This is a genomic window from Taklimakanibacter deserti, assembly GCA_003574785.1.
This window is the reverse complement of the sequence record QORU01000003.1, coordinates 338,400-393,075: the sequence shown is the minus strand read 5'-3', so window position 1 is coordinate 393,075 and position 54,676 is coordinate 338,400. Positions and strand designations below refer to the sequence as shown.

At 62.8% G+C, this 54,676-nt stretch carries 60 protein-coding genes (2 of these 60 only partly in view); 26 read left to right on the top strand and 34 right to left on the bottom strand.

What is annotated here, in order from left to right:
* On the top strand, positions 1-1,959 hold the 3' portion of the coding sequence (locus tag DS839_RS08025) for a hypothetical protein (protein WP_119269769.1). The gene continues 105 nt to the left of window position 1, outside the view; the window shows 1,959 of its 2,064 coding nt (coding positions 106-2,064); the start codon falls outside the window, past its left edge; the stop codon is at positions 1,957-1,959.
* Here the strand turns inward: DS839_RS08025 and DS839_RS08020 are convergent.
* Both DS839_RS08020 and DS839_RS08015 read right to left on the bottom strand, forming a co-directional pair.
* Positions 1,891-2,475: a GNAT family N-acetyltransferase gene (locus DS839_RS08020; RefSeq protein ID WP_119269768.1), complete on the bottom strand. Its 585-nt coding sequence runs from the start codon at positions 2,473-2,475 to the stop codon at positions 1,891-1,893. The genes DS839_RS08025 and DS839_RS08020 overlap by 69 nt on opposite strands.
* 191 nt (positions 2,476-2,666) lie before the next feature.
* Positions 2,667-3,119 carry an NUDIX domain-containing protein gene (locus DS839_RS08015; protein WP_119269767.1) on the bottom strand — a complete coding sequence of 151 codons (453 nt, stop codon included), beginning with the start codon at positions 3,117-3,119 and terminating at the stop codon, positions 2,667-2,669.
* A gap of 49 nt (positions 3,120-3,168) precedes the next feature.
* On the opposite strand from DS839_RS08015, the gene DS839_RS08010 reads away from it, so the two are divergent.
* Genes DS839_RS08010 through DS839_RS08000 form a run of 3 tightly spaced genes read left to right on the top strand, consistent with a single transcriptional unit; the run spans position 3,169 to position 6,796 of the window.
* Positions 3,169-4,884: an ABC transporter ATP-binding protein gene (locus DS839_RS08010; protein ID WP_119269766.1), complete on the top strand. Its 1,716-nt coding sequence runs from the start codon at positions 3,169-3,171 to the stop codon at positions 4,882-4,884.
* Entirely contained in the window at positions 4,881-6,017 is a 1,137-nt protein-coding gene (locus tag DS839_RS08005) for a hypothetical protein (RefSeq protein ID WP_119269765.1), read from the top strand. The genes DS839_RS08010 and DS839_RS08005 overlap by 4 nt, the downstream gene beginning before the upstream one ends.
* Complete coding sequence (locus tag DS839_RS08000) at positions 6,014-6,796, top strand: nucleotidyltransferase family protein (RefSeq protein WP_119269764.1); 783 nt, start codon at positions 6,014-6,016, stop codon at positions 6,794-6,796. Before DS839_RS08005 ends, DS839_RS08000 begins: the two co-directional genes overlap by 4 nt.
* Before the next feature lie 53 nt (positions 6,797-6,849).
* Here the strand turns inward: DS839_RS08000 and DS839_RS07995 are convergent, their stop codons facing one another.
* Complete coding sequence (locus DS839_RS07995) at positions 6,850-7,578, bottom strand: phosphocholine cytidylyltransferase family protein (RefSeq protein WP_162918376.1); 729 nt, start codon at positions 7,576-7,578, stop codon at positions 6,850-6,852.
* A gap of 139 nt (positions 7,579-7,717) precedes the next feature.
* On the opposite strand from DS839_RS07995, the gene DS839_RS07990 reads away from it, so the two are divergent.
* From DS839_RS07990 to DS839_RS07960, 7 genes are all read left to right on the top strand, one after another.
* Positions 7,718-8,632, top strand: a complete 915-nt coding sequence (locus tag DS839_RS07990; RefSeq protein WP_119269762.1) for a metallophosphoesterase family protein — start codon at positions 7,718-7,720, stop codon at positions 8,630-8,632.
* A gap of 46 nt (positions 8,633-8,678) precedes the next feature.
* Positions 8,679-9,116: an HIT family protein gene (locus DS839_RS07985; protein WP_119269761.1), complete on the top strand. Its 438-nt coding sequence runs from the start codon at positions 8,679-8,681 to the stop codon at positions 9,114-9,116.
* A 6-nt stretch (positions 9,117-9,122) separates the two neighbouring features.
* Positions 9,123-10,343 carry an LptF/LptG family permease gene (locus DS839_RS07980; protein ID WP_119269760.1) on the top strand — a complete coding sequence of 407 codons (1,221 nt, stop codon included), beginning with the start codon at positions 9,123-9,125 and terminating at the stop codon, positions 10,341-10,343.
* Positions 10,340-11,416, top strand: a complete 1,077-nt coding sequence (locus DS839_RS07975; protein ID WP_119269759.1) for an LptF/LptG family permease — start codon at positions 10,340-10,342, stop codon at positions 11,414-11,416. Before DS839_RS07980 ends, DS839_RS07975 begins: the two co-directional genes overlap by 4 nt.
* Positions 11,413-12,624: a CDP-alcohol phosphatidyltransferase family protein gene (locus DS839_RS07970; protein ID WP_119269758.1), complete on the top strand. Its 1,212-nt coding sequence runs from the start codon at positions 11,413-11,415 to the stop codon at positions 12,622-12,624. Before DS839_RS07975 ends, DS839_RS07970 begins: the two co-directional genes overlap by 4 nt.
* The gene (locus DS839_RS07965; RefSeq protein WP_119269757.1) at positions 12,624-13,577 is read left to right on the top strand and encodes a diacylglycerol kinase family protein; all 954 of its coding nucleotides are present in this window, start codon (positions 12,624-12,626) and stop codon (positions 13,575-13,577) included. Before DS839_RS07970 ends, DS839_RS07965 begins: the two co-directional genes overlap by 1 nt.
* 77 nt (positions 13,578-13,654) lie before the next feature.
* The gene (locus DS839_RS07960; RefSeq protein ID WP_162918375.1) at positions 13,655-14,455 is read left to right on the top strand and encodes a hypothetical protein; all 801 of its coding nucleotides are present in this window, start codon (positions 13,655-13,657) and stop codon (positions 14,453-14,455) included.
* Positions 14,456-14,458: 3 nt separating this feature from the next.
* On the opposite strand, the gene DS839_RS07955 is transcribed toward DS839_RS07960, so the two are convergent.
* From DS839_RS07955 to DS839_RS07930, 6 genes are all read right to left on the bottom strand, one after another.
* Positions 14,459-14,683 carry a hypothetical protein gene (locus DS839_RS07955; protein ID WP_119269755.1) on the bottom strand — a complete coding sequence of 75 codons (225 nt, stop codon included), beginning with the start codon at positions 14,681-14,683 and terminating at the stop codon, positions 14,459-14,461.
* Positions 14,684-15,003: 320 nt separating this feature from the next.
* Positions 15,004-16,206: a serine palmitoyltransferase gene (spt, locus tag DS839_RS07950; protein ID WP_119269754.1), complete on the bottom strand. Its 1,203-nt coding sequence runs from the start codon at positions 16,204-16,206 to the stop codon at positions 15,004-15,006.
* Entirely contained in the window at positions 16,203-16,460 is a 258-nt protein-coding gene (locus DS839_RS07945; protein WP_119269753.1) for an acyl carrier protein, read from the bottom strand. The genes spt and DS839_RS07945 overlap by 4 nt, the downstream gene beginning before the upstream one ends.
* A complete protein-coding gene (locus DS839_RS07940) occupies positions 16,457-17,434 on the bottom strand; it encodes an NAD-dependent epimerase/dehydratase family protein (RefSeq protein ID WP_162918374.1) in 978 nt (325 codons plus the stop codon). The genes DS839_RS07945 and DS839_RS07940 overlap by 4 nt, the downstream gene beginning before the upstream one ends.
* A 123-nt stretch (positions 17,435-17,557) precedes the next feature.
* Positions 17,558-19,300, bottom strand: a complete 1,743-nt coding sequence (locus DS839_RS07935; RefSeq protein ID WP_368911336.1) for a fatty acyl-AMP ligase — start codon at positions 19,298-19,300, stop codon at positions 17,558-17,560.
* 242 nt (positions 19,301-19,542) lie between these two features.
* Entirely contained in the window at positions 19,543-20,016 is a 474-nt protein-coding gene (locus DS839_RS07930) for a hypothetical protein (protein WP_119269750.1), read from the bottom strand.
* A 174-nt stretch (positions 20,017-20,190) separates the two neighbouring features.
* On the opposite strand from DS839_RS07930, the gene DS839_RS07925 reads away from it, so the two are divergent.
* A complete protein-coding gene (locus DS839_RS07925) occupies positions 20,191-20,679 on the top strand; it encodes a YbaK/EbsC family protein (RefSeq protein WP_119269749.1) in 489 nt (162 codons plus the stop codon).
* Here the strand turns inward: DS839_RS07925 and DS839_RS07920 are convergent.
* The 7 genes from DS839_RS07920 to DS839_RS07890 all read right to left on the bottom strand — a co-directional run bounded on the left by DS839_RS07920 (position 20,673) and on the right by DS839_RS07890 (position 27,505).
* On the bottom strand, positions 20,673-21,389 hold the full coding sequence (locus tag DS839_RS07920; RefSeq protein ID WP_119269748.1) for a hypothetical protein: 717 nt from the start codon (positions 21,387-21,389) through the stop codon (positions 20,673-20,675). The genes DS839_RS07925 and DS839_RS07920 overlap by 7 nt on opposite strands.
* A 61-nt stretch (positions 21,390-21,450) precedes the next feature.
* Positions 21,451-22,494, bottom strand: a complete 1,044-nt coding sequence (locus DS839_RS07915) for an AbrB family transcriptional regulator (protein WP_368911376.1) — start codon at positions 22,492-22,494, stop codon at positions 21,451-21,453.
* Entirely contained in the window at positions 22,494-23,936 is a 1,443-nt protein-coding gene (locus tag DS839_RS07910; protein ID WP_119269746.1) for a xylulokinase, read from the bottom strand. The genes DS839_RS07915 and DS839_RS07910 overlap by 1 nt, the downstream gene beginning before the upstream one ends.
* On the bottom strand, positions 23,933-24,727 hold the full coding sequence (locus DS839_RS07905) for a DeoR/GlpR family DNA-binding transcription regulator (protein WP_162918372.1): 795 nt from the start codon (positions 24,725-24,727) through the stop codon (positions 23,933-23,935). Before DS839_RS07905 ends, DS839_RS07910 begins: the two co-directional genes overlap by 4 nt.
* Positions 24,720-25,523: an HAD-IIB family hydrolase gene (locus tag DS839_RS07900; protein WP_119269744.1), complete on the bottom strand. Its 804-nt coding sequence runs from the start codon at positions 25,521-25,523 to the stop codon at positions 24,720-24,722. The genes DS839_RS07905 and DS839_RS07900 overlap by 8 nt, the downstream gene beginning before the upstream one ends.
* Before the next feature lie 5 nt (positions 25,524-25,528).
* Positions 25,529-26,827 (bottom strand): iron-containing alcohol dehydrogenase, encoded by a 1,299-nt coding sequence (locus DS839_RS07895; RefSeq protein ID WP_119269743.1) that lies wholly within the window; start codon positions 26,825-26,827, stop codon positions 25,529-25,531.
* 3 nt (positions 26,828-26,830) lie between these two features.
* Positions 26,831-27,505 carry a hypothetical protein gene (locus tag DS839_RS07890; RefSeq protein WP_119269742.1) on the bottom strand — a complete coding sequence of 225 codons (675 nt, stop codon included), beginning with the start codon at positions 27,503-27,505 and terminating at the stop codon, positions 26,831-26,833.
* 304 nt (positions 27,506-27,809) lie between these two features.
* Between DS839_RS07890 and DS839_RS07885 the strand changes: the two genes are divergently transcribed.
* The 5 genes from DS839_RS07885 (at position 27,810) to fabG (ending at position 32,674) form a co-directional block, all read left to right on the top strand.
* On the top strand, positions 27,810-28,973 hold the full coding sequence (locus DS839_RS07885) for an ABC transporter substrate-binding protein (protein WP_119269741.1): 1,164 nt from the start codon (positions 27,810-27,812) through the stop codon (positions 28,971-28,973).
* 178 nt (positions 28,974-29,151) lie between these two features.
* Entirely contained in the window at positions 29,152-30,219 is a 1,068-nt protein-coding gene (locus DS839_RS07880) for an ABC transporter ATP-binding protein (RefSeq protein ID WP_119269740.1), read from the top strand.
* Entirely contained in the window at positions 30,219-31,085 is an 867-nt protein-coding gene (locus DS839_RS07875) for an ABC transporter permease (RefSeq protein WP_119269739.1), read from the top strand. The genes DS839_RS07880 and DS839_RS07875 overlap by 1 nt, the downstream gene beginning before the upstream one ends.
* A 4-nt stretch (positions 31,086-31,089) precedes the next feature.
* On the top strand, positions 31,090-31,881 hold the full coding sequence (locus tag DS839_RS07870) for an ABC transporter permease (protein ID WP_119269738.1): 792 nt from the start codon (positions 31,090-31,092) through the stop codon (positions 31,879-31,881).
* A gap of 13 nt (positions 31,882-31,894) precedes the next feature.
* Positions 31,895-32,674: a 3-oxoacyl-ACP reductase FabG gene (gene fabG, locus DS839_RS07865; RefSeq protein WP_119269737.1), complete on the top strand. Its 780-nt coding sequence runs from the start codon at positions 31,895-31,897 to the stop codon at positions 32,672-32,674.
* On the opposite strand, the gene DS839_RS07860 is transcribed toward fabG, so the two are convergent.
* From DS839_RS07860 to DS839_RS36355, 6 genes are all read right to left on the bottom strand, one after another.
* The gene (locus DS839_RS07860; RefSeq protein WP_119269736.1) at positions 32,616-33,317 is read right to left on the bottom strand and encodes a DUF6064 family protein; all 702 of its coding nucleotides are present in this window, start codon (positions 33,315-33,317) and stop codon (positions 32,616-32,618) included. The two genes, fabG and DS839_RS07860, sit on opposite strands and share 59 nt — an antisense overlap.
* A gap of 3 nt (positions 33,318-33,320) precedes the next feature.
* Positions 33,321-34,235 (bottom strand): aldo/keto reductase, encoded by a 915-nt coding sequence (locus DS839_RS07855; protein ID WP_119269735.1) that lies wholly within the window; start codon positions 34,233-34,235, stop codon positions 33,321-33,323.
* Positions 34,236-34,311: 76 nt separating this feature from the next.
* A complete protein-coding gene (locus DS839_RS07850; protein WP_119269734.1) occupies positions 34,312-34,725 on the bottom strand; it encodes a hypothetical protein in 414 nt (137 codons plus the stop codon).
* The gene (locus tag DS839_RS07845) at positions 34,718-34,954 is read right to left on the bottom strand and encodes a type II toxin-antitoxin system Phd/YefM family antitoxin (protein WP_119269733.1); all 237 of its coding nucleotides are present in this window, start codon (positions 34,952-34,954) and stop codon (positions 34,718-34,720) included. Before DS839_RS07845 ends, DS839_RS07850 begins: the two co-directional genes overlap by 8 nt.
* Positions 34,955-35,028: 74 nt before the next feature.
* Complete coding sequence (locus tag DS839_RS07840; protein WP_119269732.1) at positions 35,029-36,072, bottom strand: ribonuclease T2 family protein; 1,044 nt, start codon at positions 36,070-36,072, stop codon at positions 35,029-35,031.
* An 86-nt stretch (positions 36,073-36,158) separates the two neighbouring features.
* Positions 36,159-36,368 (bottom strand): hypothetical protein, encoded by a 210-nt coding sequence (locus tag DS839_RS36355; protein WP_162918371.1) that lies wholly within the window; start codon positions 36,366-36,368, stop codon positions 36,159-36,161.
* Between the two features lie 145 nt (positions 36,369-36,513).
* Here DS839_RS36355 and DS839_RS07835 point away from each other — a divergent pair, with 145 nt between their 5' ends.
* The 4 genes from DS839_RS07835 (at position 36,514) to DS839_RS07820 (ending at position 40,412) form a co-directional block, all read left to right on the top strand.
* The gene (locus DS839_RS07835) at positions 36,514-38,025 is read left to right on the top strand and encodes a winged helix-turn-helix domain-containing tetratricopeptide repeat protein (RefSeq protein ID WP_162918370.1); all 1,512 of its coding nucleotides are present in this window, start codon (positions 36,514-36,516) and stop codon (positions 38,023-38,025) included.
* 85 nt (positions 38,026-38,110) lie between these two features.
* Positions 38,111-39,616, top strand: a complete 1,506-nt coding sequence (locus DS839_RS07830; RefSeq protein WP_119269730.1) for a winged helix-turn-helix domain-containing tetratricopeptide repeat protein — start codon at positions 38,111-38,113, stop codon at positions 39,614-39,616.
* Between the two features lie 96 nt (positions 39,617-39,712).
* Positions 39,713-40,048, top strand: a complete 336-nt coding sequence (locus DS839_RS07825) for a type II toxin-antitoxin system RelE/ParE family toxin (RefSeq protein WP_368911331.1) — start codon at positions 39,713-39,715, stop codon at positions 40,046-40,048.
* Positions 40,049-40,076: 28 nt separating this feature from the next.
* On the top strand, positions 40,077-40,412 hold the full coding sequence (locus DS839_RS07820) for an XRE family transcriptional regulator (protein WP_368911329.1): 336 nt from the start codon (positions 40,077-40,079) through the stop codon (positions 40,410-40,412).
* Between the two features lie 3 nt (positions 40,413-40,415).
* Here the strand turns inward: DS839_RS07820 and DS839_RS07815 are convergent, their stop codons facing one another.
* The 6 genes from DS839_RS07815 to DS839_RS07790 are packed head-to-tail and all read right to left on the bottom strand — an operon-like array spanning position 40,416 to position 44,282.
* Positions 40,416-41,045 (bottom strand): microcompartment protein, encoded by a 630-nt coding sequence (locus tag DS839_RS07815; RefSeq protein WP_119269728.1) that lies wholly within the window; start codon positions 41,043-41,045, stop codon positions 40,416-40,418.
* 9 nt (positions 41,046-41,054) lie between these two features.
* A complete protein-coding gene (locus DS839_RS07810) occupies positions 41,055-41,330 on the bottom strand; it encodes a BMC domain-containing protein (RefSeq protein WP_119269727.1) in 276 nt (91 codons plus the stop codon).
* Positions 41,331-41,360: 30 nt separating this feature from the next.
* Positions 41,361-41,636 carry a EutN/CcmL family microcompartment protein gene (locus DS839_RS07805; RefSeq protein WP_119269726.1) on the bottom strand — a complete coding sequence of 92 codons (276 nt, stop codon included), beginning with the start codon at positions 41,634-41,636 and terminating at the stop codon, positions 41,361-41,363.
* A complete protein-coding gene (locus DS839_RS07800) occupies positions 41,633-42,106 on the bottom strand; it encodes a hypothetical protein (RefSeq protein WP_119269725.1) in 474 nt (157 codons plus the stop codon). The genes DS839_RS07805 and DS839_RS07800 overlap by 4 nt, the downstream gene beginning before the upstream one ends.
* On the bottom strand, positions 42,103-42,714 hold the full coding sequence (locus DS839_RS07795) for a BMC domain-containing protein (RefSeq protein ID WP_119269724.1): 612 nt from the start codon (positions 42,712-42,714) through the stop codon (positions 42,103-42,105). Before DS839_RS07795 ends, DS839_RS07800 begins: the two co-directional genes overlap by 4 nt.
* Positions 42,714-44,282, bottom strand: coding sequence for an aldehyde dehydrogenase family protein (locus DS839_RS07790; RefSeq protein ID WP_119269723.1), 1,569 nt, complete (start codon positions 44,280-44,282; stop codon positions 42,714-42,716). Before DS839_RS07790 ends, DS839_RS07795 begins: the two co-directional genes overlap by 1 nt.
* Positions 44,283-44,500: 218 nt before the next feature.
* Here DS839_RS07790 and qhpR point away from each other — a divergent pair, with 218 nt between their 5' ends.
* The 3 genes from qhpR to DS839_RS07775 all read left to right on the top strand — a co-directional run bounded on the left by qhpR (position 44,501) and on the right by DS839_RS07775 (position 47,224).
* Positions 44,501-45,532, top strand: a complete 1,032-nt coding sequence (gene qhpR / locus DS839_RS07785) for an AraC-like transcriptional regulator QhpR (RefSeq protein ID WP_119269927.1) — start codon at positions 44,501-44,503, stop codon at positions 45,530-45,532.
* Positions 45,533-45,612: 80 nt separating this feature from the next.
* Positions 45,613-46,449: a MerR family transcriptional regulator gene (locus DS839_RS07780; protein ID WP_119269722.1), complete on the top strand. Its 837-nt coding sequence runs from the start codon at positions 45,613-45,615 to the stop codon at positions 46,447-46,449.
* A gap of 103 nt (positions 46,450-46,552) precedes the next feature.
* The gene (locus DS839_RS07775) at positions 46,553-47,224 is read left to right on the top strand and encodes a glutathione S-transferase family protein (protein WP_119269721.1); all 672 of its coding nucleotides are present in this window, start codon (positions 46,553-46,555) and stop codon (positions 47,222-47,224) included.
* Positions 47,225-47,265: 41 nt separating this feature from the next.
* Here the strand turns inward: DS839_RS07775 and DS839_RS07770 are convergent, their stop codons facing one another.
* From DS839_RS07770 to DS839_RS07750, 5 genes are all read right to left on the bottom strand, one after another.
* Positions 47,266-47,778, bottom strand: coding sequence for a hypothetical protein (locus DS839_RS07770; RefSeq protein WP_119269720.1), 513 nt, complete (start codon positions 47,776-47,778; stop codon positions 47,266-47,268).
* On the bottom strand, positions 47,775-48,329 hold the full coding sequence (locus DS839_RS07765) for a hypothetical protein (protein ID WP_119269719.1): 555 nt from the start codon (positions 48,327-48,329) through the stop codon (positions 47,775-47,777). Before DS839_RS07765 ends, DS839_RS07770 begins: the two co-directional genes overlap by 4 nt.
* Before the next feature lie 201 nt (positions 48,330-48,530).
* Positions 48,531-49,526, bottom strand: coding sequence for a phosphotransferase enzyme family protein (locus DS839_RS07760; RefSeq protein WP_119269718.1), 996 nt, complete (start codon positions 49,524-49,526; stop codon positions 48,531-48,533).
* Between the two features lie 3 nt (positions 49,527-49,529).
* Entirely contained in the window at positions 49,530-50,840 is a 1,311-nt protein-coding gene (locus DS839_RS07755; RefSeq protein ID WP_368911324.1) for a class-III pyridoxal-phosphate-dependent aminotransferase, read from the bottom strand.
* 150 nt (positions 50,841-50,990) lie between these two features.
* On the bottom strand, positions 50,991-52,205 hold the full coding sequence (locus DS839_RS07750; RefSeq protein ID WP_119269716.1) for a DegT/DnrJ/EryC1/StrS family aminotransferase: 1,215 nt from the start codon (positions 52,203-52,205) through the stop codon (positions 50,991-50,993).
* 235 nt (positions 52,206-52,440) lie between these two features.
* Here DS839_RS07750 and DS839_RS07745 point away from each other — a divergent pair, with 235 nt between their 5' ends.
* Complete coding sequence (locus DS839_RS07745; protein ID WP_119269715.1) at positions 52,441-53,250, top strand: aspartyl/asparaginyl beta-hydroxylase domain-containing protein; 810 nt, start codon at positions 52,441-52,443, stop codon at positions 53,248-53,250.
* A 93-nt stretch (positions 53,251-53,343) separates the two neighbouring features.
* Here DS839_RS07745 and iolG read toward each other — a convergent pair whose 3' ends face one another.
* Positions 53,344-54,345 carry an inositol 2-dehydrogenase gene (gene iolG, locus DS839_RS07740; protein ID WP_119269714.1) on the bottom strand — a complete coding sequence of 334 codons (1,002 nt, stop codon included), beginning with the start codon at positions 54,343-54,345 and terminating at the stop codon, positions 53,344-53,346.
* Between the two features lie 180 nt (positions 54,346-54,525).
* Here iolG and DS839_RS07735 point away from each other — a divergent pair, with 180 nt between their 5' ends.
* Positions 54,526-54,676, top strand: partial view of an ATP-binding cassette domain-containing protein gene (locus DS839_RS07735; protein WP_119269713.1) — the start only. Its footprint extends 590 nt past the window's final position; 151 of the gene's 741 nt are visible here — the first part of the coding sequence; the start codon lies at positions 54,526-54,528; its stop codon lies beyond the right edge, outside the window.

The following is a 54,676-nucleotide window of genomic DNA, read 5'->3' as shown; positions in this document are numbered from 1 at the left end:
CGCGGCTGGCTCTTGCGCAGCCTGGCTTTGGCTTTGCTGCTGCTGGCCCTCGTCAATCCGAGCCTGCGCAACGAGGATCGCGAGAACCTTTCCGATATCGCGATCGCCGTCGTCGACCACAGCCGCAGCCAGAGCTTTGGCGATCGCACCGAGCGCACCGAGCGCGCGCTCACCGACCTCAAGCAGGCCGTGGCCCGGCTCGGCAATACCGAACTGCGCGTCGTCTCCGTCACCTCCAACGTCTCGGCCGAGAATGACGGCACCAGGTTGTTCAGCGCCTTGAACGAAGCCTTGTCGGAAGTGCCGCCGGAGCGTTTCGCCGGCGCCGTTTTCATCACCGACGGCCAGGTCCATGACGTGCCTACCGACATGACGCGGCTCGGCGTCAATGCCCCGCTGCACGGCCTCATCACCGGCAGCCGCAAGGAGATCGACCGGCGCATTGTCATCGAGCAGTCGCCGCGCTTCGGCATCGTCGGCAAGGAGCAGACCGTCCGCTTCCGGGTCGATGAGACCGGCAACACGCCGGGTCCGATCGGCGTCACCATACGGGCGAACAACGGCGAAGAGCAGAATATCGAAGTGCAGGCGGGCCAGAGCGTGTCGCTTCCGGTGCTCGTCGATCATGGCGGCCAGAACATCACCGAGATCATCGCCGATCCCCTGCCGGGCGAGATCACCGAGCAGAACAACCGCGCCATCTCCATCATCGAAGGCATTCGCGACCGCTTGCGGGTGCTCTTGGTTTCAGGCGAGCCGCATCCGGGCGAGCGCACTTGGCGAAATCTCCTCAAGGCGGATGCTTCGGTCGATCTCGTGCATTTCACCATTCTGCGCCCGCCCGAGAAGCAGGACGGCACGCCGATCAAGGAACTGTCCCTGATCGCCTTCCCGACGCGTGAGCTCTTCGTCGAGAAGCTCGACGAGTTCGATCTCATCATCTTCGACCGCTATCAGCGGCGCGGCATCCTGCCGATGATGTATCTCGCCAATATCGCCGACTACGTGAAGCGCGGCGGCGCCGTGCTGATTGCCGCAGGGCCTGATTTCGCCGCCGAGGACGGACTCTACAACACGCCGCTCAACGCCGTGCTGCAGGTCGTGCCGTCGGGCCAGGTCCTGGAAGGTGGGTTCAAGCCGCATGTCACCGAGCGCGGCCAGCGCCATCCGGTGACGCGCGGGCTTCCGGGCGCCGAGGGTGCTACGCCCAATTGGGGCCGCTGGTTCAGGCTGGTCGATGCCGATGCGGAAGCGGGCGAGGTTGTCATGTCGGGCCTCGACGACAAGCCGCTGCTTGTTCTCTCGCGCGAGGAACAGGGCCGCCTGGCGCTGCTTCTCTCCGATCACGGCTGGCTGTGGGCACGCGGCTTCGAAGGCGGCGGACCGCAGACCGAGCTGCTGCGCCGCCTTGCCCATTGGCTGATGAAGGAGCCCGATCTCGAAGAGGAATATCTGAGCGGCAAGCAGGACAATGACAGTATCCAGATCGAGCGCCGCACCATGGCCGATACGACCGATCCGGTGACGGTGACCTTGCCATCAGGGACGACGAAACAAGTCGAACTCCACCAGGTGACGCCGGGCGTGTGGCGCGCCAACCTGCCGGTGACCGAGCCCGGCATTCACCGCCTGACCGACGGCAAGCTCACGGCAGCGGTCGCGATCGGCAGCGCCGATCCCAAGGAGACCGCCGATCCCGTGGCGACCGATGCCAAGCTGGCGCCGGCGGCGCGGGCCTCAGGCGGCGGCCTTTATTGGCTCGAGGATTATTCGTCCCTGCCGCGCATCGTCAAAGCCGACGCCGGACGCCAGATGGCGGGCTCCGGCTGGCTCGCCTTCAAGGCCAACGACGCCCATCGCGTCCGCGCCGTGCACGAGCTGCCGCTGTTCTCAACCTTGGGCGCTCTGGCCCTGCTGCTGATGGCCTTCGCCGCCATGTGGTATCGCGAAGGCCGCTGACAGTTCTTCGAAACGGTGCGGCGGGAGCACGAGTCCTTTCGCCAGCGTCAGCGCTCCCTCGGTCAGTTCGAGATAGAGCAGCCGATCCGGATCGACGGGTCCCGGCATCTCGATCTGGTCATGGGGCACGCGCTTGAAGCCGACCCGCGCATAATAGGGCTCATCGCCCACCAGGATGACGAGCCGCTGCCCAAGCGCCTTCGCCTTGTCGAGGCCGGTCCGCATCAGCGCCCGCCCGATGCCGATATTCTGCCGCTCCGGATGGACGGCGAGCGGGCCGAGCAGCAGGGCATCGCTGCCCGCTTCGCCGATCTTGAGCGGCCAGAAGCTGATGGCGCCGGTAAGCCCGAAGCCCGGCTCACGCGTGACCAGGGACAGGCCGTCAATGGCGGTGTTGCCTTCCCTGAGCCGATAGGAAGTCTTGGCATAGCGGGCGAGGCCAAAGGCCAGATCGAGCAGGTGTTCTATGTGCGATTGATCGGCGGCGAGAGCCGCTTCGACGAGGATGGTGGACATTTTGGATTCCGACGGTCTGAGACTTGACTGGCCCCAGCAAGCGGATGATCCGCGAAACCGGAGCGATTTAAACGCGCGAAAGCGCCGACCGGTCTCGTCGTCGCAGGCCAAAGGGCATATGCAGCATCCGCTTCATGGCGGCGCCCTTACCACAGACGATGCGCCTCGTAAACAGGCAACCCGGCACGCCCTCACCAAAGAGCGGACGGCGCCGTGCCGGTGACGATCTCCTCGATCCGGCGGCGGGTGCCGCCGGTCGTGCCGTCCGGCAGGCCGGTCACCGGAAAGAAGCCGGTCTCCTTGATCTCGACGCCGGGCTTCCACTCCCGTCGGGTAAAGCGGCGGATGACGAAGCAGGCGACATGATCGCCGCGGAAATTTGCCTCGTTCGAGAACAGGCCGTGAAATACGGGCGCCCCATCGACGATGATGCCACCCTCTTCCTCGACTTCGCGGGTGAGCGCATCATAGATCGTTTCTCCCCGCTCGACGCCACCGCCCGGAAAAAGCCAGCCTGGGGCGTAACTATGCCGCACCAGGAAGATACGGTCCTGGTCGTCGAATATGGCGGCACGGACGCCCAGCGTCATGCCGCGCCGTAATCTGAACCAGGGCTGCATCATCAGGAGAAGAAGGCGGCTCATATGGGCTGTCCTTGAAGAGGGCGGGCAATCACAGTAAAGCCAACCGCAAATGAAACAGGTCTTCCGTATCTTTCTGTCGGCCGAGGGAACCAGACCCTGGGCCGTGTTGCTCTGCTTGCTTCTTTCCGGCTTCGCCGAGGCGATCAGTATTACCGCACTTCTGCCGACGATCCAGTCGATTGCCAGCGGTGGGATGACAACCGGTGCAGGCTCGCCCGCCATGGCGTTCATCCACAATTTCCTGGCGGGCCTCGGCATCACCCCCAATTTGCCCAATCTCATCCTGGTGGTCGTGATCTTCTTCTCCCTGAAGACTCTGCTGTCCTTCGTTGCTCTATCTTACGCCGGCGTTGCGATCGCGCGCGTTTCGACGGCTCTGCGACGCAGGCTCATCCAGGCCTTGTTCGGCGCGCGCTGGCGTTTCTATACGCAGATGCCGCCCGGGCGTGTCGCCAATATCATGAGCGGTGACGCCGCCAATGCCGGCATGGCCTATCTCGTCGCCGCCCAGATCATGGCGTTTTCCATCCAGGGCGTCATTTACGGCATCGTCGCCTTCCTGGTCGATTGGCGGCTCGCTTTGCTCGGCATCGGCGTCGGCCTGGCGATTGCCGCATGCCTCAACTCGCTGGTGACGGTCGCCCAGCGCGCCGGCTACAAGCGCGCCGACCGCACCGCCGATCTCACGATCTTCATCACCGACATGATGAGCAACATCAAGCCGCTGAAGACGATGGATCGTTACAACCGGCTGGTCGCCCAGATGGGCCTGATCCTCAAACGCCTGCGCCGAGCCCTGGTCACGCGCGAGGTCGCCCGTCAAGGCCTCACCCAGGGAAGCGAGCTCCTGATCACCTTGACGCTCGGTCTCGGCGTCTATCTGGCGGTCACTGTTGCCAATGTATCCTTGGCCGCGCTCGTTGTGCTCGGAATCGTCTTCTTTCAGGTGGTTTCGATCATCAGCAAGCTGCAGAAGCTCCTGCAGCAGGCGGCGGAATACGAGGGCGCCTATGTCCGCACCGAACAGCTCATCGAACAAGCGAATGCGCAGCGCGAAATCAACACCGGCACGCGTGCTCCGGTGCTGGACAAGGAATGCCGTTTCGCGAACGTCACCTTCGCGCATGAGAAGACCCCGATCGTCAGGAATGTGAGCTTTGCGATCGAGAAGGGTTCGATCACGGTGCTGCAGGGCCAATCGGGGGCGGGCAAGACGACATTGATCGATCTGCTCACCGGCCTGCATACGCCCGACAAGGGGGTCATCACGCTGGATGGCGTTCCGCTTGCCGATATCGACATCAAGCAGTGGCGGCAGGCGATCGGCTATGTGCCGCAGGAGCTCAACCTGCTGCATATGACGATCAGGGACAATCTCGTCCTGGGTGATGAGCAGGTGAGCGATAAGGACATAGAGGAAGCGCTCGACCAGGCCGGAGCGCGTGAATTCATCATGGCCATGCCCAACGGCCTCGATACCGAGGTCGGCGCCATGGGATCGAAATTGTCCGGCGGCCAGCGCCAGCGCATCGCCCTGGCGCGCGCTTTGGTGACCAAGCCCAAGCTCCTCGTCCTCGACGAAGTGACGAGCGCGCTCGACCCCGAGACCGAGGCCGCCATTTGCGAGAAAATAATCGAGCTGCAAGGTCGATACACCATCATCGCCATCACCCATCGGCCGATCTGGGCGGAGATCGCGACCGATCTCTACAAGGTCGAGCGCGGCCATCTCATCAAGGTCGACAGGAAGGTCGGAGCCGCATGAGCCTGAGGGTGGTCGAGGCGGCTGGCAAGGCGGACAGGAGCGCCTTTCTGCGCGTGCCCCACCTGGTTTTCGCTCACGATCCGAACTGGGTGGCGCCGCTCGACCTCGAGCGCAAGGAGCATATCGATCCTGCCAAGAATCCCTACTTCCGGCATTCCGAGGTCCAGCTCTTCGTTGCCTATGACAATGACAAGCCGGTCGGCCGGATCTCGGCGCAAAGGGACCGGCTGCGCCTCGAGCATCATCCCGATGGCCACGGCCAGTTCGGTTTCCTCGATGCGGTGGATGATCCGAAAGTCTTCGCGAGCCTCCTCGCCGCCGCCGAAGCGTGGCTGCGCCGGAAGGACCTCGGGGCGGTGCGCGGCCCGTTCAACTTCTCGATCAATGACGAGATGGGCCTCCTCGTTTCCGGCTTCGAAACACCGCCGTCGATGATGATGGGGCACGCCTTGCCCTATTATGCCCGGCATCTCGAAGACCTCGGCTATACCAAGGCGAAAGACGTCTTCGCCTATGACTATGACGGTCTCAAGCCGTTGCCGCGCGCCATGCAGGCCATGGTCGACAAGATCAAGACCTCGGGCGATGTCGCGATCAGGCCGTTGAGCAAGAAGAACCTCGACCGCGACATCAACATCATCATCGACATCTTCAATGACGCCTGGTCCGAGAATTGGGACTTCGTACCGATGACCCATGAGGAGATCGCGGCGCTGGGAAAAAACTTGAAGCTGCTGGTGAGCGACGAATACATCGCCATTGCGAGCTACAAGGGCGAGCCCGCCGCAATGGCGGTCAGCCTTCCCAATCTGAATGACTGGATCAGGGACCTCGACGGCAAGCTCCTGCCTTTCGGATGGGCCAGGCTCGCCTGGCGGCTCCTGGCGCGGCCGCCACGCTCGGTGCGCATGCCGCTGATGGGCGTGCGCCGGAAGCATCATGGCACGCCCTTGGGCTCGGCGCTCGCCCTCGCCGTCATCGATGCGGTCAGGTCCTATCATCTCGGCCGCGGCACGAAGCATGCCGAATTGTCGTGGATCCTGGAAGACAACATGCCGATGCGCCGCATGATCCAGGCGCTGGGCGGGACCGAATACAAGACCTATCGCATCTACGAGAAAAGACTCACGTGACGGCGCCCGGCTGGAATGTGCTCGTTCTCGCCGCCGGTCGCGGGCCGGACGATCCCATGGCGAAGGCCTATGGCGTCACGCATAAATGCCTGGTCGAGGTCGGCGGCGAGCCGATGCTCAAACGGGTCATCAGCACCCTGCTTTCGTCTTCCGGAATCGCCTCGATCACCGTTTCGATCGAAAACCGGAAGCTCCTCGACGAAGCGCTGGGGCCCCTGTCGGCGAAGGTCGCATTCCTCGCTTCGGGCGAGAGCGCGGCGCGCTCGGCCCTCTCGGCGCTGCCGGAAAACGCCGCGTTTCCTTGGGCCATCACCACCGGCGATCATCCCCTCCTGACCGCGGAGATGCTGCAGTATTTCCTGGCCGAAGCGGCAACGTCGGGCGCCGATCTCGCAGCCGGTCTCGCCCGCGCCGAGACGATATTGGCGCGCTTCCCCGACGCCAAGCGGACCTATCTCAAATTCGGGCCCGATCGCGTCTCGGGCTGCAATCTCTTCGCGTTGACATCGCCCCGCGCCCGCAAGGCGCTCGCCTTCTGGCACGATCTGGAAAAGCTGCGCAAACAGCCCTGGCGGCTGGTCGGCGCTTTCGGCCCCGTGGCGCTGCTGCGCTTCCTCACCGGTGCCCTGACGCTCGACAGCGCTTTTGCGCTCGCCTCGCGCCGCCTCGATCTCACCGCCCGCCCGGTGCTCATGCCCTTCGCGGAAGCGGCCGTCGATGTCGACAAGCCTGAAGACAAAGAACTCGCGGAAAGAGTTTTGCGCGCGAGAAGCGCATGATCCGGAAAAGTGGATACCGGTTTTCCGAAAAGATCATGCGCAGAACAAAGACTCTACCAGCTTGAGACGAGCTGGCGCGCCTGCTGCAGATCGACGGGAAAATCGACCTCGCACCATTGGATGCCGTCGAGCGCCACCGTGTGGACCGGGATGCGTTTCGCCAGCATGCCGACCGCGGCGGGGAACCATTGTTTGAGGCCCGAGGGCTCGCGCATGGCGCGGTCCAGCGTTTCGACATAGGCCTTGGCCCCTTCCGCGCGGAACACATAGAAGCCGATGGCCTCGGCATTGACGGTCTCCGACGGCAGGGTCTTGCCGATCTCGGTCAGCCTCTCGCCATCCATCATCACTTTCATGTCGTCGGCGTCATAATTGGGCTTGTGATTGATGGCGACGGTGACGGGTGCCGGTGGTGCTTCGAGCAGGACCTTCACCAGATCCGCCTTGAACAGGTTGTCGCCATTGACCTGGATGAACTCGCCCTTCATCTCCTGGCGCGCCATCCAGCAACTGGCGAGGTTGTCGGCAACGCCGTAGAACGGATTGAAGATGGTCTTGATGCTGATGCGCTTTTCGCGCGCGATCTGGGACAAGGCCTCTTCCATGCGTCCCGCCCCATAGCCCGTCACGACGACGAATTCGCCGACGCCGCAGCTCGCGAAGGCATCGATCTGACGCCCGATGAGCGAACGCCCGCCGATATCCAGGAGCGCCTTGGGGACTTCGGCAGTGAGCGGCAAGAGGCGCTTGCCCTGCCCTGCTCCAAGAATGACGACTTTCACGATGCTTGAACTCGCTGATCACCCCGCCCCCGCTTTGTTCGAATCAAAAGGATTCGACCAAAACCCGAAAGGCTCTAAAACGGCGGACCTCAATTCGCACCCGATTCTCCGGAAGTCAACGAGACTGTCTTAATCCCTTATGTTCACCCTGGCTCACCTTTCCGACGTCCATATCGGCCCTTTGCCCAGGGCCGAATCATGGCGCGACTATCTGGGGAAACGGGCGCTGGGGAAGATCAGCTGGCATCGCCGGCGGCGTTTCCTGCATGATCCCGTGATCGCCATGGCGATGATCTCCGACATCAAGGCCCAATCGCCTGATCACGTGGCGCTGACCGGGGACCTCATCAACATCGCGCTCCGTCAGGAATTCGTGGCGGCAGCCCAGTGGCTCAAGGCTTTCGGCCCGGCCGATTGGATAACGCTGGTGCCCGGCAATCATGACGCCTATCGCCCCTTTCCCTGGGCCGAGGGCGCCGGCCTCTGGTCCGACTACATGACCGGGGACATCAAGCTCGCATCGGCGCGCGATCCCGTGGATCCGGACGCGCTCTTCCCCTTCGTCCGCCAGCGCCGCAACATCGCCCTGATCGGCCTCTCGAGCGCCGTGCCGCAATCGCTTTTCCGCGCCGGCGGCCGTGTGGGGCAGGATCAGCTCGACCGTCTGGGCCCGATCCTTCAGGATTTGCGCCAGCGCGGCTTCTATCGCGTGATCCTGATTCACCATCCGCCGGTCCCGGGCCTGACGCCGAGACGCCGGGCGCTCGACGACGACAAGGACCTGAAGCGGATCATCGAGGAGCACGGCGCCGATCTGGTCCTTTATGGCCACAATCACCGGCATGGGCGCTCGGCCCTCAAGACGCCTTTCGGCACCGCCCATCTCATGGGGGCGCCCTCGGCGACCTCCCCCGGCTTTGCCACCTACGATGCCGCCGCCTGGTACCTATATAAGATCCGCCGGCAGGACGGCGCCTGGACGACGAGCGTCACGGTGCGCCGGTGGGACGGCAAGCAGGGTTCTTTTGTAGCCGATCCTGCCTATACGCTGTAGAAAACGGGAAATCGCTATATCATTACGTAAGGGAATGTTACAAATTATGTCGAATGCCACGCTCGTCAAATTTGGCCTTCCCGAGACCCTGATCGCAGACTACAAGCACTGGGTTGTTCTGCTGCGACCGGCGCAGGTCACCCTTGGATCCTTGATCCTGGGAGCCAAGGGAGACTGGACGGCCTTCTCCCAAATTCCGCCGCAAGCCTTTGCGGAATTGGCCCATGTAACGCATTGCATCGAGACCGGTCTGAGGAACTTCAGTGCCTATGACAAGATCAATTATCTGATGCTCATGATGGTCGACCCGCACGTGCATTTCCACATCATCCCGCGCTATGCGCAACCGCCGCGTTTCGAGGCGGCGGAGTTCCCCGATGCCGGCTGGCCCGGGCAGCCCAGTCTCGCTCAGGCCACGACCTTGCCCGCCGAGGCCCAAGTGAGGCTGCGCGATGCCATTCGTCATCACTGGCCGAAAGGCTGAAGCACCGTGTTTCGTATCGTAGACCGCTATGTGCTGAGCCAGCTCGCCAAGCCGCTGATGATATCGATCACCATCGGCCTCCTCGTGCTGCTGGCGGAGCGGATGGTGCGCCTTCTCGACACGACGCTGGGCAAGAAGAACTCCTTCGGCGTCGTCTTCGAGATGCTGGCCTATCTTGTGCCGCATTATCTGGGCCTCGCCATCCCGGCCGCGCTCTTTCTCGGTCTCTTGTACAGTTTCAACAAGATGTCGCGCGACAGCGAGATCGACGCCTTCCTCGCCTCGGGGATCGGACTCCATCGCCTGGCCCAGCCGGTGGCGATCCTGTCGCTCATCCTCGCCGCTTTGTCCATCCTCATCGTCGGCTGGCTGCAACCGCATGGCCGCTACGCATATCGCGCCGTGGTCTTCAATGTGGAGAATGTCGATGTCTTCTATCTCGCCGAGGAAGGCATCTTCATGCAGGCGCGCTCCCGCACCTTCATCCTTGACAAGCTCAACCGCTCCGCCGGGTCTTTCGAGCGTATTTTCCTCTTCGACAACCGCGGCGACGGCGGCCTCGAGACGGTGACCGCGGCGACGGGCCGGCTGATCCAGAACACCAATACGCCGTTGCCGGTATTGCGCCTCGAGAACGGCCACCGCCTGCAGATCGATCGCGCGCCGGACCCAGGTTCCAGCCAGCCGCCGCCCGCATCGACGGTCAGCACTTTCGACATAGCCGACACCCCTCTCGGGCAGGTCGCCGACAAGACCTTCAGGCCGCGCGGCGACGATGAACGGGAGCTGACGCTGCCCGAGCTCATCCTCCAGCAGGATCATCCGCCGCAAGGGGCGACACCCGACGAGATGCGCGCCGAACTGCACAAGCGGCTGGTCACCATACTCACCTTGCCGATGCTGCCATTCCTGGCGGTGCCTTTCGCTCTCGGCCGGCGCCGCAACCAGCGCAACTATCGCTTCGGCATCGCCCTCGTGCTGCTCGTCGCCTTGAACGAGATCATCGAGCAGGGTGCGATCACCACCCAGGCGCATGGCACATCGCCCTGGCTCACCATGTGGCTGCCCTTCCTGATCTTTACCGCCTATGCCGCCTGGCGGTTCTGGACGACCGCCTTCACGCTCAAGGCCGACGGGCTCGACGGTTTCATCGACCGCATCGCCAACGTCCTGCGGCAGTTCTTCCGCCGCATCGCGGTGCGCATCCTGCACGGAGATCCGGCATGAAGATCCTCGGCTGGATGCTGACGCGTATGCTGTTCATACGCTTCATCTTCATCCTCGTCGGCATTTCCATTTTCGTGATCACGCTCGAGATCGTCACCTATGCGCCGGAAATCCTGGCGCTGCGCAACGGCGATCCCAATGTCGTTTTCTCCTATTTCCTGATGCGGGCACCCGCCACGCTCGCGACCTTCCTGCCGATCAGCGTGCTGATCGCGCTGCTTCTCGTCCTGATGGAGCTCAGCTATCGCAACGAGATGCCGGCCATCTGGTCGGCCGGCCTCTCGCCCTTCCGCATCGTGCTCATGCTTCTGCCTTTCGCCATTTTCGCCGGCGGCCTGCACTTCCTGCTCAACGACCAGGCCGTGCCGCGGGCGGCACCGGTCTTGCGTGAATGGGGCATCGGCGATTACGGCGAGAAGAAGCTTAAGGTGGGAGGCAAGCGCGATCCCATATGGATGCGCGCCGGCCGCGACATCCTGCGCGCCGGGGGCGCCAATGCGCAAGCCACCAAGCTCGATGACGTCATCATCTTCCGGCGCGACGAGAACGGCCTGTTGCGCGAGCAGATCATGGCCAAGACCGCCGTGCTCAGCCAGGACCGCTGGCACTTGTCGAATGTGCTGGTCTATTACCGCGACAATCTTCCCCCGAACCGGCTCGACCAGATGATCTACTCGGGCTCCTTCCGCCCGGCCGCGGCCGGCGCCCGCTCGGGCGATCCGGAAGAGATGAGCATGAACGACCTCGGCTATTTCATCGAGAATTCCGGCTTCGGCATCAGGCCCACCTGGGTCTATCAGACCTGGTGGCACAAACGGCTGACCTTGTTCGTCACTGCTCTCGCTATGATCGCGCTCTGCATCCCGCTCGCCGTGCGCTTCCGTCGCGGCGGCGGCATCGGCGTGATGTTTGCCGTCGGCATCGGCTTCGGCTTCCTGTTCTTCATCGTCGACGGCATATCGGTCACCATGGGCGAGCTTGGCTTCGTTACACCATGGTTCGCCGCCTGGGCGCCGGTATTGGGCCTCGCCGCCGTCGCCGGCATTGTTTCCTTCCGCACCGAACACGTATGACGGCCGAGCAAGAGACGCAAGCAACCGCTTCCCAAGACGCGGCTTCCGAACCGGTGCCGGAGCGGACGCAAAGGCCCGTGCTCTGCTTCATTGGCGAAAGCGGCATCCGCCTGTGGGCGCTGACCCCGGTCGAGCGCCTGCGCCGGCAGTTCGCGCGCGAGAAGGTGACGGACGAGATCGCGCTCGATGCGGCGAGGCAGCACAATGGCCCGGTGATCTTCATCCGGGCGGACGCGGTGCTGGACCAGCCTTTGATCCCGATACTCGCGAAACCGTCCGGCCTTCTCCTCACCGGCGATGGCGCTGAAGGCTCCATGGCGCTCGCCGTCCAGGCTGAAGGCCGGCATGCCGAGGCGGTCGCCGACATCCTGGCGAATGGCCGCGAGCCATCGCCCGACCTGCACCTGTCAGCGCGCACCCCCGATGAGCTCGACGCCAGGTTCTGGAAGGCGCTGCGCAAGCGCGAGACGCCCTATGCCTTCAGGCTCAACCCCGCCAACCGGCATGAAGTCGAATGGCGCATGTTCATGGGAACCTACAAGGGCGCCACCGATCTCATCACCAAGCATCTATGGCCGAGGCCCGCTTTCATGGCGACCCGGTGGCTGGCGCCGCGCGGCATCACGCCCAACATGGTGACGCTCGTGGGCGCGGTGCTGGTGTTCCTCGCCTTCTGGCTCTTCCTCGAAGGCCATTTTGGCCTGGGTCTTGCAGCGGCGTGGCTCATGACCTTCCTCGATACCGTCGACGGCAAGCTGGCCCGCACCACGCTGACCTCCAGCAAGTGGGGGGATGTTTTCGATCACGGGCTCGATCTCGTGCACCCGCCCTTCTGGTATGTCGCCTGGGCCCTGGGCCTCGCCCAGGCAGGCCTCGCGCTCGACACCCGAACCTTCTGGATCGTGATCACGGCGATCCTCGGCGGCTATGTCCTGCAGCGGCTGATGGAGGGCATCGCCATCAAATGGCTCGGCCTTGAAATCCATATCTGGCGGAAGGTCGATACGCTGTTTCGCCAGATCACCGCCAGGCGCAATCCCAATCTCCTGATCCTGACCGTTTTCACCCTGGCGGGCCGTCCCGACTGGGGCCTCCTGGCGGTGGCCTGGTGGACCGTCATCTGCCTCGTGCTGCACGGCCTGCAACTCGGCCAGGCGCTGCTCGCCAGGCGCCAGGGCCCGCTCGAATCCTGGATGGCGAAGAGCTGATGACGCGCGGCCTCATCGTCAATCCCCAGTCCGGCAAGGCGAGCGGCAAAGGGCTCGAGCTCGCTTCCCTGCTCAAGAATGATACGCATGTCGTCGTCCGCATTCTCGACGATTTTTCCAGGCTCGGCGCGTTCCTGGAAGAGATGGCGGCGGCCCGGGTGAGCGAGCTCTTCATCAGCTCCGGTGACGGCACGGTCCAGGCCATCCAGACCGAGATCGCCGAGCGCTATGCGCCGGGTTTTGTCCCGCATCTCGCCTTGCTGCCGCATGGCACCACCAATATGACCGCCGCCGATCTCGGCTTCCGCAACCGCAATGTCAAAGTCCAGGCGGACTTCATCGCCAACCGGCAGCCGCGGATTCTGGCGAAGAGGCCGACCTTGCGGGTGGCCAATCCGAAGGACGGCAAGATCCGGCATGGCATGTTCCTCGGCACTGGCGCCATCTGGCAGGCGACCGTGTTCTGCCAGGATGCGGTTCACCGTGTCGGCCTCAAGGGCGACTTCGCGACTTTCGCGACGCTCGCCGCGGCAATCGCCAAATCCCTGTTCTCCCCCGCCAATCCCGCCGATCCGACGCGTATCGATCGCCCCTATGACATCACCCTTTTGCAGGGCGGTAAAACCGTGCTGGCCGACCAGCATCTGATGCTCTTGGCGACGACGCTCGACAAGCTCATTCTCGGCACGCGGCCCTTCTGGGGCGGCAAGGACGGGCCGATAAGGGTCTCCACCATCCCCTACCCGGTTCCCTCGATCGCCCGCTGGCTCCTGCCCCTGATGTATGGCGGCGAGGACCGGACCGTGCCGCAAGGCGCCAGGAGCCTCTCCGGCAGCAGCTTCGAGATCAAGACCAGGATACCCTTCGTCATCGACGGCGAATTCTTCGAAGCGCCGGACGACGCCCCCTTGCGGCTCGAAACCGGCCTCGAATTCACCTATGTTTGCGGCTGATGGTGAGCCAGACCGCTGAAATCGCAGCCCTTGTCGCCCGAAATCTTGATCGTCCGCTGTCGTCCGACATCCGGGCCATGGCTGCCCACATCCTGACGCGCCACAGTGGGGTTGCCGCGGTCCTCGCTTATGGCTCCTGCCTCAGGGACGTCAGCCCTGAGGAATCGCTGATCGATCTCTATGTCCTGACGGAACGCTCGAAAGATATTAGCGCCAACCGCCTGAGCCGCTTTCTCGCCGGCCTCGTGCCGCCCAATGTGTATTATGGGGAAACGCTCCATGATGGGCGGCTGTTGCGCGCCAAATACGCCGTCATGACGCTCGCCCAGTTTGCCGAGCGCATGAAACCTGAGACGTCCAACCCCTATTTCTGGGCCCGCTTCGCGCAGCCCGCGGCTCTCGTCCAGGTTGCGGGCGATAGCAACCGCGAACATGTGGTGAGTGCCATCGTCGATGCGGTCATCACCATGTATCGCGCAGCGCTCGCCTCGGCGCCGCAGGGGAGCGCTCCCGCCGACATCTGGGCGCGGGGCTTTGCCGAGACCTACCGCACCGAATTGCGCCCCGAGGCACCTGAGCGCGCCCGCGCGATTGTCGCCGCCAATGCGGACTTCTATGACGGCGTCGCCGGTCTCCTGGGCCGGTCGGACGTGCCGCCCGTGTCATGGCCGCAACGCCGCTGGAAGGGCAAGGCGCTCTCCATGGCCAGGCTCCTCAAGGCGGCGTTCACCTTCGAAGGCGGCGCCTCCTATGCGGCATGGAAGATCGAGCGGCACTCAGGCAGGAAAATCACGCTCTCGCCCTGGCAGCAGCGCCATCCCGTTTTCGCCGGCCTTTTGCTGCTGCCTCAGCTCTTGCGGCGCGGCGCCATTAAATAGCACTCAGCGTAATGAGTTGCGCTTTGGTGAAAAACCGACCTTCGATTGTTCGAGTTGCTTCAGGAACATTTCAGGGTTCTCGACAAACTTGAAAGCGGGTGATTTTTGTATTGCACGCAGAATGCCGTTCACTGACGGACGGATCAGATATCCATTCTCCATCAGGATCAACAGGCTGTTTTCCTCCGCAATTTTTACAATTGTCTGGATAAATCGCACCGCATTCATCCGCACATTCAATCCGGACGAGAATATCGACGATCCGGTCTTTTTCTCTCGTCACATCAACTCTATCCGACTCCGCGTGTCCGCATTGCTCGATATCCGGGCTCCACGATATCGCCCTGGGCAATATGCGATCGAATGACGAGCTGGCAATTCCCGGCAAAGGCAAGTCCAGCCACATGCTTTCGTGATCGATCGAGCCATTAGGAACCGTCAACGGAATACGCCCGTGGCGCCGCAAGACCCCCGCCTCGGGCACGAGATGGAATCGAACTGCCAGACAGCCATGGCTTCAGCGCTTCAAGGCGTGGATTCCCGCGAAGCTAAACCGCCTGCTTATAATGCCCTTGCGCCACCACTTCGCCGAAGAGCGTGATGATCCGGTCGATCTCCTCGAATGTATGCGCGGCCGAGACTGAGCAGCGGAGCAGGCACTGCTTGGCGGGCGTGCCCGGCGGCAGCGCGATATTGACATAGACGCCGGCCTTGAGGAGCGCGTTCCACATCGCGATCGTCGACACCTCGTCCGGGCAGTTCACCGCCACGACCGGGCTTACCGTGTCGCAGCCCAGCGTCAGGCCTAGCGCCTTGAAGCCGTTATGAAGGCGCGCCGAATTTTGCGCGAGGCGCTTGCGCCGCTCGGGCTCCGCCTTCAGCTTGCGCACCGCGGCGAGCGAGGTCGCGACCGTCGCCGGCGACGGCGAGGCGGTGAACATATAGGGCCTCGAGGCGTAGCGGATCATCTCGAACAGCGGATGGTTGCCGGCGCCGAAGCCGCCAATGGCGCCGATGCTCTTAGAGAAGGTGCCGACGATGAAATCGACATCGTCCTCTAGCCCCGCCTCATCCGCGAGGCCGCGGCCGTTCTCACCCAGCACGCCGAAGGAATGCGCTTCGTCGACCAGGAGCTGGAAGCCGTGCTTCTTCTTCACCTCGACGAAATCGGCCAGGGGGGCGCGGTCGCCGAGCATGGAATAGATGCCCTCGAGCACCACGAGCCTGCCGCCGTCGTCTTCGGCGCGCGCCAGGCGCTTGTCGAGATCGCTCGCGTCATTGTGGCGGAAGCGCACCAGCCTCGCCCCCGACAGCGTGCAGCCGTCATAGATCGATGAATGGGAATCGGCGTCGAGATAGATCGTATCCTTGGGCCCCGCAAGGCCCGCCAGCATGCCGAGATTGGCCTGGTAGCCGGTGGTGAACATGATGCAATGCTTGCGCTGGAGGAAGCTTGCGAGCTCGCGCTCGAGCTCGCGATGCATGGCATAGGAGCCGTTGGCGATGCGCGAGCCCGTCGTGCCGGTGCCGTAGAGCTCGAGCGCCTTTTGGCCCGCGGCGATGCAGTCGGGCTCGAAAGTGATGCCCATATAGTTGTTGGTGCCGGCGAGGATGGTTTCGCGCCCGGCAATGATGGCGCGGGTCGGCGACAATATGCGGTCGTTGGTGAGGCCCACGGCATTGACGCCCAAGGACAGCATGCGCTCGTGGCGCTCGGCGAGCGCCTTGTATTTCTCAAGCAGGTCGGTCATTGGGTTCCCCCCTTTGCCAGACGGTCCTCGACCACTTTCACGAGATCGGCGATCGATCGCGTCTCGGAAAGAACGTTGAGCGGAATGTCGATGTTGAAGTGATCTTCCACTTCCATGACGAAATCCATCACCGAGACGGAATCGATATTGAGGTCGCCCGAGATGTCGGTCTCGGGTTTGAGCGTGATCTTGGCCGTATTGAACGGCTCAAGCAGCTGACACAAGGTCATGAATGTGTCGGCGCTGGCGGTCATTTCGTCGTCTCTCCATAGGCCTTGGGTTGCCCGTTTCTATCGGCGCCGGCCTTGCCGGGCAACCACCCTTGCTCGCGATACCAGGCGATCGTGCGGCGAAAGCCTTCGGTGAAGTCGATGCAGTCCGGGGCCAGCGGCGGCGTCGGACGGGCCACCCAATCGGGATGATAGAGCTCGCGCACCTTTCCGGGCGTCAACGGCACGCGAAGCTTGAGCGCCGATCCGATCAGCGCCACCGGCCAGGCCAGGCTTTCGAGCAACCATTTGGGCACATAGACCGCTCTCGCCTCACGGCCCTCGCTTTGCGCGGCCATCTTGAGGAGATCGGGCCAGCCATAGGCTTGCGGCCTGCCGTCATCGATCTCGATAAGGCCTTGCGCGTCGTCGGCGAGCCGCGCCATCAGATATTTCGTGAGGTCGTCGACATAGAGCAGCGAGAAGCGAAGCCGCGCCGTGCCGGGAATGAAGGCGGTGCGGCGGGTGAACTGGGCGAGAAGCGGCAGCGTGGCGCGATCGCCCGGCCCATAGACGACGGGCGGCCTGATGACCAGTAGGCCCTTGGGCTTGAGCGCCAGGAGCGCCTCCTCGGCGGCACGCTTGCTGGCGCCATAGTCCGAGATTTCGGGCTCGCGCGCGGCGAGGCTCGACACATGGATGAAGCGCTGAACGCCGGCAACCATCGCTGCTTTGGCGATCTTCTCGGTGCCGCGCGTGTTGACGGCGAAGAAGGCTTCGCGGTCGGGGCCTGAGATGGCGCCGGCCAGATGGATGACGGCCGATGCGCCGCCGACCAGCTGCTTGAGCGCCCCTTCATCGTCGAGCGTGCCGATGACCGTCTCGGCCGAGCCGAAGCCGCAATCATAAGGTCCCTGGCGGACCAGCAGGCGCAGTGTGAAGCCCGCTTCGGCCAGGGCCTTGGTGAGATGCCGGCCGACAAATCCGGTGCTTCCCGTGAGTGCTATTGGCCCCTTCATCGGCCCGTAGCCAAATGAAGTTTGGAGCATCGGACCGAAAAGTGCGAAGCGGTTTTCGGATAATCCGATGCGCAAAAGAAAGACATGGAGCGCCGAGGCGGTTCCATGAGACCGCTCGGCGCTCTATTGGGCGGCTTCGAGCCGCACCTCGGACTGCTGCGGCAGGTGAGCCAGCGGCGAGATTTCGGTGATCGCGCCCGCGAGATAGCCGTCCTTGGCTTGGGCGCGGGAAAGCTTGCCCGACGATGTGAAGGGCAGGCTCTTGGGCGGCACCAGCACGATGGTGCAATCGACCCCCGCCGTCTGATGCACGATGGCGGCGATCTTGCGCCGGAGCTCTTCCATTTCCGCGGGGTCCGTCGGGCGGCAATGCACCAGCACGACGACGTGGTCATCGCTATCCGGGCCTTCGACCGCGAAAGCGGCGGCATCGCCGCTGCGCAAGGGCTCGACCTGCTCGGCCGCCCATTCGATGTCCTGCGGCCAGATATTGCGGCCGTTATGCAGGATGAGATCCTTGGCACGGCCGGTGATGACAAGCTCGTCTTCGAGCCAGTAACCCATATCGCCCGTGTCCATGAAGCCGTCGGCGGTCATGATCGCCTGCGTGGCGTCGGTATTCTCGAAATAGCCGGCCATCAGGCTCGGGCCCTTGAACAGGATATGACCGATCTCGCGCTCGCCCAGCGTCTCGCCGGCATCGCTGCGGATGACGACCTCATGGCCGGCGATCGGCTTGCCGCACACGACGAAGCTGCGCACCAGCTCCGGGCTCGCTTTGAGCTCGTCGCTCGCCGGCACCGCGCGCTGCGCGAGCTTGTAGTGCAGGCGATCGACGGTATCGATCTTCACCGGCTTGGTCAGGTCGGCGAAGGTGATGGCGAGCGTCGATTCGGCCATGCCGTAGCTCGGCGTGAAGGCGCGTGCGTCGAAGCCCGCGACGGAAAGCTTCTCGGAAAAGAGATTGAGCACATCGGCGCGCACCATGTCGCCGCCGATGCCGGCGACCCGCCAGGCCGACAGATCCAATGTCTTCGCTTCGCCATTGATGCGGCGCGCGGCGAGGTCGAAGCCGAAGGACGGCGAATAGGCGATGGTGCAGCGGTTCTCCGACATGAGCTTGAGCCACAGCGCCGGGCGGCGGGCGAAGGACGGCGTCGAGAGATAATCGACCGTGACCTGCCCCATCATCGGCGACAGGCAGAAGCCGACGAGCCCCATGTCGTGATAGAGCGGCAGCCAGGAGAAGGCGCGATCGTCATTGGTGACGCCGAGGCCGTCGCGCAGGATGCCGCGGGTATTGGCGACGACCGCCTTCTGGGTGATCAGCACGCCTTTCGGGCTCGAGGTCGAGCCCGAGGAATATTGGATATAGGCGACGTCGTCGACCTCGAAGGGCCTGAGCTTCTCGATGCTTTCCGGCTGCGCCTGGAGCTCGTCGAAGGTCATGACGATCGCCGTGCCGGCAATTTCCGCCGCCTCGCCAATATGGGAAGCGAGATCGAAAGGTCCGATGACCGAGCTGGCCTTGGCCGTCTTCAGCATGCCGGCGATACGCGCGACATAGGCATCGCGACCACCGATATACATCGAATAGGGCATCGGGCACGGCACGAGGCCGGCATACTGGCAGCCGAAGAACACCGCCATGAAGTCCGGGCTGGTTTCCGCGACGACCGCCACGCGCTCACCGCGCTTGAGGCCGGTGGCCAGAAGCTTGCGCGCCGTCTGGAGCGCCCTGAGGCGCAGCTCGCGATAGGTCAGCACATGCTCGAGCTGGCCGCGCGGTGAATAGAAATTGAAGCCGGTGACGCCCCTTGCCGCATAGTCGAGACCCGCGGTCAGAGTGGCAAACCCACCGAGCACTTTTGCCAGCACTGGATTGCGATGTGGGGTAGGCTTCGGGCCAAAATCGCTTTCACCCGGCCTCAAACCGCCCTTGACTACCGTTCCGTGCAAATCCCAACCTCTTGATTTTACTAAAGTTTCGGAAACCATATCCCTGGATGGACAAGATTCGCCGAACTCCCCTGTTGCCTAGCTAACAGCGTTGGCCGGGAAGCATAAAATCAAAAGGTATTTCAGAATATAACGAGGCCTGTTGGCCGTTAACCACTCAGCCGGGAAATCAGGATTCCCACGACGAAAAGGGCGAGCACGCCGATGGTGAATCCGGACAGCCAGGCGAGGACGAGGGCGCCGGTCGAATAGCCGATGAGCTTGGGTCGTGCGGCCGCAACCGCGGTCTTCTCGCGCTCGCGGGCGATCAGGCGATGGGCGATATGCTGCTTCACCCTGTCGATCATCTCCCCCCGATCGGCGGTCTCGAGCAGCGTCTGGCGCCCTCCCGGGCCGTCCTGGACGAGCCGATAGGTGCGCGGATCGGGCGCCATGACGATCGAGGTGATGAGGTCGATCCACAGGCGCGGCGGATCGCCCGGCACCAGCGCCAGATCGACGAAGGCCGCGGCCTCGGTGTTGGCCAGGATGGCCGGCGCGAGTTCGTCCTTCAGGACCTGGAGTCGCAGCGTCTGGGCGTCCCTGATATCGAGAACGGCCTCGAAATGGGCAGCTTCGGCCAAGCGGGCTTGACGAAGCGCTCCGCTTAAGCCCTGATCTCCCGGCACTCTTGTCGACAAGGGGGAAACCACTAAAAAAAACTCCCGGACTATGAACAAACTGTGCCAAAACGGGCCGCCAACGACTCGTAACTTGGCGCCTTCCGCTCATCTTGCAACTCCCGCACCAGCAACGCCATGACCGATTCGAAAAATCCACTGCCTTCGAGCGCCCAGCGCGTCGCGGACGCCGCGAAACAGCTGGGCCTCGACCCTCACATCATGACCATGGCCGACAGCACCCGTACCGCAGAGGAAGCCGCTCAGGCTTGCGGCTGCGAGGTCGGCCAGATCGTCAAATCGCTCGTCTTCCGGGGCGCCAATTCCGGCACGCCCTATTTGCTGCTGGTTTCGGGCAAGAATCGGGTCGATGAGCGTAAAGCGGCAAAAGTGATCGGCGAGGGCCTGGCGCGTCCCGATGCCGCCTATGTGCGCGGCACGACCGGCTTTGCCATCGGCGGCATACCGCCTTTCGGCCATGCCCAGCCGCTCAAGACCTATATGGACGAAGATCTTCTCACCTATGCCGATGTCTGGACCGCGGCCGGGACGCCCCATTGCGTGATGCGGCTCAAGCCGCAGGAGCTTCAAGCCAAGACCCAGGCGGTGACGATCAACGTTTACTGAGTCTTCGCCGGCTGCGCGGTGCCGCCGCACACGATCGGCAGCGGCGCATTGCCGAACCACAATTCGAAGGTGTTCGGCCGGACCTTCTTCGCGCCGTCCCAGATATTGGTCAGGTTGATGATCTTCAAATCGAGCCCGAGGCTCGCGAACATGTTGGCGATCGCCTTGCCGCGCTCCATGTCGCTGTCTTTCAGCACCCGCAATTCATGTTGCTTGCCGTCCCAATTGACCTGCGCGATCAGCGGCACCGAGATCTGGGCGCGATCGCCGTCCTTCAGCGACAAGAGCATGGTCGTGATGCAGGCACGCTGCTGATCGGTCATGGCATGGACGAAGAGCCGGCTCGGCAGGCGCTCGAGCGCCTTGCGGAAAGTCTCGGCGACCGTCGGATTCTCGTCCGCCGCTTTCATCAGCGCCGCTTCCATCAAGGGCAGCATCTGCTTGTCGGAAGATGAATTGGCGTAATCGAGCTGGGCCGCCACGAACTCCACCGGCACCTTGTTGTTCTTCAGCAGATATTCGAGCATGGCGATGCCGAACTTGCGCTTCTCGCTGTTCTCGTCGCTGACCAGGTCGATCATGGTCTTGAGGTCGCTCAGATTCTGCTGCCAGCGGGTGTAATAGAGGCCGGTGCCCGCGATGGTGAGCGGGATCATGACGGTCGCCAGAACCTGAACCATAAGATCGCGCATGGGCCGCGACGTCGACATTGGAAGCTCCGTGGATGGGATGCTTGCAGCACCGCATTAAGGCGGAAAGGTGGCTTAAGCCCTAATCCTTGTCAGGGGTGCCGCCCGGCGGCGGCAGCCTGCGGCGCAGGAGATAGGCGGTGAGCGGCGGGATGACGAGGCTCATGGCGAGATAGCGCGCCAGCTGGTGGGCGCCGACATAGGCCGGATCGAGATGGAGGGCCAGGGCGATGACCGTCATCACATCGAGGCCGCCGGGCGAGAAGGCGAGCAGCGTCTGGGCGAAGGGCAGACCGGCAATGACGCTCGCCAGGATGGCGCCCAAGACCGAGAGCACCAGCGCGATGGCAAAGCCGGCGATGCCGTCGCCCAGCGCATGCAGGAGCTCGCCCATGGTAAAATCCTGGAAGCGGCTGGCGAGCGATGTGCCGAGGATGATGTTCGCCAGGATGAGGACCGGCGCATGCAGGGCGCCATGCGCGACGCCGCCGAGATAGAACAAGGCGCTGGTCACGATCGCCCCCACGAAGAGCCCGGCGGGGATCCTGAGCCTCTCGAGCAGGAGCGCCACAGTGGCGCTCGCCGCGACGACGAGCGCGATCTCCCACCATACGCTCGCCCCCGGAGGTGCCTGTGATGCCGGCCGCGTCGACAGGCTATTGATGACCAGCGGCAGTGCCGCCACCAGGAAGAACAGCCTGATGCTCTGCGCGATGATCACCCGGCGCATGTCGGCCTTGGCATCGTCGGCCAGCGCCACGACGAGGCTGAGCGCCCCGGGCAGGCTCGAGAACAGCGCATCGGCCACGGGCCAGCCGCGTATCCGCCGGTAGAACATGTAGCAGGCCGCCGTCACCATCGTGACCGTCACGGCCAGCATCACGAGGCTGAGCGGCCAGCGCGCCGCGGTGGTGAGCGTCTCCATGGTGACGCTCGAGCCGATCTGGACGCCGAGGATGATGAAGGCGGCGTTTCTCACCGCATTCGGAACCCACAGCTTCAGGCCGAAAAGCACGGCGAGGATGGCCGCGATCATGCTGCCCGCGAGCCAGGGGGCAGGAAAATGAATGAAGGCGAAGACGGCGCCGCCTAAGGCACCGAGGGCAAGCGTGAGAAGAAGACGGATCAGAACAAGGGCCTCAGGGATGAAAACAGCTGGCGGTATCGCCGATAGGCATTCTCGTAAGACTCGGCGTTTTGGGCAAGCGGCAAAGCCACACGGGCGACCGGATTGAGCGCGACCACCGTGCTGCCGATATCATCGATCGCGCCTGAGGCCTTGGCCGCCAGCACGGCAGCACCGATCGCCGATGTATCGAGATGGCGCGGCGTCTCGGCGGGAAGGCCCAAGAGATCGGCGCGCATCTGCGTCCACAGCGCGCTGCGCGCCCCGCCGCCGACGATGCGCAAGGCGTGGGCTTCGACGCCGAGCGCCTTCACCCGGTCGAACACATCGCGCATGGCGAAGCTCATGCCTTCGAGCAGTGCCCGCGCCAGATGCCGGACCCCATGCGCCGGCGTCAGGCCATAGAAGGCGCCGCGCGCCGAGGCGATCCATTCCGGCGCCATGGCGCCGGAGAGGGCGGGAAGGAAGGTCACGCCGTCGGCGCCGGGCGGCGCTTCGCCGGCGAGCCTTGTCAGCTCTTCGAAGCTTGCAAGCCCGAACGTGTCGCGGAACCACACCAGCGCGCCGCCCGAGAGCCAGCCCGGATTCTCGATATAATAATGGCCGCCGAGGAAGGCATGGGTTTCGACGAGCCTCTGCGGATCGATGACGGCTTCGCGATGCAGCGCCCCCGTCACTTCCGCCGTGCCCAGCACATTGATGAAGCGGCCGGGCGCCACCAGGCCTGCGCCGATGGCGGAAGAGAAATCATCGCCGGTGCCGACGGCGACCGGAATCCCGGACCTGAGACCGGTGAGCGCAGCGCCCTCGCCCGAAAGATGTCCCGCAAGCGCTGCGGAGTCCATTGCCTCCGGCAGCTCTTCAGCCCTTATGCCGAAGGCCGCGAGCAAAGCCTCATCATAGCTCCGCGACTTCAGCCCATAGACCATGCTGGTCGAAGCCGTCGCATGGTCGATCACCTGCGCGCCCGTCACGCGCGCCACCATATAGGACACCGGCACGTGGAATTTCGCCGCCCGTGTGACGTCAGGCGCGTTGCGCTTGAGCCACCTGATCTTGGCGGCGAGATGCGTCGCGTCGAGGACGACGCCGCAGGTCTTGAGGACCTGATCGGCATCGACGCCGGCGATATCGGCGCGCCGATCCATCCAGATGAGGCAGGGATGAAGCGGCGAGCCGCTCGCATCGATGGCGATGCAGCCGTCGAGCTGCCCGGCAAAGCCCAGCGCCTTCACCTCATCGGCCTTGCGGCCGGCTTTCTGCAAGGCGCCATGGATGGCGGGGCCCAGCGCCTTTTCCCAGAGTCCGGGATCCTGCTCCGCCCATCCGGCCTGCGGAAAATCCGGCTGGTACGCAATTGCATCCTCGCCGATGATCTTCATCTCCGGCGACAGCACGACGGCCTTCAGGCTCTGCGTGCCGATGTCGATGCCGACGATCATGCGGCGATGCCGGTTTTCCCCTGCTCCGCCACGCGCAATTCGACCTGCGCCTCGGCCAAGGCGCGCACCAGGCTGTCATCGGGCTTCTGGTCGGTGATGAGGCCGTCGAGCGCATCCCACGGACAGATGGTGGCGAATTGCGTGATGCCGGCCTTGGTGTGATCGGCCACGAGATAGACGCGCTCGGCGCGGCTGATGATCTTGCGCTTGACCGCCACGCCTGCCGCATCCGCGTCGCTTATTTCGCTCACCGTGAAGCCGCCGGCGCCGATGAAGGCGATATTGGCGTGATAGCGGTCGAGGAAGTCGAGCGTCTCGGTGCCGAAGACGCCCTCCTCGGTGAGCCTGAGATCGCCCGGACACAACAGCACCGAGGCTGTCTCGGACTGGCCCAGTATGCGCGCCACGCCGATCGAATTGGTGATCGCCCGGAACGCGATCGGGAGCTGCGCCAGGGCCTTCGCCAGCTGCGCGGTGGTCGAGCCCGCATCGATGATGAGCACGTCGCCCGACTTCACCAGCTGCGCGGCGTTGAGCGCGATGCGCTCGCGCTCGGCGACATAGGTCTGGGCGCGCGTGGCGATGCCCGGCTCATCGGTCAGCGCCCGCATCGCCGCGCCGCCATAGGTCCTGGCCAGGAGGCCGCGCTCGGCCAGCGCATCGAGATCGCGCCTTATCGTCTCGGTGGTGACGTCGAACTCCTCGGCGAGATCGGAGATGCGGACCGCGACCGTCGTGTTCAGGCGGGTCACGATGCGATCCTGTCTTTCGCGCTTGGACAGCCTATCCATGGCGTGCCTCCAAAAGGGCCTGTGCGAGCTCGGCGAAACCATCGCCCCCTTCGGCGCGCGTCACATAGCGCGGCAGATGCGGCATGATGGCCGTGTAGGGCATGACATTGGCGACACCGACCGCATTCGGGAAGAAGGCGAACATCGGCGCATCATTGGGGGAATCCCCGGCATAGACGATATGCCGGCGCTCGCTGTCGGTATCGATTCCGAAACAGTCCTTGAGCATGCGCCTCGTCATGGTGAGCTTGTCGTGCTGGCCGAACCAGGCATTGACATGGATGGAGCTGACCTTGGCGGTCGCACCTTCGGCCTCCAAAGCTTGCCGGATCCTTTCCGCGGTGGCGAGCGGCAAAGGCGGCACGTCCTCGCAGAAATCGATTGCGATATCGATCTCGCGATAGGCCTGGTCGGAGGCGATGGCGGTCCCGGGAAACTCATCGAGGATGCGCCGGCCGAGCGTCTTCAGTTTCTCGTTGTTGGCCTGGCGCATGTCCGCCGGTTGGCCATAGACGCGCAGCATTTTCTTCAGCCCATCGTCATAGCGGAAATAGAAGGCGCCGTTCTCGCCGACGATGCCGTCGACGGGCCACATGCGCGCGATGTGGTCGCACCAGCCGGCGGGCCGGCCGGTGATCGGAACGACAATGAGGCCCGCTTCATGCAGGTCTTCCATCGCTCTATAGGCGCTGGCGGGCAGCCTTCCATGGAGCGTCAGCGTATCGTCGATATCGGTGAGGATCGCCTTCACCGCCTTGAGATCGGGACGGGCGAAGGCGGCGAGCGGCGAAAGCATTTGCGTCAATCGATAAGTCTTTCCGGTTCGAGCAGGCCGGAATCGGCCGCGAGGTCGAGGAAGGTATAGCGGTTCCTGATTTCGCGCGCATGCAGGATCGCATCCCGGAAGGTCGTGCGCGGCAGGCCGATCGCCGTATAGCAGCGCGGCGCCTCGACCTTGGCGAGCGCCGCCTCGACCTCTGCGGCGGGCCTGCGTACAGCTGAGATCTCGCTTTTGAGGCGCGGCCAGATCGCCTGCAGCCGCTCATTCAGGCGCGAGGCCCGCTCCGTGTCCCAAAGCTTGGGCTGGATATCCTTCCAACAGGCGAGGCCCACTTCGTCGCCGAAATGCGATCGGAGCGAGCCGGCGCTCACTTTGCTGGCGCCGAGCTGGGGCGGGGTGTCGCGGGTCAGGATCCGGTCCTGGAGCTTGGCCATGACGAGCGTGGTCACCGCGATCTGCTCGCCATGCAGCGCCGGCTCCCAGCCCTGCGGCGGCATCATCTCGATGTGATGGCTGATCAGATGCTCGCCCTGGCTCGCCGGATAGGACCCGCCGCAGATCGTCATGCCGAAGCCCGACAGAAGCAGGATCTGGATGAGCCGGCTCAAGGCTGGGCGATCACCCTTGAGGAGCCCTGAGGGATCGGCGACCAGCTCGTTTTCGAGATCGGCGATGAAAGCGAAGGGGGTGGTGCGGTAGGGCTGGCCCAGGAGGCGGCCGGCCATGAGCCAGTCGGCCTGCGCCGTCGAGCGGCAGATCGCATCGCCGAAACCGGCCTGGATGAGGCGCTTCGGGGCCCTGGCGAGGATACCGAGATCGACGAACACGCCCTCGGGCGAGACGGCCGCCAGCGATTTCTTGTGGCCATGGACCGTGATCGCGGCATTGACCGACGTATAGCCGTTCATCGAGGGCGCGGTGGCGAAGACGGCGCAGCGCTTGCCCTGCCGGGCAGCCGCATATTTGCCGAGATCGCAGATCGTGCCCGAGCCCACCGCGATATAGGAGCCGGCCTTCTCGCCTTCCTGCATCACCCGCTCAGCCGTCTTGTCGTCGGGATGCGGGCGGTTGCCCAATCGGATCGGGATGAGCTTGCCCAAGGAGGCGAGCGCGGTTTCTACCCTGAGGCCCAGGGCTCTATGCGTGTGGTCGTCCGAGACGACCGCATAGGGTTTCGGCAGATCGAGCGCCTTGACGAGATCGGCCTCGTTCCCGGCGAGGCTCTCCTGGATGACCAGCGATTTCACCGGGACATGGAGACGCTCACCCGTTTCGGGATCGCGGTAATCGCCGGCGAGCAGTTTCTTGAGCACGTCCATCGCTCATGTCCCGACCGCTCGCAGCACGGCCTTGCACTGATCGCGCACACCCTTGACGCCTTGCGCGAAGGCATTCTCGAACACCGCCGATCCGATGGTGAAGGCATTGGCGCCGGCGGCCGCCACGGCCTTGATCCGCTCCGGCGAATCGATGCTGCCGGCGACGATGAGATAGCCCTTGTCGCCGAGGCCGCGGCGCGCCGCGCGAATCAGATCGAGGGGATCGGCTTCGGTCGCGCGATAAGCGAGGAGATCGACGCCCGGACAGCCGGAGCCGATCGCATCGCGGCAGTCGTTCTCGACCTCCGCCGCCGTTCCCCCGAGCTTGGTCGGATGTCCGGTGGGGCGGCCGGGAAAGGGATAATAGGTGGGACCGCCGTCCTTGAAGGTCGCCATGGCGAGCTTGATATCCTGCCCGCCCAGAACCCGGTCGACGCCGAGCTCGGCCGAGGCCGTGATCGACTGGCGGATGGTTTCCGGCGTCTGGCTCACCACTTCGACATAGGCGATCGAGCCGTCGGCCTTGATCCGCCGCGTGAGCTCCTTGAGCGTCGCCTTGTCGACGCCGACATCCTTGAAGCCGACATGCCGCAAGCCGATCCCGGCGAGGGAATCATAGACGTCAAGACAGTTCTGGACGGTCTTGTCGTGATGCGTCAGCATGAAGATGAAGTCCATCTCGCCCTCAATGTTGGAACTACAACAATTATGTTGCATATCTCACATGGATGGCGCAAGCTGAATCCGGAGCAAATTCGGTCAAAAACCAGCCCCGGCCCTGATCCGGGGCTGGAGGCTTTGGCGACGAGGGTTTGCTCCGACATGCCGATTAGGCGCGCCCTTGCTCCCGCGAGGGGTGTCAAATCGGGAAGTCCGAAAGTCAAGCAACGACAATGAAGCTCGACTAAGCTGAAGATGGGAAACGCCGGATAAGCCTGCCTATACAAGAAGTGGTGGGCACATAAGCCATGGAGGAAGTCGCATGCTGAAAACACCCCTGTCTCGCCGGAACTTCATGCAGCAATCGGCTGCTTTTGCCGCGGCCTTCGCCGTCGGCACGAAGTTCACCACCGATCGGGCCTTCGCCGCCCGCGACAAGGAGCTCAATATCCTGTGCTGGGAAGGCTACAACTCGGCTCAGGTTCTCGATCCCTTCCGCCAGTCGAAGGGCGCCACCGTCAAGGCGGAGTCGCTCACCAACGATCCCACCATGATCAACCGGCTGCGCGCCGGCGAAACCAAGGTGTGGGACCTCATCAATGTCAACAATCCCTGGGCACGCAAGATCATGCTGCCGGAAGGCCTGATCAAGCCGCTCGACCGCGCCGCGTTCGAACCCTATTTCGACAAGATGCTGCCGGCCTTCAAGGCGCCCTATAAATGGGCGATGGACGAGAAGGGCGAGCAGCTCATCGGCATGGCGCAGCGCTTCGGACCTTATTCCTTCGTCGTCAACACCGACAAGGTCAGCCGCCAGGCGGCCGAGGACCAGGGCTGGAATCTGTGGAACGATCCGGCCAATGACAAGAAATACGGCATTCTCGAATCCGACGACTGGAACGTCTTCAACGTATGCTGCATCGCCGGCTTCGATCCGTTCAAGGTCCATTCCGACGATGAGGTCGAGAAGTTCACCGAGACGGCGAAGCGCGTGTTCAAGGGCGCCAAGGCGGTCGGCGACATCGCGACGATGAACCAGGCGCTGGTCTCGGGCGAGATCGACTTCCATCTGACCGGCGGCACCTATTCGGCTTCGCCCGCCCGCGCCGACGGCGCCAAGAACATCCGCGGCATCACGCCCAAATCGGGCCCCATGGCAGGCGGCAAGGGCGGCATCGCCTGGATCGAGATCACCTCGACGGTGAACAATCCCGAGCTCTCGCCGCTTGCCACCGAATTCCTGCAATATGTCCAGGATCCCAAGAACGCCCATGTCGTCGCTTTCGCCGAGGGCACTTTCAATCCCGTCACTCAGATGGGCAACAAGGAGTGCTTCGACCTGTTCACCAAGGACGAGCTCGACGCGATACAGTGGGATTCGCTCGACGAGGAAATGGCGCGCTCGGTCGAATACGACATCGTTCCCGACTACGACAAGCTCCTCGACATCATGACCTCCGCCAAGAAGGAAGCTTCGGCCGGATGACATTCCCCTCTCCCCCTCCGGGGGAGAGGGTTAGGGTGAGGGGGAACCGGCGGACAAATTTCTTCATCAATATGGAAGTGAATTTGCTGTCGGTTCCCCCTCACCCTCCCATTGCTCCGCAATGGGCCCCTCCCTCTCCCCCGTTTGGGGGCGAGGGTAGCTTAATCATAAGGACTGCATGTCAAAGCGCGCGCCTATCCTCGAGCTGAAGTCTCTCACCAAATCCTTCGGCACCCTCAATGCCGTGGATGGCATCGACCTCGACATCGCCGAAGGCGAGTTCTTCACCATTGTCGGCCCTTCGGGCTCGGGCAAGACGACGCTGATCCGCATGCTCGCCGGCATGGAGCAGGCGACGAGCGGCGACATCATCCTGAGCGGCAAGCGCATCAACGACCTGCCGGCCAACAAGCGTCCGACCTGCATGGTGTTCCAGTCGCTCGCCTTGTTTCCGCACCGCACCGTCGGCGAGAACATCGAGTTCCCGCTCAAGATCAAGGGTGTCGATCCGGAAGCCCGCAAGAAGCGCGCGCTCGCGCTCCTCGACCAGCTCCGCTTGCCGCAGAACTACTATGCCAAGTCGGTGCTGCGCTGCTCGGGCGGCGAGCGCCAGCGCGTCGCCCTCGCCCGTGCGCTTGCCTTCGATCCCAAGATCCTGTTCTTCGATGAGCCCCTGTCGGCCATCGACTATAAATTGCGCAAGACGCTCGAGAAGGAGCTCAAGGATATCCATCGCGAGACGGGCAAGACCTTCGTCTACATCACCCATTCCCTCGAAGAGGCGATGGTGATGTCGGACCGCATCGGCGTGATGCGCTCAGGGCAACTGGTCCAGGTCGGGACGCCCAACGAGATCTATTCGGCGCCCAAGGACAAGTTCGTCTCGGAATTCATGGGCGACGTCAATGTCATCCCGGTGACCATGAATGGCAGCCGCACCATCAGGGCCGACACCTTCGACAAAGCCTTCGCCGTCGCCTCCGTTCCCGACGCCTTCACCAAGGGCCATCTCGTCATCCGCCCGGAATTCGTCCGCTTTGTTGCCACGTCCAAGGATGCCGACAATGTGCTGGAGGGCAAGCTCTACAATGAATATGCGCTGGGCTCGCGCATCCAGTATCAGGTCCGCATCGGCGAGAATGTGTTCATCGTCGAGAAGCTGCGCCAGCAATCCTCCAATCTCGAGCGCGATCAGACCGTGCTCATCGGCTGGGACGCCAAGGATTCCATATTGGTGACCGGCTGATGGCGGCGCTTCACGACAGCGGCAAAGGCATGTCGCAAGGCGCCCGCAACGCCCTGCCCCTGATGCTGTTCTTAGGGGTAGGCTTTGCCGCCCCTCTTCTCGCCGTCATCGCCTACAGCTTCATGCCGGAGCGCTCCTTCGGCCTGATCCATCCGCCGACCCTTGCCAATTATGTCGAGGTCTTCACCGGCAACAGCTACATCTCCTTTTTCTGGTCGCTGCTCTTCGCCGCCCTGACCGTCTGCATCCTGGCGGTCATCTGCTATCCGATCGCCTATGGCCTGTCGCGCGTCTTCGGACGCTGGGCGCCGATCCTCACTCTCCTCTTCACCATACCGCTCTTCGTCTCCGAGAACGTCCGGCTCTATGGCTGGATCCTGTTCTTCATCAAGAATGGCGTGCTGCTCGGCACGCTCAAATCCTGGCTCGGGATCGAGTTCGACAGCTGGCTGTTCACGCGCGGCATCGTGCTTCTCGGCATGGTCTATGTCTATCTGCCCTTCATGCTCTTTCCGATGACCTTGGGCGTCTCGATGGTGCCCAACGAGACGCGCGAGGCGGCACGCGATCTCGGCGCCTCGCGCTGGCAGATCTTCCGCGAGGTCGAGCTGCCGCTCTCCATGCCCGGCATCATGATCGGCCTGCTCTTGACTTTCGTGCTCGCCGTCGGCGCCATCGCCGAAGCCAAGGTTCTCGGCGGGCAGACGATCATCCCGATCACCCATGATATCGAGATCGCCTTCACCTATGCGCAGAACTGGCCGCTCGGCGCCGCGCTCGCCGTGCTCCTGATGCTCGTCGTCGGCATGCTCGTCCTCCTGGTGCTGAAGCGCTTCGATCTCGACGCCATATTGGGGAAGAGGTGATGCCGTGAGCGAGCGCTCCCGCCATGCGCTGATCTGGGCCTGGACGCTCGCCGTCCTCGTCTTCGTCTATTTGCCGGCGCTCTGCATCCTGCTCGCTTCACTGACCGCGAGCCGTTATTTCCTCTTTCCCATCCCGAAATGGGGCCTCGACTGGTGGCGCAAGACCTTCTCATCGATCGAGATCCATCAGCTCTTCGAGACCTCGATCTCGATCGCATTCTGCGTCACCGTCATCGCCGTGGTGATCGCCTTCTTCGGGGCGCTGGCATTCGCGCGCTACAATTGGAAAGGCCGGACGCTGTTCCAGAAGATCGTCCTCTTGCCGATCTTCTTCCCGCAGTCGGTGCTGGGCCTCGCTCTGCTGCTCTGGTTCAATGCCATCGGCTTGCAGATGTCGTGGATGACGGCGGTCTTCGCCCATCTGGTCTGGATCATTCCGGTCGTGACGCTCGTCATCTCGATCCAGGTCTACAGTTTCGACCCGGCGCTCGAGGAGGCGGCCTTCGATCTTGGCGCCTCGCGCCTCCAGGTGTTCCGCGAAGTGACGCTGCCGGTGCTCTTGCCGGGCATCGTCTCGGGCGCGCTCTTCGCCTTCCTTCTGTCCTGGGGCAATTTCCCCTTGTCGCTTTTCACCACCGGCGCCGACACGACCATCCCGGAATATCTCTATGCCAAGATGGTGGCGGGCTACACGCCGGGTGTTCCGGTCTTGGGCACCGTGTCGACCTTCGGCGCCGCCTTCATTCTGCTGGGCGGTTACTGGCTGATCACCCTGCGCCGGCGCGCGCAATCATGAGAGAGGGCACATCATGTTTTCATCAATGGAAGGCAAATCGGTCCTGGTCACCGGCGGCAGCAAAGGCATTGGCAAGGGCATTGCCAGTGTTTTCGCCAAATCGGGTTGCAAGGTGCTGATCGTCGCTCGCCACGAAGATAAGGCAAAAGCCTGTGCCGACGAGTTGATCAAGGCCGGCGGCATGGCTGCCGCTTTTGGCGCGGACGTCACCGATCTCAAGAGCATGGAGAAGGCGGCCGATTTCGCTGTCAGGACGCATGGCGGCCTCGACATACTCTGCGCCAATGCCGGCATCTTCCCGCAAGTGAAGATCGAGGAGATGTCGCCCGAGATCTGGGACGAGACAGTCGACACCAATCTGAAGGGCGCCTTCCTGTCGGTGAAGGCCTGCCTGCCGGCGCTGAAGAAGAGCGGCGAGGGCCGCGTCATCCTGACCTCCTCGATCACGGGTCCCGTGACGGGCTTCCCGGGCTGGACGCATTATGGCGCGACCAAGGCCGGCCAGCTCGGCTTCATGCGCACCGCCTGCATCGAGCTCGCCAAATACGGCATCACGGTCAATGCCGTGCTCCCCGGCAATGTCGCGACCGAAGGCCTCGCCGATCTCGGCCCCGATTATGAGAAGACCATGGCCGCTTCGATCCCGCTGAAGCGTCTCGGGACGGTCGAGGATATCGGCTATGCCGCCCTCTATCTCGCCAGCAAGGAAGCGGGCTTCGTCACCGGCCAGACGATCATCGTCGATGGCGGCCAGATCGCGCCCGAATCTCTGGAAGCCCTCGCCCAAGCCTGACCGCGAGGCCGATGACGGCGGCTGCCGCCGCCAATAGGGGGACCCAGCTCTGTGCTTCACCCATGGTGTTGAGCGTCAGGCCGCTGAGCAGCAGCCAGGCGAGCGGGATCGGGACAAGCAGCAGCGCAACCCGGCCGCTCGCGGTCAGCACGATGCCGAGCGTCGCCACCGCCGTCGGATCGGGCGCGATGCCGAAAACCTCGGCAGTGGTCCACGGCCGTCCGAAGAGGAGTGGAAGCAACGGATAGAGAATGAGGCCGACGGCCGCGACCGCCAATCCGGACCGCGCCGCCACATCCCGCCTATCGAAAACAAGGCCGCCGCGCGCCGCTGCGATCGCCAGCAGCAGCGCCTCGAGCCCGAAGGCTGGCGCCACATAGACGATCGCCCAGTTGATCGCTGCATAGCGGTCCCATAGGAAGGACCAGCCGACGAAGATCCAGAGCGCCGCAAGAACGAGCGCGGCCAAGGAACCGGCGCCGCGCATCTGTCGAAGCGCCAACCAGGCAATGGCGAGACCCGTAGCCAGCGTCAGGAGATGCAGCGGCCAGAATTGGGCGTTGTGCAGCTCGAACATGCGCCAATAGACGCGGGGCGAGAAGAGCAGGAAATCTCCCAGCCGATAGGTCCACCATTCGGACATTATCTAGAGTGCCTGGAGATGGGCAGCCATCTTTTCGCGCAAGCCCTTGTCCGGAAGCGGCCCGCTCGCGGCTGCCACGTTCTCGCGCACATGATCGACCCGCGTCGTGGCGGGGATGATGACCGTGACCGCCGGATGCGCCAGGATGAATTTCAGGATGAATTGCGCCCAGCTCGTGACGGCAAGCTCGCCCGCCCAATCCGGCAGGGTCTCGCCGTCGAGCCGCTGCGTCAGCTCGCCTTGCTGGAAGGGCCGGTTGACGATCACCGCCATGCCGCGCTCCGCTGCCAGCGGCAGGAGCCGCTCCTCCGCCTCGCGGTCGATGGGATTATAAGTGAGCTGCACGAAATCCAATGGTTGCGTGCGCATGATTTCTTCGAAGAGATCATGCCGGCGCCCTTCGGAGGTGGTGATGCCGACATAGCGCACCTGCCCTTGCGCCTTCATCGCGAACAGGGTCTCGAGATGCGCTTCCCAGGCGACCAGATTATGGACCTGCAGCAGGTCGAAGCGCGGCACGCCCCAGAGATTTCGCGTTTGCTCGATCTGCGCTCGTCCGCCATCGACGGAAGAGGTCCAGACTTTCTCCGCCGAGAACAGCGCTGGCGGCTGGCCGAGCTTCTCGAGTCCATAGCCGATCACCGGCTGCGAAGAACCATACATGGGCGAGGAATCGATCATGCGCCCGCCGGAAGCGAAGAAGGCGGCGATGACATCGGCACATTCGTCGCGCAGCGCCGGATCATCGCCGACATTGAACGTGATCCAGCTGCCGAGGCCGATGGCGGGAAGCTTCTCGCCCGAAGACGGGATGGCGCGCATGACGGGCGTTGGCGCGGCGCTTTGTGCACCTCCGGCCAAGGCGAAGGCGGCGCCCGACGTCAGGGCCCTCACAAATGTCCTGCGGCTTGTGTTCATAGCGGCGAAGCTTCGCAAGCGGCCTGGGAAAAGGGCAATGCACAAAGTTGTTATGTGTTCCCGGGATCGATCCGAGTCACTCGGTGCGTGACACACGCTTGGTGCGGCGCTCCCTGGCGGCGCTGACGAAAGCGCGCAGCGTTTTTTGATGAAACGCGCCGCTGAAGCGCCCGATGCGTCCGGCGGGCTCGAAGTAAAACGACGTTTCCAACCGATCGTAATTGTATTCGTCCAACATTATCCATAGCGGCTTGTCACCAAGTCCAGCACGGCGGCGTTCGATCTGCGGCACCTCCACCGCCAGTCGTTCAGGGCCGGGCGGCGCGGAGGTGATCGGCAAGATGAATAGATCTGTTGTTCCCGCCGTATCGGTTACGACCGCGATGAATGTGATAGGTCGCGATTTTCGCCCTTCTGTCTCGCCTCTGTCCCGTTGCCAGCGCCACAGATAGTCATAATGCCATACATCCCCTGAGGATGGCTTACTCATTGTCGCTGTCGGTTATGGCGCTTTCGAGCATGTTCAAATGCTCCTCTGGCATTTCGTCGAGCGCATAGCTGCGCCGTTCGTCCTTGGTAAAGCGTGCGTTATAGGCTTCGACGCTCATCAACACATAGCGTGCCTTGCGATGTCTTGTGATGGACACAGGCTCATGGTTCGCAGCTGCGAGTACATCCCCCAGATTCTGTTTCAGGTCAGATGACGGATAAGACTTCATAGTACGCTCCTATTTTGTCTATTATAGACAAAATAGACAAAATAGCAAGCGTGTGCATGCATGATTCAGCGCACTCATTGCTGGCCTGCCACGTCCACTATGCCGCCCGGGCATTCCGTCTTGGTCGGTTGCGCCGCGGCGATGAGATCGGCCAGGGACGATTGCGGCGTGATGGTGCCGGTAAGGCCGATGGTGAGCTCGGAGATGATGAGCCGGCCATTGTCGCGGGTGCATTGCATGCGTACACGCTGCCCCGCGCCTGGGCCAAAACTCTGATCGAAGGCCTTGGCTATGTCGTCGAAGGACAGGAACTTGCCGGTGTGGCTGGCGAACAGCTCCTGGACGGCCGAGCCGTTGAGCGCCCGCATCAATGCCAGCGAATCGGCGAAATAGTCTTCCGCCGACGTCCCGTAACAAGTCCCGTGCCTGGTCCATTCATGACGATCGAGATGCGATTGCGTGCCCGGCATCACCTTGTTGAGTTCCTCGGCCGTCGCCGGCTCGAGCGTGACCGCGGGCAATTCATCCCAGCGCCCGGCCTTGTCGTCATCGATCTGCGGACGCTCGACCCGGCAGTAGCTGACGCTGCGCGGCTGCGGCCACAGCCCATGCAGTGCGAAATGGCTGGCATCGAACCGTTCGGGCGTCTGCGTGCGGCATTCGACCTTGCCGGGCTTGGTCTCGCAGAAGGCCGGCTGCCAGCTCGCCGCCAGCACATATTGCGTGCGCTGCTTGCTTTGCTGCTGGCCCTGTTGCGTCCCCGGCGTCGTCCCCTCATTAGGCTGGGGTGCCTTGGCCGTCCCCTCATCCAGCGGCTGGCCGCCTTCGCGCTTGCCGCAGCCCATGGGCGCCCAGCGCCGCTCCGGCGTGGCGCCCGGCACGATGATCAGGAAATGGCTGGCGGCTTGCTTGTTGGCCGCGACGATCTGATAGGTCTGACCGGCCTCGAGCTTGACCGGATTGGATTGCTTGCGGATCGACTGGAAGGCTGAGCAATTTGCACCCGCCACGAAGGAGCCGTCGAGCGGCACTTCGGCGCGGGCTTCCCTGAACGGTGTCAGCAAGGCGAAAGCAAGGACAAGGAAACCGACACTCTTGAGGATCGAATTTGGCCGCATTCCGTCTCGCTCCACGAACTGCTCGACCGGATCATGACGGCCCGGCGATGAACCGGCTTGATAGCATATGTTCGGGAGCTCCTACACTACCAGCGTGGATCCCTGCCCTCGAGATCGTCGTCAGGATGGCATTCATTCCGTTGGTCGAAGGAGAGGGCCGTGACATAGGCAGCCGATAGCGCTCTCCGATAGAATTCGAGCGCGTCGCCGAACGGCCGGGCGAGGCCCACGACATTAACTTTCGGGCATTTCCACCTGCGCACCAGCGGGAAGTAGATTCGCGCTATCGTTTCCATTGCCACCTCCTCGATCGGGATTGCCCTGGAGAGTGATGCGTCGCGGGCTGAAAGTCCCAATGATGAACCTGAAAAGTCCTGAAAAATGCTGGCGGTGCATTCCCCGGCGGCCTGCGCTACACTTTACCTGGGGCGGGGAGGCCTTGTGGACGTACGGTTCGGACCATATCGGCTGAGACGGCGCGAAAGGTGTCTGGACGGCCCCGACGGCCGCCTCGATATCAGCGGACGCTCGTTCGAGCTGTTGGACGCTCTATTGCGGCATCCGGATGAGCCGGTTTCAAAAGCTGAACTGTTCGACGCCGTGTGGCCGGGATTGGCGGTCGAAGAGAACACTTTGCAGGCCCATATCTCGAACTTGCGAAAGACATTGGGCTCTTCGATGATCGTTACCGTGCATGGTCGTGGCTACAAATATACCGGTCCGCAACCCACGGCAGTTGAAGATGACGGCGCCGCACCACGCACTCCCTTACCTTCTCCCGCGCGCTCGGCTGCCGACCGCCCCCCGGCCATCGCCGTGCTGCCATTCGCGAATTTGAGCGGCGACCCGGGTCAGCAATATTTCAGCGACGGAGTCACTGAGGACATCATCGATCGCCTGTCGAGATACCGCATCCTGTCGGTCATCGGTCGCCACTCGTCATTCGCCTTGCGCGGCAGCGACGACAACTACCGCGACCTCCGCGACAAGCTTGCGGCCGACTTTGTGGTGACGGGCAATGTCCGAAAGGCGGAAAACCGCATCCGTGTCGCCGCACGCCTGACTGATGTAGCAACCGAGCGGGTGATCTGGGCCGATCACTATGACCGTCCCCTCGCCGATGTCTTCGCTCTGCAGGACGAGGTGGCCAGCATCATCGCAAGCACTTTGCTCGGCCGGGTCGAGCTCGAAGTCGCGCAAAAATCAACTCCGGCAGAGCCGCGCAGGCTGACGAGCTATGAGCATGTGCTGAAAGGAATATGGCACTTCAAAAAGCTTACGCCTCAGTCGAACGCGACCGCCGCCGAGCACTTCACCAAGGCGGTTGCCGAATTCCCGGAAAATGCTGAGGCTTACCGGGGGCTTGCAATCTGCGAAAACAACAGATGGTTTTTCGATTTTGACCACGATGGCCTGGTAAATGGCCTGAAGTTCGCCGAACGCGGCATCGAGCTGGATGCCACGAACGCGATGTGTCAGTGTGTCCGCGGTTTCTGTCAGATGTATCTGGGCGATCTTGCGGCTGCAGTCGAATCCTACCACAAGGCCGCGTCCCTCAATCCAGGCGACCCGCACATTCACGTGGAAGGGGCTCTTTTGCATGTCTATCTGGGGCGATTGACCGTCGGCAGGGACTACTTCGCCCAAGCCTTCAAGCTCAATCCGCTGCCGCCGCTCTGGTACGGGGAATTCGTGGGGGTCCTTCATTTTGTCGAGAGATCATATGAGAAGGCCTTGCCGTCTTTCTTGGCCGTTCCCGAGGGCGCATGGGACTGCATGTATGCGCTCGCCTGCCTGGTCCAGCTCGGCGACCTTGCACAGGCGCGCGCGCTCATTCAGCGTTATAGCCACCGCCAGTGGGATTTCCTGAAGGGCGCTGCCGCCGAGCCGTTTGTAAATCCTGAACCCCGCCAGCGCTTGATTGCGGGATTGCAGAAGGCGCTCGACGCCTAGGCCGCAGCACAACCCATGCCTTAAATGCCGGCTGGGCATTCCCGACCGGGCTGCGCTACATTCTTGCGGGGCGCGGGATAGCTGCATGGATGTACGGTTCGGATCATATCGGCTGAGGCGTCGCGAAAGATATGTGGACGGTCCCGACGGCCGGCTCGATATCAGCGGGCGTTCGTTCGAGATACTGGAGGTCCTCCTGCGGCATCCGAATGAGCCTGTTTCAAAAGCCGCATTGTTCGACGCCGTGTGGCCTGGGCTTGTGGTCGAAGAGAACACGTTGCAGGCCCATATCTCGAACTTGCGCAAGATATTGGGCTCTTCAATCATAGTTACCGTCCATGGTCGCGGGTACAAATACGCCGGCCCGCAACCCATGGCCGCCGGGGACGACGAGGCGGCACCAGATGCTTCAACTTCCGCACATTTGGCCGCCGATCGCCCTCCGATCATCGCGGTACTGCCATTCGCAAATTTGAGCGGCGATCCTGGCGAGCAATATTTCAGTGACGGCGTTACCGAGGACATCATCGATCGCCTGTCGAAATACCGCACCCTGTCGGTGATTGGTCATCATTCGTCATTCGCGTTCCGCGGCGGGGAGGAGCAATATCGAGACCTTCGCGACAAGCTCGCAGCGGACTATGTGCTGTCGGGCAATGTTCGAAAGTCGGATGGCCGCATCCGCATCGCCGCCCGTCTCTCTGATGTTGGAACCAAGCGCGTAATCTGGGCCGATCGTTACGATCGGCCTCTCTTGGATGTTTTTGCCCTCCAGGACGAAGTCGCCAGCATCATCACAAGCACTTTGCGTGGCCGCGTGGAACTCGAAGTCGCCCGGAAATCAGCACCGGCGGAGCCGAGCAGGCTGACAACCTATGAGCATGTGCTGAAAGGAATTTGGCATTTCAAAAAGCTTAACCCTCAGGAGAGTTCAGTTGCCGCCGAGCACTTCGCGAAGGCAGCAGCCGCGTTTCCCGAGAACGCTGAAGCTTACCGCGGGCTTTCATCCTGTGAGATGGTCAAATGGTTCTTCGATTTTGACCGGGATGGCTTGTCGAAGGGCTTGAAGCTCGCCCAACGCGCCATCGAACTTGATGCCACGAGTGCGGGCTGTCACCGCGCGCGGGGCCTGTGCCAGTTGTATTTGGGCGACATTGCCGCTGCAGCCGCATCCTATCACAAGGCGCTGTCCTTCAATCCCGGCGATCCGCACATACTCGTAGACCTGGGTAATTTGCACGCGTATTTGGGACGATTGCCGGTCGCCAGAGATTACTTCGCCCAAGGCTTCCGCCTTAATCCGCTGCCTCCGCTCTGGTACGGGGAATTCGTTGGCGTAGCTGATTTTGCCGACGGGTCATATGAGGAGGCCCTGCCGGCGTTTCTCGCCGTTCCCGATGGCGCGTGGGACTGCATGTACGCGCTCGCTTGCCTGGGACATCTCGGCGACCTTGAGCAGGCGCGCGCGCTCATTGAGCGCTACAGCCCTCGTCGATGGGACTTCTTCAGGGGCGCTGCCGCCGAGCCATTCGTCGACGCCGAGCCGCGCCAGCGTCTGATTGCGGGGTTGAAGAAAGCGCTCGATACTTAGGAGAATGAGGCGGGGTCCAACGGCAACCCCTTGATTTATTCCTCAAAAGGAATATTATTCATTCGATGGAATGGCCCGTCGAATACACGGACGAGTTTGGAGAATGGTGGGGACACGCTCACCGAGGCAGAACAGATCAAGGTAGCGGCTCACGTCCAAAAATTGGAGCAAAGAGGTCCGAACCTGCCGTTTCCATATTCGAGCGGTGTGAGCGGTTCGCGCCACAGCCATATGCGCGAGTTGCGAATACAGAGCGGTGGCAAGCCTTTGCGGGTCTTTTACGCCTTCGATCCACAGCGCATGGCGATTTTGCTCATTGGCGGTGACAAGACCGGTGATGACCGCTTCCACGATCGGATGATCCCGGTGGCCGATGCTCTCTATGACGAGCATCTGGCAGAATTGGAAAAGGAGAAAAGAGATGGCAGGTAGACGCTCCTTCGCGGAATTGCGCGCACGAATGTCGCCCAATGCCAGGGCCAAGGCTGATGCCGAAGCACGGCGCCTTGATGAGGAAATGGATCTGGCGGAGGTGCGCCGCGCACTCAAGCTGTCGCAGGAAGAAATCGGGCAAACGCTTCAGATCGGGCAGGGATCAGTCGCCAAAATCGAGAAGCGCACCGATATGTATGTCAGCACACTTCGTCGTTTCATCCAGGCCATGGGCGGCGATCTCGAGATCGTCGCGCGGTTTCCCAACCGCACCATCAAGATCACGAACTTTGCCGAGCTCTCGCAAAAGATGCGCGCGACGGACACATCACAACATCTCAATACAGGTCTGAACGAGGACTGAAATCTAGGATTTCCGGCCGCTAATCCCCTTCAGCATCGCGACGATCTGATCGCGGGCCTTCTCGAGCTCACTCTTCTCGCCCGACATGAACAATCGTCCGGAGGCACCGATCATCTGGCAATCGACCAGTGTCGCGCCTGGCGCGATCTTCTCCGCCTCGTTCGCCGCATGCGCCGCGAACAGCGCCGGCACCACCTCGATCAGGAGCAGCGACTCGCCCGGCATGATCATCGAGGCCTCGCGGTTGCGGTTGAGGATCACGGCATGGCTGTCGGTCACCTCGCTCACGATCTCGGCGAACAGCAATTGCGGCTTGAGCTGGTCTTCGGCCTTCTGGCCGATCGCCCTGAGCACCGCCGCCCCGGCCCGGTCGACATGGTCCATGTCGAAGGAATGCAGCTCGAGGATGCCGAACTGCCTTTCCGTATAGAGGATGCCGGGCTCGGCCTCGGGCACCGTCTTCAGCGCCACATCGCTTACATGATGGATGGCGAGCGCCGGCGCGATCTCGATGATGAGCGAATGCATGCCTTCGAGCGGCACATAGCCCCTGGCACGGGTCGGCGATCCCATATAGGCGGCGAACTGCCGCCTCAAGGATGAGAGCTTGAGATAGACGCGGAGCTCCGCCACGGCGGGCTGTTACTTCGAATTGCCGAAATGCTTGACCACGTCGGGATGGGGACGCGGGATTACATGCACCGAGACGACCTCGCCGACATTGCGCGCCGCTTCCGCGCCCGCTTCCGTCGCCGCCTTGACCGCGCCGACATCGCCCTGGACCTGCACCGAGACGAGCCCGGCGCCGACCTGCTCGCGCCCGACGATCGTCACATTGGCGGCCTTCACCATCGCGTCACCCGCGGCGAATGCCGCCACGAAGCCGCGCGTTTCGACAAATCCGATTGCGTTAGACATGCTGTCCTCCTTTTCGCAAACTTGACCAGATCAACTTTTCTTCGTCTTCCGCTGGGCCTGCTCGTCGAGAATGCCGATGACCAGCGCATCGACGACATTGTTGCTCTCTTTGAACCAGGCCTTGGCGACCGAGCCTTGCGTGACCAGCACGCGCTCGCCCACACCGGCGCCCAAGGGATCGAAGGCGATCATGCGCTCATCCATCTCGTCTTCTTCCTCGACGGCGATTTCGAGCAAGGCGCCGCCCGGCAATTCGCTGAGCCGCTTCGTTGCCCATACTTTGCCGACCACAATTCCGGTTTTCATGTGCGGTCCCTCACGATTTCAAGCTTCACCTCGCGCGCCTTGTCGCGCGCCAGCGGCGTCACCACGACGCCCTTGCCGATGATGAGGCGGTCGCTGGTCTTGCCGATCTCGGCGACCATGGTCTCCGTCACCACGCCTTTCGATATCTGATGCGCCGTGCGCTGTCGAACCGGCACCGCCGATGCCGCACTCGCCCCACGTTGCGCGAGTCCGAGTCCGATCTTTCCCGAAAGGATGCCGACCCTGACGTCCTCCGGCGCCTGCAGGAGGTCGCGGGCGAAAGCGGTGAGGTCGCTGGCATTGTCGATCCTGACGTCGACGCTCGGCCGCTTGGGATCGAGGAGGGCCGCCCGCAACCGCGTGAGAAGGGTGCCGCTCCCCGTTTCGGGCCGCGCCTTGCCGGCGGGCAATAGCTCGCGCAAGGCGTCGCGCACCAACTGCCGGATCTCGTCCGAGGATATGCCGCTCATGCCGCCATCCTCGTCTCGAGCGCCTGCTCGGCCGCGCGCGCCGCCGCCCTGATATTGCTCTCCTCGCCCGAGAGATAAACCCGGCCGGTGGCGCCCATCATGCGGTAGTCGACCACTTTGATATTGGCGGCCTTCTCCGCCTCATTGGCGGCGAGGATCGCATAGGCGGCAGGCTGCATCTCGAGCACGAACAGCGATTCACTTGGCAGGATCATCGAGCCGGACTTGTTCCGGTTGATCAGCAGCGCATGATAATTGTCGACGCGCTTCACGATCTGGGAGGCGAGGATCTCCGGCTTGAGCGCATCCCTTGCGCTGGCGCCGAGCTCCTCCAATATGGCATCACCCGCCGCTTTGACCGCGGCGGTCGAATGCGAGTGGAATTCGAGATAGCCGAACTGCCGCTCCACCACCAATATGCCGGGCTTCACATCGACGGTCTTCACCGCGATGTCGGTCAGGGGCTCGATGTCGAGCCCCGGCGCCACTTCGATGACGATCGCCGCCATATTGGCCCGCGGCAGGAAACCGCGGCAGAACGAGCCCAGATAGCACATGGTGCCCGGCTGCAGCTGATCGATGAAGATATAGGAGCGCAGCTTCGCCATCAGCGTGCGAGCTCCTTCAGCTCTTCGAGGATGATGCGCCGGATCTCGGCGCGGATATCGTCGGCGCCGCTTGAGGACTTCGCGGCAGCCGGCGATGATGCCACGCCCGGCGGATGATTGCCGAAATCATAGTCGATCTCGCCCTTGGGTGGCGTGCCGATGCGCGGCTTCTCCAGGCGATCGGTCGCGCTGAAGGACGGCATCTCGATGGCACTGTCGCTGTTCCAGGCCATGTTCACCCACTGCACCAGATGCTGGGGGCCGACATTCTCGGAGACCGAGCTTCTGCCGAAATAGCCCGTGCCGATGGTCATGGTCGGCGCCAGATGGGTCTCGAAGCCCGAGGCGCCGAGGCTGTTGCCGACATTCACGGCTATGCGCAGCACATTCATCTCTTCGCCGTAGCGCAGGATGATATCGGGATCGCGCGCATGGATGGCGGCGGAATGCCCGCCGCCCGAGCGCCGCGTCATGGCGCGGCAGGCGATCATCGCCGCATCGCGGTTCGCCGCCACATAGAGGCCCAGCACCGGGCACAGTTTCTCGCGGCTCAACGGATAGTCGTCGCCGATCCGCTCGAGCGGCGCCACCAGCACCTTGCTGCGCGGCGGCACGCGGAAGCCCGCCTTTTCCGCGATGGCCTCGGCCGATTTGCCGATCAGCGCGATATTGAACTTGCCGTCCGGAAACAGCGTCTTTTCGAGCTGATCGCGCTCGGCATCGCTGCACATGTGACAGCCATTGCGCTTGAGTTCCTGCGCGAGCGCCGCTGCGACCGCGCCATGGGCGATGACGGCGCTCTCATTGGTGCACAATATGCCGTTGTCGAAGGCCTTCGACTCGGCGATCGCCTTGGCGGCATGCGCCACATCGGCGGTCTCATCGACATAGGCAGGCACATTGCCCGGCCCCACCCCGATCGCCGGATTGCCGGAGCTGTAGGCGGCGCGCACCACCGGCGTGCCGCCGGTCGCGAGGATCACGTCGATGCGGTCGGATTTCATCACCGTCTCGACGATCGGCAGCGACGGCTCCGCGATGACCTGGATGACGCCGTCGGGAGCGCCTGCCTCTTCCGCCGCCTTGGCCATCAGCTTTGCCGCATCGGCGCAGCAGGCCTTGGCCATGGGATGGGGCGAGATGATGATGGCGTTGCGCGTCAGGAGGCACAGCATGATCTTGTAGAAGACGGTCGCCACCGGATTGGTCGAGGGGGTGAGCGCGAAGACGACGCCGGCGGGGCGCGCGATCTCCAGGATCTTGCGCTCGGCGTCGCTCCTGATGCCGGTGAAATCCTGGTCCTGATAGAGCTCAAAGAGCCCACGCGAGCAGGCCTGGTTCTTGATCACCTTGTGCTCGACGACGCCGAAACCCGTCTCTTCCACCGCCCATTGGGCATAGCGCTGGGCCGCGGCATGGCCCGCCTCGCCGGCAGCCTTGGCGATCCGCAGCACCTCGGACCGGCGATAGCCGGAGAAGGCTTCCGCCGCCCAGCGCGCTTTCTCCACCATTTGCTTGGCATGGAAGCTGGTGAAGCCACGGTCTTCGAGAAGGGGATGGATGGCCATGGACCGAGATTAGGCCGGCACGCCAGCGGGCCGCTTGACACCACATTTGGCCGGCTTGACATCAGTCGTTTCTAATCAAATCAGGGACAATTTAAATTGTGTCACGGCATCATCTAGGATGATATTATCTCGTCCCCTTTTTAAGGAATTAATTTTCGGCAAAGTTGCTTCCTCCGCCGATCCATGCGAGGCTCGCCGCCATAACAAAAGGCTTCCAGATGCAGCCTGGGGAAGACAGCGCCCATCCCGGCATCCTCGCTTCGGCCGCAACCGGTCTTGCCGACCATGTTGCGCGGCTGGGCGGCGATATCGACTGCGTCTGCGGCGAGGCCGGCGTCGATCCGGCTTGTGTGGGCCAGCCAACCTTGAGCCTCGAGCTTCAGGCCTTCTGCGCGCTGTTCGAGGAAGCCGCCCGCAACACCCGCAATCCCAATTTCGGCCTGTGGTTCGGCAACAGCTTCAAGCCGCGCGATCTGGGCCTCATCGGCTATACCGCCGTCTCTTCCCCCACGTTGGGCTCCGCGCTCGAGAATTTCGTCGGCCTCTTCGCCCTGCACCAGCAGTCGACCCATATGGCGATCGCCGATGCGGGTCAGGGCCTCGTCCGTCTCGAATATCAGATCCGCATGCCCGACATCCTGGCGCGCCGCCAGGACGCCGAGCTCTCGCTCGGCATGTTCCTCAATATCATCCGCGAATGCTTGGGGGCCTCCTGGGCGCCGGAAGAGGTTCATTTCGAGCATCCCAAGCCCGAGGCTTGGCGCGAGCATGAGAGCGCCTTCGACGCGCCGGTCTATTTCTCGCAAGCCACCAACGCGCTCGTCTTCCGGCGCGAGCTCTTCGTCCGTCCGATGCCGGCGCCCGATCTGAAGCTTCTGTCGATCACCCGCATGTGCCTGATGAGTGTGGGCACGAAGCCCCTCCCCCGCCAGACGCGCAAGGACCAGATCAGGTCGGCGATCCGCTGCCGGCTGGCGGACGGCTATCCGGCGCTCGAAGCGGTGGCCGCAGCCGTCAAGGCGACGCCCGCCGCCATCCAGCGCGAGCTCGCCCGCGACAATCTCAATTACAAGGATCTGGTCGAGGAGACGCGCCGCGACCTGGCGCTTGTCTATGTGCGCCAGCGCGAATTGCCCTTCTCCGAGATCGCCTTCCTGCTCGGCTATTCGGAATTGTCGGCCTTTTCCCGCGCCTTCCACCGCTGGACCGGCACGTCGCCGCGCAATTATCGGGCCCAGCAGACAGCCTGAGTGATTTTCCCGCTTGACTTTGACACTATGTCAAGCCCGCAGAAGCTTTCCGAGTTGGTTGGACCGCGGAGAAAGCCTCGATGTTCAGGATTGGTGAGTTCGCCCAGATTGCCCAGGTGTCGGCAAGACAGTTGCGGCATTACGACCAGTTGGGATTGCTGCGTCCCGACCATGCCGACCCCCGCAGCGGCTACCGCTATTACAGCATTCGCCAGCTGCCGCGCCTGAACCGCATCCTGGCGCTGAAGGAGCTCGGCCTCTCGCTCGAGCAGATCGGCCCGCTGCTCGAAGAGCAGATATCGCCCACGGAACTGCGCGGCATGCTCACCATGAAGCGGGCGCAAGTCGAGCAGTCGCTGCGCGCGGAAGAGGCGCGCTTGCGCCACATCGAATCGCGTATTGCGCAAATCGATCACCAGGGCGGGATCGAAGGCTATGACGTCGTCGTCAAATCCGTGGCGGCGACGCCGTTTCTCTCCTTGCGGCGCTCCTTCGAGGGCATGGAGGAGGTCGTGCCCATGGTCCGCACCATTGCCGAGGAAGGATTGCGGCAGATTCGCCCCGCGCTCCGCGACAAGCTCATCGTCGTGGCGCGCAATGATGGCGAGGACGAGAAGCTCGATCTCGAGATCGGCTACGCGCTCACGCGGCTCTCGAACGCCACCATCCGCCTGCCCGGCAATGCCCTGCTGACCGCGAGCGAGCTTCCGGCGGTTGAGAGCATGGCGACCATCGTCAGGGCCGGAACCAATGCGGTGAGCCATTCCTCTTTCGCTGCCATCGGCACCTGGATCGAGGCCAACCGCTACGAGATCGCAGGCCCCTGCCGCGAAGTCTTTCTCGAGCCGGTCGTCGGACAGCCCGGATTTGAGAAAGCGCTGGTCGAAATCCAGTTCCCGGTCCAGCGCGCGGCTTAAGCATCGGACCGAAAAGTGCGAAGCGGTTTTCGGATAATCCGATGCGCAACAAAAAGACAGCGCTCATCGCTGTTCGATATTCACAACCCATGAGGAGTGGAAAATGAAGATCTATGGTGTGCCCCTGTCGGTTCATACGCGCAAAGTGATCGTCGCCGCGCGGCTCAAGGGTATTCCCTTCGAGCTTGAGACCGTCATTCCTGTCATCCCCGGCAATCCGCCGTCAAACTGGCGCGAGATCAGCCCGACCGGCCTCATCCCGGCGATCGAGGACCAGGGCTTCCGCCTTGCGGATTCGACCGCGATCGTCGCCTATCTCGAACGCAAGCATCCGACGCCGGCGCTGCTTCCCGCCGATGACCGGGAATATGGCGCCGCTCTGTCGCTCGATGCCTGGGCAGGCTCCGAGCTGTTTCGGGGCGTGATACATCCCCTCTTCCATAATCAGATCGTGGCCCCGAAGATCCGCAATGTTCAGGGAAACCAGGTCATGATCGATGCCGCGAAGAACAAGGCCGCGCCCGAGGCCTTCGCCTATCTCGAAAGCCTCGACCCTGAGGGTTATCTGGTCGGCGGCAAGCTGACGATCGCCGACATTGCCGTCGTCTCGAACCTGATCCTGTTCAACTATCTGGGCTATCGGATCGAGCCGCGCTTTCCCAAGCTCAATGCCTATTTCCGGCGCCATCTCGAAGAGCCGGCACTCAGCGGCGCCCTCGGCGATGAGAAGCCCTTTGTCGACCAAATGGGCCTCGATCGCAGCTTTCTTCAGTGAAATCCCGAGGCCTGCGACGGGCCTGTGAAGATCCGTGGCAATTAAGGCTTCCGCGTCAGGCCCAGGAGGGCTGCTGAAAGTATGACGATCATGGCGAAATAAAGGGTGCCCAGCAGCGTTTCGTGGAGAAATATGGCGCTCTCCTCATAGACACGCCGCGGATCGCTGGCGAAATGGAGCAACAGGTCGGTGCAGGAGAAGCTCGGTGTTTTGGCGAGAATTGCCGCGGCATCCGGTTTGAGTACTGACCCGATGACCACCCGGCCTGTTCCGACCTCGCAAGACCAGAGCTGCGACCAGTGGAAATAGGCGATCACCAGTCCGATGCCGATAAGGAACAGGGCGACGGTCACGACCGGCCGGCTTTTCTGCGCGAACCATTTTCCCGCGAACAGGATGATGAAGGCGATGACGGTCGTCGCCAGGAGCTTCCAGTTGAGCGCGCTGCCTTGCAGGGCGTGTCCAGGAGGCTGAAAGATGAGGCCGGTGAAGATCGCCGCGAGCGCCACGGCATAGCGGCCCGCCTGCTGCCAGAGGGCGAGAAGCCTTTTCATCCAATACCGATCTCGATCTTTTCTTCGGGCTGCCGGCCCCAGATCGTCCGCGTCATCTCGCGCCGCACCTCCGGCTTGTAGTTGCGCATTTGAATCACGCGGATGATGTAATGTCCGGGCGGCACGGAATCTTTCGTCGGCGTCGTGAGATCCCTGAAGACCCTGAACGGCGGACCGGACGTTCCGGCGCCAAGCATGTGAAAACTGATCTCAAGCCCATTGACGGGTTTTCTGCTGTAGGTCGTGATCGTGTCGACCTCGACGGAAATGTCGCTGCTCTCGGCACCCCATTGTATCTGGAATTCGATGCTCCAGAGCTTGACCTTGATGTCTTCATGGGTGATGCGGACATAGTTCGTCACCTTGCCCGGGTCGTCCTCCTTGACCGCCTCCGCGAGCAAAGTGACATCATAATCGAGCATCGCGGCATAGAATTTCGAGACCTGCAGCCTGGGCAGGAATTCAAAGAGCCGCCCAATATCGCCATCGAGCTCCTTGATCCATTCGCCCTCGGCGCGCTCCGCGAAACGCGATGCGAGCTCTTTCGTCATGCCCCGCAGACGATCGCCAATGCCGGAGAGCGTTGCCGTGTCTATGAACTCCGGCTTTTCTTGCGAGCGGGCACCCTCAGCCGCAAGAACTATCCCTGTTGCAAGGAAGACAACCGATCTCCGATTGATCAGACCCCTCATGCGCCGCCCCTGATCATTCACCAGACGGCGAGTATTTCATATGACGCAAGGGAAATCCAGCTAGCCGAACCGTGCGAGATAGTTCTCGCACAAGGCGACAGTGTCCTTCGTGTAGGGAACGCCCATCGACTTGGCGAGGTCGGTCTCGGCATGCGAGCCGATCCAGGCGACGAGCAGGAGCCTGCGATAGAGGACGAAGGTCGGGATCTCGTGCTCGTCTTCGGCCGAAAGCGGGGCGACGGAGCGATAGCCTTTGACCCAGGCCTCGATGAGCTCCGGCACGTCGGGCCGGTGCTCGATGAAGGACAGCGCCGTCGCGCAATCATAGAGATACCAGCTGAAACCGCAGTCGTCGAAATCGATGACCTTGGTCTCATCGCCGTCGATCAGCAGATTGGCGAGGCGCATGTCGCAGTGGATGAGCCCGAAGCGCTCATGACCCTTGCCGAAACTTTCAAGTCTCTTCTCGATGAGATCGACGGCGCGCTGGAAGAGCCCCATCTTTTCCGCATCGAGCCCCATGCCGTCGCGCCATGAGCCCCAATGCTTGACCTTCCCGAAGGCGCCGTCGAAATCCCAGGTCAGGCGCTCGAAGTTTTGCGGCCGCGTCCACTTGCGCGAATGCAGATGCATCCGCGCCGTCGCCGCTCCCAGCACCTCGAAGGGGCCGAGCAGCTCGCTCTCATCGGGCTCAGTACCCGTCTCCCAGTCGAAGAGCACGACATGGCGCGCCTTGAGGCCCGGAAGCGCCACGATCTGGATCAGCTCGCCATTCCGACCCTTGAGCGGGACCGGCGTGGTGACGGCACCATCCTGGCGCAGGGCCTGAAGCCAGGCGAGTTCCGAGCCGATGGCCGTCTTCGAATGATAGCCCTCGCGGTGGACGCGCAGCGCCCATTTCCGTCCTCCGGCATCGATGCGATAGGTGGCGTTCTCCGACAGATTGATCATCGTCGCCGTGGCTTCGGGCGGCAGGTCATAGAAAGGCAGGGCTGCTTCGGCGATCCGCTGCAGCTCCTTGAGCTTCTCTTGGTGCGACGCGTCAGGCGAAGTCATGCATCAGGCGGCCGACTGCCGTGAGTAAGAGGGTTTCGCGCTCGTCATGGTGCTCCGGGCCCTGCCGCCGAAGACTTCCGCCTGCGCCAGGGCCACGGCGGTGTCGAGGCGGTTCAGCATCTCGTCGCACATTTCGCGGTCGATGAGGAGGCCCGGCTTGTATTGCAGGACGCGCTTGTCGAGGGTGGAGAAGATCGCCCATACGCCGTTCTGATAAAGGTGCTTCATCACATGGACGGCACCCTGATCGTGATTGAATTCCAGCCCCATGACGATACCGCGCTGCCTGATGCCGGTGAAGAAGTCCGGATAGTTCTGCTGCACCTGGCGCAGCCCGCCGGCAAGATAGGCGGAAATATAGTGGACTTGCGAGCGCGTTTCGGGCCGCGAGCAGATTTCCAGGACCTTGGCGGCGGCGAGGCATCCGAGTTCGGCGCCGCCGAAGCTCGACATGTGACCGAAGCCGTCCTCGCTCAGCCACTGGCCGGCCTTCTCGTTCACCACGACGGCGGCGATCGGATAGATGCCGCCCGACAGGCCCTTGCCGGTCACCAGCATGTCGGGATTGACGCCATAGGTCTCGATCCCCCACATCTCGCCGGTGCGCATGAGCCCGGTCTGCACCTCGTCCGCGATATAGAGCGTGCCGACCTTCTCGCAGGCCTGCTTGATGGCCTGGAGATAGCCGGGCTTGGGCATCGGGAAGCCATAGGTCGCGGGGATCGTCTCCATGATCACGCAGGCCGCATCGCCGACGGCGATGGCGGCGAGCATCCGGTCGAGATCGTTGAACGGCACCTTGACCACTTCGCTCGACGGCGCGTCCGACAGGAACAGCTTGGAGAAGCGGTCGTCGCCCACTTGCACCGCAAGGCCGGTATGGCCGTGATAGCAGCGCTCGATGCAGATGATCTTGCGCCGCTTGGTGGCGTTGCGGGCACTCTTGAGCGCGATGTCGATCGCCTCGGCACCGCCCGAGGCGAAGATGGTGCGCTTGAGGCCGGCGGGTGTCAGCCGTTCCAGCATCTCGGCCACATGGGTGCGCATGATCGAGGGGAAATGGTGGTTGCCGATGTCGAAATAGGCCATGCCCTCGCGCACCGCTTCCACCACTTCGGGATTGCGGTGGCCGAGCGAATAGGTGCCGCCATTGAGATGGACATCGATGAGCCGGCGCCCATCCATGTCCCAGAGATAATAGCCTTCGCGCCGGTCGATCACGAGATCGACGCCCATGCGCTGCCAGTCCGATGTCTTGCCGGGATTCCAGAATTGCTTCGAGCGGGCGAGGAAATCGTCTTTGGCCTGGCTCATCGGGCGAGCTCCCATGGGATTCTGTCTCTTCGGACCTTAGGCCCGGCGGGCGCGAAGGGCTTGACAGAAGAGCCGTTCGACTTGACACACTTGGACCTGCCCGCGCTTGAATCGATCTCTCAAGCATCGCTTGCAAAATATTGATTTGATTCAGGCTTTTGAAGGTGCAAGTTCGCCTGCCAGGCGCTTGATCACTTGCGCCTGGCGCGCCAGTTCCTCATCCGGCATGGTGTCGTAGCACGGGATGACGACGAGGTCGCGCATGACGCCGGCCGCGGTTTTGGGCTCGAGTTCGGGCCGGTCCTTGGGTGCTGCGATATGCTGCGAGCGCGGCAGGTCGGCGGCATCGAAGCCCTCGGCGCGCAGCCCGTCGATGAACTTGCGCGGCTCATCGACGATCAGCGGAAACACCCAGTAGTCGTGATGCGTATTGGCCTGGGCCGGCATGGCGACGGCGGAGCCGATCATGTCGCGCAGTTTCTCGCCCTTGTTCGTCCTGACCCTGATCGCCTGGATGTCGAATTCCTCGAGCCTGCGGTTGAGCAGCGCCAGCATCGCGGTCGAGGGCTGGAAGCGCAGGTTCTTCGCCGTCTTGAGCGGCGCCACGTCGCGCACCCGGTCGGCGAGCGAGTCCTCATAATCCTGCCCGCGCGAATGGTAGTATCTGTAGATGGCCCCGAGGACGGCCCGCGAGGTGATGAGCTTCAATCCCATGAACTGGAAGACGCGCTTCAGTTGCTTGCTGTCGGGCTGTATCGGATAGGCCGCCTGGATGGCGCGCATGCGGCCGCGCACTTTGTCGTCGCGCACCCGGATGAGGGCGCCCCCCAACGCGGTCGAGGTCTTGATCGGCCCGAAGGAGAACATGTTGAGGTCGGCGGCGCGGCTGCCGGGATAGGCCCGGCCGTTGAAGGCCTGGGCGCAATCCTCGACCGCGACGATACCTTTGGAGCGCACCAGCGCGAAGACGGGATCGAGATCGAGCCTGGTCCCGAAGAGATGGGCGGCGACGAACACGCGCGACCTGGGCGTGATGGCCTTTTCGAGCTTTTCGAGGCTCGGGCCCATGGAGCTGAAATCGAGATCGACCGGCACCGGAACCAGCCCGGCGTCCCGCACCACCCGCACCATGCCCTTCACATTGAGGGCGGAGAATATCACCTCATCCCCGGGCTTGAGGTCGAGGGCCTGGATCAGGAGGTCGAAGCCCGAGCGCACCGAATAGGTGACGATCGTGTCGTCACTGTCGGAAAAGAAGCTCTCAACCGAGCGCTGGAGCGCCGCGCGGTCGTTGGATTTAAAACAATTCCAAGCTCCGGCAAGGAGATCGAGCCATCCGATCTTGAGTTGCGTCCTGACCCACATTTGCCTAAATACCCTCGTCAAACGGATATTCCATAGCGCCAGAGCCAGCCCTAAGCCAGCCCGCGCAACATCCGTTACACAAGTTAAAGGTGAGATTCCGGGCGGGAATGCTATATGGGGGCACCTGGAGCATCGGACCGAAAAGTGCTTGTGGCCGGGTTAAACCTGGCTATCCCGGTTTTCGGATAATCCGATGCGTATACAAAGGGGTGCTTTCGCTGGTTGAGAGGACGAAATGGCCAATACTGAAGTGACGCTAGGCCAGAAGCGCAAGAAGAAGCGGCAGAAGAAAGTCAAGAAATTCGGCCAGCGGCTGATCCGCGGCCTCGGCGATTTCATCGGCCGCCAGTCGCTGGTCGGCGACATGCCGATCCACGACAACAAGGATTTTCCGGCCCTGAAGCCCTTTCTCGACAATTGGGAGGGCATGCGCGCCGAAGTGGTCGAGATCCTCAAGCACCGCGAGGCCGTGCCGCTGTTCCAGGAAGTCTCACCCGACCAGATGCGCATCGCCAAGGGCAACAATTGGCGTACCTTCATTCTCTATGGCTTCGGCACCAAGCTCGAGAAGAACTGCAAGCAGGCGCCGCTCACCACCCGGATTCTCGAAAGCGTGCCCAACCTGCAGACCGCCTGGTTCTCGATCCTGGGGCCCGGCTATCACATTCCCGCTCATCGCGGCGTGTCGAAGGGCATATTGCGTTCGCATCTCGGCCTCATCATTCCCAAAGACGCCGAGAAGTGCCGCATAAGGGTCGGCGACAAGATCCAGGTCTGGCGCCCGGGCGAGATCTTCGTCTTCGACGACACTTACGAGCATGAGGTGTGGAACGACACCGAGGATGAGCGCGTCATCCTGCTGTTCGATTTCGACCGGCCGATGAAATTCTGGGGCCGCGCGATCAACAAGACCTTCATCTCGCTTCTCAAGCTCACCGCCTATTACCAGGAGCCGAAGAAGAACATGCAGACGATGGAAGAGCGCTTCGAGGCCGCGACCCGCCGCGCCGACCAGAATCTGGAAAAGCTGTCGCACAACGACTGAAGACCCTCCTTCCCCCTTGCGGGGAAGGAGGCGCGACCTTGCTCCGCCGAAGCGAAGCCTCGGCTTCGCGAAGGCGAGAGCGCCGGATGGGGGCTACCCGTAGCTTAGCTTCACCGTCTTTCCCGTTCGGAGCGATTCGAAAGCCGCATCGGCGATGATGAGGGCGCGCCGTCCATCCTCGAAATCGACCGTCGGCGGCAGGCCCTTGCCGATGCGATCGATGAACTCGTTGAGCTCGTCGAGATAGGCCTGGCGGTAGCGTTCGATGAAGAAGTGATGGAGCACACCCAGGCTCTGCGTTGCGCCTGCGTCCGAGCGCTTAAGCATGTTGGGCAGCGGATTGTCGGACTGAACCATGCCTTTCGACCCGAAGGCTTCCACCCTCTGGTCATAGCCATAGACGCAGCGCCTCGAATTGTTGATGCTGACCAGCGCTCCCGACGCGGCCTTCATCGTCACCATCACGGTGTCATAGTCATCGAGACTGGCGACCCCGGGATCGATCTTGACGCTGGCAGCAGCCGAAATCTCGGTCAGCTCCTCGCCGAGGATGAAGCGCGCCAGGTCGAAATCATGGATGGTCATGTCGCGGAAGATGCCGCCCGAGCTTTTGAGATACGGGAGCGGCGCGAGCTCCGGATCGCGGCTGGTGATGATGAGGACTTCGAGCGTGCCGATCTCGCCTTGCGCCACCGCCTGGCGGAGAGCCCGATGGGTCGCGTCATAGCGCCGGTTGAAGCCGATCTGCACCGGGACGCTGGTCTTGGCGATGTCCTTGCGGCACTGTTCGACCTTTTTGATGTCGAGATCGATGGGCTTCTCGCACAGGATGGCCTTGCCGGCCCTGGCCGAGGCCGTGATCAAAGGAACATGCGTGTCGGTCGAGGACGCGATGAGCACGGCGTCGACCGTTTTGTCGGCCAGGGCCTCATCGGCGCTGCGCGCCGGCTTGGCGTCGTGCTTGGCCGCTACGGTCTCCGCCGCATTTTTGTTCACATCGAACACCCAGGCGAGCGAGGCCATGGGATTGGCGGCGATATTGGCGGCATGCATCGCCCCGATACGGCCTGCCCCGAATAGCGCAAATCTCAGCATTTCCGAACCTCGTTGGCTGATGGATGGAATGACGGAAAAATCGCAAACTCGTCTTTAGTATGACAAATATGGCTCACCGCCGCAAAGGCGCTCGACAAGCGCGGCGAAGCTATGCAAAAATTCCGGACGGCTGGTTTCGCAAGCAGGCCGAGAGAGCCTGCACGATGGGAGGAGCCTTCAATGGCCTTGCTCAGGCTCAAGAGCGTCACCAAATCCTTCGGCGCCATCCATGCCTTGAACGGCGTGGACGCCGAAATCCACCCGGGCGAGATCGTCGGCCTCATGGGCGACAATGGCGCCGGCAAGTCGACGCTGGTCAAGATCATCGCCG

Excerpts from the sequence above, each read along its gene's own strand:
- DS839_RS08020 (WP_119269768.1), bottom strand. The coding sequence starts at position 2,475 with ATGTCCACCATCCTCGTCGAAGCGGCTCTCGCCGCCGATCAATCGCAC.
- DS839_RS08015 (WP_119269767.1), bottom strand. The coding sequence starts at position 3,119 with ATGAGCCGCCTTCTTCTCCTGATGATGCAGCCCTGGTTCAGATTACGG.
- DS839_RS08010 (WP_119269766.1), top strand. The coding sequence starts at position 3,169 with ATGAAACAGGTCTTCCGTATCTTTCTGTCGGCCGAGGGAACCAGACCC.
- DS839_RS08005 (WP_119269765.1), top strand. The coding sequence starts at position 4,881 with ATGAGCCTGAGGGTGGTCGAGGCGGCTGGCAAGGCGGACAGGAGCGCC.
- DS839_RS07990 (WP_119269762.1), top strand. The coding sequence starts at position 7,718 with ATGTTCACCCTGGCTCACCTTTCCGACGTCCATATCGGCCCTTTGCCC.
- DS839_RS07985 (WP_119269761.1), top strand. The coding sequence starts at position 8,679 with ATGTCGAATGCCACGCTCGTCAAATTTGGCCTTCCCGAGACCCTGATC.
- DS839_RS07975 (WP_119269759.1), top strand. The coding sequence starts at position 10,340 with ATGAAGATCCTCGGCTGGATGCTGACGCGTATGCTGTTCATACGCTTC.
- DS839_RS07970 (WP_119269758.1), top strand. The coding sequence starts at position 11,413 with ATGACGGCCGAGCAAGAGACGCAAGCAACCGCTTCCCAAGACGCGGCT.
- DS839_RS07965 (WP_119269757.1), top strand. The coding sequence starts at position 12,624 with ATGACGCGCGGCCTCATCGTCAATCCCCAGTCCGGCAAGGCGAGCGGC.
- DS839_RS07960 (WP_162918375.1), top strand. The coding sequence starts at position 13,655 with ATGGCTGCCCACATCCTGACGCGCCACAGTGGGGTTGCCGCGGTCCTC.
- DS839_RS07955 (WP_119269755.1), bottom strand. The coding sequence starts at position 14,683 with ATGAATGCGGTGCGATTTATCCAGACAATTGTAAAAATTGCGGAGGAA.
- spt (WP_119269754.1), bottom strand. The coding sequence starts at position 16,206 with ATGACCGACCTGCTTGAGAAATACAAGGCGCTCGCCGAGCGCCACGAG.
- DS839_RS07945 (WP_119269753.1), bottom strand. The coding sequence starts at position 16,460 with ATGACCGCCAGCGCCGACACATTCATGACCTTGTGTCAGCTGCTTGAG.
- DS839_RS07940 (WP_162918374.1), bottom strand. The coding sequence starts at position 17,434 with ATGAAGGGGCCAATAGCACTCACGGGAAGCACCGGATTTGTCGGCCGG.
- DS839_RS07925 (WP_119269749.1), top strand. The coding sequence starts at position 20,191 with ATGACCGATTCGAAAAATCCACTGCCTTCGAGCGCCCAGCGCGTCGCG.
- DS839_RS07920 (WP_119269748.1), bottom strand. The coding sequence starts at position 21,389 with ATGTCGACGTCGCGGCCCATGCGCGATCTTATGGTTCAGGTTCTGGCG.
- DS839_RS07910 (WP_119269746.1), bottom strand. The coding sequence starts at position 23,936 with ATGATCGTCGGCATCGACATCGGCACGCAGAGCCTGAAGGCCGTCGTG.
- DS839_RS07905 (WP_162918372.1), bottom strand. The coding sequence starts at position 24,727 with ATGGATAGGCTGTCCAAGCGCGAAAGACAGGATCGCATCGTGACCCGC.
- DS839_RS07900 (WP_119269744.1), bottom strand. The coding sequence starts at position 25,523 with ATGCTTTCGCCGCTCGCCGCCTTCGCCCGTCCCGATCTCAAGGCGGTG.
- DS839_RS07895 (WP_119269743.1), bottom strand. The coding sequence starts at position 26,827 with ATGGACGTGCTCAAGAAACTGCTCGCCGGCGATTACCGCGATCCCGAA.
- DS839_RS07890 (WP_119269742.1), bottom strand. The coding sequence starts at position 27,505 with ATGGACTTCATCTTCATGCTGACGCATCACGACAAGACCGTCCAGAAC.
- DS839_RS07885 (WP_119269741.1), top strand. The coding sequence starts at position 27,810 with ATGCTGAAAACACCCCTGTCTCGCCGGAACTTCATGCAGCAATCGGCT.
- DS839_RS07880 (WP_119269740.1), top strand. The coding sequence starts at position 29,152 with ATGTCAAAGCGCGCGCCTATCCTCGAGCTGAAGTCTCTCACCAAATCC.
- DS839_RS07875 (WP_119269739.1), top strand. The coding sequence starts at position 30,219 with ATGGCGGCGCTTCACGACAGCGGCAAAGGCATGTCGCAAGGCGCCCGC.
- fabG (WP_119269737.1), top strand. The coding sequence starts at position 31,895 with ATGTTTTCATCAATGGAAGGCAAATCGGTCCTGGTCACCGGCGGCAGC.
- DS839_RS07860 (WP_119269736.1), bottom strand. The coding sequence starts at position 33,317 with ATGTCCGAATGGTGGACCTATCGGCTGGGAGATTTCCTGCTCTTCTCG.
- DS839_RS07855 (WP_119269735.1), bottom strand. The coding sequence starts at position 34,235 with ATGAACACAAGCCGCAGGACATTTGTGAGGGCCCTGACGTCGGGCGCC.
- DS839_RS07850 (WP_119269734.1), bottom strand. The coding sequence starts at position 34,725 with ATGAGTAAGCCATCCTCAGGGGATGTATGGCATTATGACTATCTGTGG.
- DS839_RS07845 (WP_119269733.1), bottom strand. The coding sequence starts at position 34,954 with ATGAAGTCTTATCCGTCATCTGACCTGAAACAGAATCTGGGGGATGTA.
- DS839_RS07840 (WP_119269732.1), bottom strand. The coding sequence starts at position 36,072 with ATGCGGCCAAATTCGATCCTCAAGAGTGTCGGTTTCCTTGTCCTTGCT.
- DS839_RS36355 (WP_162918371.1), bottom strand. The coding sequence starts at position 36,368 with ATGGAAACGATAGCGCGAATCTACTTCCCGCTGGTGCGCAGGTGGAAA.
- DS839_RS07830 (WP_119269730.1), top strand. The coding sequence starts at position 38,111 with ATGGATGTACGGTTCGGATCATATCGGCTGAGGCGTCGCGAAAGATAT.
- DS839_RS07820 (WP_368911329.1), top strand. The coding sequence starts at position 40,077 with ATGTCGCCCAATGCCAGGGCCAAGGCTGATGCCGAAGCACGGCGCCTT.
- DS839_RS07810 (WP_119269727.1), bottom strand. The coding sequence starts at position 41,330 with ATGTCTAACGCAATCGGATTTGTCGAAACGCGCGGCTTCGTGGCGGCA.
- DS839_RS07805 (WP_119269726.1), bottom strand. The coding sequence starts at position 41,636 with ATGAAAACCGGAATTGTGGTCGGCAAAGTATGGGCAACGAAGCGGCTC.
- DS839_RS07800 (WP_119269725.1), bottom strand. The coding sequence starts at position 42,106 with ATGAGCGGCATATCCTCGGACGAGATCCGGCAGTTGGTGCGCGACGCC.
- DS839_RS07795 (WP_119269724.1), bottom strand. The coding sequence starts at position 42,714 with ATGGCGAAGCTGCGCTCCTATATCTTCATCGATCAGCTGCAGCCGGGC.
- DS839_RS07790 (WP_119269723.1), bottom strand. The coding sequence starts at position 44,282 with ATGGCCATCCATCCCCTTCTCGAAGACCGTGGCTTCACCAGCTTCCAT.
- qhpR (WP_119269927.1), top strand. The coding sequence starts at position 44,501 with ATGCAGCCTGGGGAAGACAGCGCCCATCCCGGCATCCTCGCTTCGGCC.
- DS839_RS07780 (WP_119269722.1), top strand. The coding sequence starts at position 45,613 with ATGTTCAGGATTGGTGAGTTCGCCCAGATTGCCCAGGTGTCGGCAAGA.
- DS839_RS07775 (WP_119269721.1), top strand. The coding sequence starts at position 46,553 with ATGAAGATCTATGGTGTGCCCCTGTCGGTTCATACGCGCAAAGTGATC.
- DS839_RS07770 (WP_119269720.1), bottom strand. The coding sequence starts at position 47,778 with ATGAAAAGGCTTCTCGCCCTCTGGCAGCAGGCGGGCCGCTATGCCGTG.
- DS839_RS07765 (WP_119269719.1), bottom strand. The coding sequence starts at position 48,329 with ATGACGAAAGAGCTCGCATCGCGTTTCGCGGAGCGCGCCGAGGGCGAA.
- DS839_RS07760 (WP_119269718.1), bottom strand. The coding sequence starts at position 49,526 with ATGACTTCGCCTGACGCGTCGCACCAAGAGAAGCTCAAGGAGCTGCAG.
- DS839_RS07755 (WP_368911324.1), bottom strand. The coding sequence starts at position 50,840 with ATGAGCCAGGCCAAAGACGATTTCCTCGCCCGCTCGAAGCAATTCTGG.
- DS839_RS07750 (WP_119269716.1), bottom strand. The coding sequence starts at position 52,205 with ATGTGGGTCAGGACGCAACTCAAGATCGGATGGCTCGATCTCCTTGCC.
- DS839_RS07745 (WP_119269715.1), top strand. The coding sequence starts at position 52,441 with ATGGCCAATACTGAAGTGACGCTAGGCCAGAAGCGCAAGAAGAAGCGG.
- iolG (WP_119269714.1), bottom strand. The coding sequence starts at position 54,345 with ATGCTGAGATTTGCGCTATTCGGGGCAGGCCGTATCGGGGCGATGCAT.